Origin of the sequence: Massilia endophytica, from assembly GCF_021165955.1 — a bacterium.
In the GTDB taxonomy this organism is placed as follows: Bacteria; Pseudomonadota; Gammaproteobacteria; order Burkholderiales; family Burkholderiaceae_D; genus Rugamonas; species Rugamonas endophytica.
Window position 1 is genome coordinate 1,124,665 of sequence record NZ_CP088952.1, and the last position, 54,590, is coordinate 1,179,254.

Annotated in this window: 55 protein-coding genes (2 of these 55 only partly in view); 36 read left to right on the plus strand and 19 right to left on the minus strand. The window is 65.4% G+C overall.

The features are described from left to right. The 3 genes from hyi to LSQ66_RS05255 all read right to left on the minus strand — a co-directional run. Positions 1-625 carry the 5' portion of a hydroxypyruvate isomerase gene (hyi, locus tag LSQ66_RS05245; RefSeq protein WP_231768742.1) on the minus strand. It extends 143 nt beyond the left edge of the window, so the window shows 625 of its 768 coding nt (coding positions 1-625); the start codon lies at positions 623-625; its stop codon lies beyond the left edge, outside the window. After that, on the minus strand, positions 626-2,011 hold the full coding sequence (locus LSQ66_RS05250) for a DEAD/DEAH box helicase (RefSeq protein ID WP_231768743.1): 1,386 nt from the start codon (positions 2,009-2,011) through the stop codon (positions 626-628). A 152-nt stretch (positions 2,012-2,163) separates the two neighbouring features. Beyond that, positions 2,164-2,946, minus strand: a complete 783-nt coding sequence (locus LSQ66_RS05255) for an inositol monophosphatase family protein (RefSeq protein ID WP_231770057.1) — start codon at positions 2,944-2,946, stop codon at positions 2,164-2,166. A 159-nt stretch (positions 2,947-3,105) separates the two neighbouring features. On the opposite strand from LSQ66_RS05255, the gene LSQ66_RS05260 reads away from it, so the two are divergent. The 8 genes from LSQ66_RS05260 to LSQ66_RS05295 all read left to right on the plus strand — a co-directional run bounded on the left by LSQ66_RS05260 (position 3,106) and on the right by LSQ66_RS05295 (position 12,795). Then, positions 3,106-3,870 (plus strand): RNA methyltransferase, encoded by a 765-nt coding sequence (locus LSQ66_RS05260; RefSeq protein ID WP_231768744.1) that lies wholly within the window; start codon positions 3,106-3,108, stop codon positions 3,868-3,870. Between the two features lie 75 nt (positions 3,871-3,945). After that, a complete protein-coding gene (locus tag LSQ66_RS05265; protein ID WP_231768745.1) occupies positions 3,946-4,461 on the plus strand; it encodes a twin-arginine translocation signal domain-containing protein in 516 nt (171 codons plus the stop codon). Continuing rightward, entirely contained in the window at positions 4,461-6,089 is a 1,629-nt protein-coding gene (locus LSQ66_RS05270; protein WP_231768746.1) for a GMC family oxidoreductase, read from the plus strand. Before LSQ66_RS05265 ends, LSQ66_RS05270 begins: the two co-directional genes overlap by 1 nt. A gap of 1 nt (position 6,090) precedes the next feature. Further along, positions 6,091-7,008 carry an esterase/lipase family protein gene (locus LSQ66_RS05275; protein WP_231768747.1) on the plus strand — a complete coding sequence of 306 codons (918 nt, stop codon included), beginning with the start codon at positions 6,091-6,093 and terminating at the stop codon, positions 7,006-7,008. 154 nt (positions 7,009-7,162) lie between these two features. Then, the gene (locus tag LSQ66_RS05280; protein WP_231768748.1) at positions 7,163-10,774 is read left to right on the plus strand and encodes an EAL domain-containing protein; all 3,612 of its coding nucleotides are present in this window, start codon (positions 7,163-7,165) and stop codon (positions 10,772-10,774) included. 61 nt (positions 10,775-10,835) lie between these two features. Next, complete coding sequence (locus tag LSQ66_RS05285) at positions 10,836-11,507, plus strand: TetR/AcrR family transcriptional regulator (RefSeq protein WP_231768749.1); 672 nt, start codon at positions 10,836-10,838, stop codon at positions 11,505-11,507. Then, a complete protein-coding gene (locus tag LSQ66_RS05290) occupies positions 11,504-12,055 on the plus strand; it encodes an LOG family protein (protein ID WP_231768750.1) in 552 nt (183 codons plus the stop codon). Before LSQ66_RS05285 ends, LSQ66_RS05290 begins: the two co-directional genes overlap by 4 nt. A gap of 125 nt (positions 12,056-12,180) precedes the next feature. Continuing rightward, a complete protein-coding gene (locus tag LSQ66_RS05295) occupies positions 12,181-12,795 on the plus strand; it encodes an FxDxF family PEP-CTERM protein (protein ID WP_231768751.1) in 615 nt (204 codons plus the stop codon). On the opposite strand, the gene LSQ66_RS05300 is transcribed toward LSQ66_RS05295, so the two are convergent. Beyond that, positions 12,796-13,293: a YgjP-like metallopeptidase domain-containing protein gene (locus LSQ66_RS05300; protein WP_231768752.1), complete on the minus strand. Its 498-nt coding sequence runs from the start codon at positions 13,291-13,293 to the stop codon at positions 12,796-12,798. It lies immediately after the preceding gene. A 189-nt stretch (positions 13,294-13,482) separates the two neighbouring features. Here LSQ66_RS05300 and LSQ66_RS05305 point away from each other — a divergent pair, with 189 nt between their 5' ends. From LSQ66_RS05305 to LSQ66_RS05345, 9 genes are all read left to right on the plus strand, one after another. Beyond that, on the plus strand, positions 13,483-14,001 hold the full coding sequence (locus tag LSQ66_RS05305; protein WP_231770058.1) for a DNA-binding protein: 519 nt from the start codon (positions 13,483-13,485) through the stop codon (positions 13,999-14,001). Positions 14,002-14,044: 43 nt separating this feature from the next. Then, on the plus strand, positions 14,045-14,896 hold the full coding sequence (locus LSQ66_RS05310; RefSeq protein ID WP_231768753.1) for a GIY-YIG nuclease family protein: 852 nt from the start codon (positions 14,045-14,047) through the stop codon (positions 14,894-14,896). Between the two features lie 50 nt (positions 14,897-14,946). Then, complete coding sequence (gene modA / locus LSQ66_RS05315; protein ID WP_231768754.1) at positions 14,947-15,690, plus strand: molybdate ABC transporter substrate-binding protein; 744 nt, start codon at positions 14,947-14,949, stop codon at positions 15,688-15,690. After that, complete coding sequence (gene modB / locus LSQ66_RS05320; protein ID WP_231768755.1) at positions 15,687-16,364, plus strand: molybdate ABC transporter permease subunit; 678 nt, start codon at positions 15,687-15,689, stop codon at positions 16,362-16,364. Before modA ends, modB begins: the two co-directional genes overlap by 4 nt. Next, complete coding sequence (locus tag LSQ66_RS05325) at positions 16,361-17,038, plus strand: ATP-binding cassette domain-containing protein (RefSeq protein WP_231768756.1); 678 nt, start codon at positions 16,361-16,363, stop codon at positions 17,036-17,038. Before modB ends, LSQ66_RS05325 begins: the two co-directional genes overlap by 4 nt. After that, entirely contained in the window at positions 17,035-17,832 is a 798-nt protein-coding gene (locus LSQ66_RS05330; RefSeq protein WP_231768757.1) for a TOBE domain-containing protein, read from the plus strand. The genes LSQ66_RS05325 and LSQ66_RS05330 overlap by 4 nt, the downstream gene beginning before the upstream one ends. A gap of 82 nt (positions 17,833-17,914) precedes the next feature. After that, on the plus strand, positions 17,915-18,277 hold the full coding sequence (locus LSQ66_RS05335) for a DUF805 domain-containing protein (protein ID WP_231768758.1): 363 nt from the start codon (positions 17,915-17,917) through the stop codon (positions 18,275-18,277). Between the two features lie 12 nt (positions 18,278-18,289). Continuing rightward, positions 18,290-20,494, plus strand: a complete 2,205-nt coding sequence (locus LSQ66_RS05340; protein WP_231768759.1) for an FAD-binding protein — start codon at positions 18,290-18,292, stop codon at positions 20,492-20,494. Beyond that, complete coding sequence (locus LSQ66_RS05345; protein ID WP_231768760.1) at positions 20,491-21,528, plus strand: hypothetical protein; 1,038 nt, start codon at positions 20,491-20,493, stop codon at positions 21,526-21,528. The genes LSQ66_RS05340 and LSQ66_RS05345 overlap by 4 nt, the downstream gene beginning before the upstream one ends. On the opposite strand, the gene LSQ66_RS05350 is transcribed toward LSQ66_RS05345, so the two are convergent. The 3 genes from LSQ66_RS05350 to LSQ66_RS05360 all read right to left on the minus strand — a co-directional run bounded on the left by LSQ66_RS05350 (position 21,525) and on the right by LSQ66_RS05360 (position 23,135). After that, on the minus strand, positions 21,525-22,034 hold the full coding sequence (locus LSQ66_RS05350; protein ID WP_231768761.1) for a Dps family protein: 510 nt from the start codon (positions 22,032-22,034) through the stop codon (positions 21,525-21,527). The two genes, LSQ66_RS05345 and LSQ66_RS05350, sit on opposite strands and share 4 nt — an antisense overlap. Before the next feature lie 119 nt (positions 22,035-22,153). Further along, complete coding sequence (locus tag LSQ66_RS05355; RefSeq protein WP_231768762.1) at positions 22,154-22,474, minus strand: KGG domain-containing protein; 321 nt, start codon at positions 22,472-22,474, stop codon at positions 22,154-22,156. Between the two features lie 115 nt (positions 22,475-22,589). Further along, positions 22,590-23,135 (minus strand): hemerythrin domain-containing protein, encoded by a 546-nt coding sequence (locus LSQ66_RS05360; RefSeq protein WP_231768763.1) that lies wholly within the window; start codon positions 23,133-23,135, stop codon positions 22,590-22,592. Positions 23,136-23,255: 120 nt separating this feature from the next. Between LSQ66_RS05360 and purU the strand changes: the two genes are divergently transcribed. The 6 genes from purU to LSQ66_RS05390 are packed head-to-tail and all read left to right on the plus strand — an operon-like array spanning position 23,256 to position 28,271. After that, a complete protein-coding gene (purU, locus tag LSQ66_RS05365) occupies positions 23,256-24,125 on the plus strand; it encodes a formyltetrahydrofolate deformylase (protein ID WP_231768764.1) in 870 nt (289 codons plus the stop codon). A 12-nt stretch (positions 24,126-24,137) separates the two neighbouring features. Then, positions 24,138-24,680, plus strand: coding sequence for a YaeQ family protein (locus LSQ66_RS05370; protein ID WP_231768765.1), 543 nt, complete (start codon positions 24,138-24,140; stop codon positions 24,678-24,680). Positions 24,681-24,695: 15 nt separating this feature from the next. After that, positions 24,696-25,112, plus strand: coding sequence for a DUF2946 domain-containing protein (locus LSQ66_RS05375; RefSeq protein ID WP_231768766.1), 417 nt, complete (start codon positions 24,696-24,698; stop codon positions 25,110-25,112). Between the two features lie 40 nt (positions 25,113-25,152). Beyond that, positions 25,153-25,590 (plus strand): copper chaperone PCu(A)C, encoded by a 438-nt coding sequence (locus LSQ66_RS05380; protein WP_231768767.1) that lies wholly within the window; start codon positions 25,153-25,155, stop codon positions 25,588-25,590. Positions 25,591-25,603: 13 nt separating this feature from the next. After that, positions 25,604-26,065 (plus strand): YcnI family copper-binding membrane protein, encoded by a 462-nt coding sequence (locus LSQ66_RS05385; RefSeq protein ID WP_231768768.1) that lies wholly within the window; start codon positions 25,604-25,606, stop codon positions 26,063-26,065. A 10-nt stretch (positions 26,066-26,075) separates the two neighbouring features. Further along, positions 26,076-28,271 (plus strand): TonB-dependent receptor, encoded by a 2,196-nt coding sequence (locus tag LSQ66_RS05390; protein WP_231768769.1) that lies wholly within the window; start codon positions 26,076-26,078, stop codon positions 28,269-28,271. Positions 28,272-28,317: 46 nt separating this feature from the next. Here the strand turns inward: LSQ66_RS05390 and LSQ66_RS05395 are convergent, their stop codons facing one another. From LSQ66_RS05395 to LSQ66_RS05405, 3 genes are all read right to left on the minus strand, one after another. Beyond that, positions 28,318-29,097 (minus strand): head GIN domain-containing protein, encoded by a 780-nt coding sequence (locus tag LSQ66_RS05395; RefSeq protein WP_231768770.1) that lies wholly within the window; start codon positions 29,095-29,097, stop codon positions 28,318-28,320. A 183-nt stretch (positions 29,098-29,280) separates the two neighbouring features. Further along, positions 29,281-30,552 carry a c-type cytochrome gene (locus LSQ66_RS05400; RefSeq protein ID WP_231768771.1) on the minus strand — a complete coding sequence of 424 codons (1,272 nt, stop codon included), beginning with the start codon at positions 30,550-30,552 and terminating at the stop codon, positions 29,281-29,283. Continuing rightward, complete coding sequence (locus LSQ66_RS05405) at positions 30,549-31,262, minus strand: c-type cytochrome (protein ID WP_231768772.1); 714 nt, start codon at positions 31,260-31,262, stop codon at positions 30,549-30,551. The genes LSQ66_RS05400 and LSQ66_RS05405 overlap by 4 nt, the downstream gene beginning before the upstream one ends. Before the next feature lie 81 nt (positions 31,263-31,343). Here LSQ66_RS05405 and LSQ66_RS05410 point away from each other — a divergent pair, with 81 nt between their 5' ends. Further along, positions 31,344-32,750, plus strand: coding sequence for an aminotransferase-like domain-containing protein (locus LSQ66_RS05410; protein WP_231768773.1), 1,407 nt, complete (start codon positions 31,344-31,346; stop codon positions 32,748-32,750). Here the strand turns inward: LSQ66_RS05410 and LSQ66_RS05415 are convergent. Next, a complete protein-coding gene (locus tag LSQ66_RS05415) occupies positions 32,742-33,404 on the minus strand; it encodes a 3'-5' exonuclease (RefSeq protein WP_231768774.1) in 663 nt (220 codons plus the stop codon). The two genes, LSQ66_RS05410 and LSQ66_RS05415, sit on opposite strands and share 9 nt — an antisense overlap. After that, complete coding sequence (locus tag LSQ66_RS05420) at positions 33,401-33,853, minus strand: ProQ/FINO family protein (RefSeq protein WP_231768775.1); 453 nt, start codon at positions 33,851-33,853, stop codon at positions 33,401-33,403. The genes LSQ66_RS05415 and LSQ66_RS05420 overlap by 4 nt, the downstream gene beginning before the upstream one ends. A 358-nt stretch (positions 33,854-34,211) precedes the next feature. Between LSQ66_RS05420 and rpoD the strand changes: the two genes are divergently transcribed. Further along, entirely contained in the window at positions 34,212-36,635 is a 2,424-nt protein-coding gene (gene rpoD / locus LSQ66_RS05425; RefSeq protein ID WP_231768776.1) for an RNA polymerase sigma factor RpoD, read from the plus strand. A 37-nt stretch (positions 36,636-36,672) separates the two neighbouring features. On the opposite strand, the gene LSQ66_RS05430 is transcribed toward rpoD, so the two are convergent. Further along, positions 36,673-37,020 (minus strand): DUF2200 domain-containing protein, encoded by a 348-nt coding sequence (locus tag LSQ66_RS05430; RefSeq protein WP_231768777.1) that lies wholly within the window; start codon positions 37,018-37,020, stop codon positions 36,673-36,675. Positions 37,021-37,142: 122 nt separating this feature from the next. Here LSQ66_RS05430 and LSQ66_RS05435 point away from each other — a divergent pair, with 122 nt between their 5' ends. Beyond that, the gene (locus LSQ66_RS05435) at positions 37,143-38,975 is read left to right on the plus strand and encodes a carbohydrate binding domain-containing protein (RefSeq protein WP_231768778.1); all 1,833 of its coding nucleotides are present in this window, start codon (positions 37,143-37,145) and stop codon (positions 38,973-38,975) included. A gap of 295 nt (positions 38,976-39,270) precedes the next feature. Then, entirely contained in the window at positions 39,271-39,657 is a 387-nt protein-coding gene (locus LSQ66_RS05440; protein ID WP_231768779.1) for a hypothetical protein, read from the plus strand. A 280-nt stretch (positions 39,658-39,937) separates the two neighbouring features. On the opposite strand, the gene LSQ66_RS05445 is transcribed toward LSQ66_RS05440, so the two are convergent. Continuing rightward, entirely contained in the window at positions 39,938-41,047 is a 1,110-nt protein-coding gene (locus LSQ66_RS05445; RefSeq protein ID WP_231768780.1) for an HAF repeat-containing protein, read from the minus strand. A gap of 83 nt (positions 41,048-41,130) precedes the next feature. On the opposite strand from LSQ66_RS05445, the gene LSQ66_RS05450 reads away from it, so the two are divergent. After that, positions 41,131-42,093: a 2-dehydropantoate 2-reductase gene (locus LSQ66_RS05450; protein ID WP_231768781.1), complete on the plus strand. Its 963-nt coding sequence runs from the start codon at positions 41,131-41,133 to the stop codon at positions 42,091-42,093. On the opposite strand, the gene LSQ66_RS05455 is transcribed toward LSQ66_RS05450, so the two are convergent. Beyond that, positions 42,090-42,425: a zinc ribbon domain-containing protein YjdM gene (locus LSQ66_RS05455; protein WP_231768782.1), complete on the minus strand. Its 336-nt coding sequence runs from the start codon at positions 42,423-42,425 to the stop codon at positions 42,090-42,092. The genes LSQ66_RS05450 and LSQ66_RS05455 overlap by 4 nt on opposite strands. 50 nt (positions 42,426-42,475) lie before the next feature. Between LSQ66_RS05455 and LSQ66_RS05460 the strand changes: the two genes are divergently transcribed. Continuing rightward, positions 42,476-43,168: a GNAT family N-acetyltransferase gene (locus LSQ66_RS05460; protein WP_231768783.1), complete on the plus strand. Its 693-nt coding sequence runs from the start codon at positions 42,476-42,478 to the stop codon at positions 43,166-43,168. Here the strand turns inward: LSQ66_RS05460 and LSQ66_RS05465 are convergent, their stop codons facing one another. The 3 genes from LSQ66_RS05465 to ppc all read right to left on the minus strand — a co-directional run bounded on the left by LSQ66_RS05465 (position 43,169) and on the right by ppc (position 47,325). Continuing rightward, positions 43,169-43,792 (minus strand): head GIN domain-containing protein, encoded by a 624-nt coding sequence (locus LSQ66_RS05465; protein ID WP_231768784.1) that lies wholly within the window; start codon positions 43,790-43,792, stop codon positions 43,169-43,171. A 108-nt stretch (positions 43,793-43,900) separates the two neighbouring features. Next, positions 43,901-44,437 carry a DinB family protein gene (locus LSQ66_RS05470; RefSeq protein WP_231768785.1) on the minus strand — a complete coding sequence of 179 codons (537 nt, stop codon included), beginning with the start codon at positions 44,435-44,437 and terminating at the stop codon, positions 43,901-43,903. A gap of 68 nt (positions 44,438-44,505) precedes the next feature. Then, entirely contained in the window at positions 44,506-47,325 is a 2,820-nt protein-coding gene (ppc, locus tag LSQ66_RS05475; RefSeq protein ID WP_231768786.1) for a phosphoenolpyruvate carboxylase, read from the minus strand. A gap of 167 nt (positions 47,326-47,492) precedes the next feature. On the opposite strand from ppc, the gene hemC reads away from it, so the two are divergent. The 7 genes from hemC (at position 47,493) to LSQ66_RS05510 (ending at position 53,596) form a co-directional block, all read left to right on the plus strand. Continuing rightward, positions 47,493-48,491: a hydroxymethylbilane synthase gene (hemC, locus tag LSQ66_RS05480; RefSeq protein WP_269449176.1), complete on the plus strand. Its 999-nt coding sequence runs from the start codon at positions 47,493-47,495 to the stop codon at positions 48,489-48,491. Positions 48,492-48,505: 14 nt separating this feature from the next. Next, positions 48,506-49,267 (plus strand): uroporphyrinogen-III synthase, encoded by a 762-nt coding sequence (locus LSQ66_RS05485; RefSeq protein ID WP_231768787.1) that lies wholly within the window; start codon positions 48,506-48,508, stop codon positions 49,265-49,267. Continuing rightward, positions 49,264-50,418 carry a uroporphyrinogen-III C-methyltransferase gene (locus LSQ66_RS05490; protein ID WP_231768788.1) on the plus strand — a complete coding sequence of 385 codons (1,155 nt, stop codon included), beginning with the start codon at positions 49,264-49,266 and terminating at the stop codon, positions 50,416-50,418. The genes LSQ66_RS05485 and LSQ66_RS05490 overlap by 4 nt, the downstream gene beginning before the upstream one ends. A 3-nt stretch (positions 50,419-50,421) precedes the next feature. Then, the gene (locus tag LSQ66_RS05495; RefSeq protein ID WP_269449145.1) at positions 50,422-51,618 is read left to right on the plus strand and encodes a heme biosynthesis protein HemY; all 1,197 of its coding nucleotides are present in this window, start codon (positions 50,422-50,424) and stop codon (positions 51,616-51,618) included. An 83-nt stretch (positions 51,619-51,701) separates the two neighbouring features. Further along, positions 51,702-52,238, plus strand: a complete 537-nt coding sequence (gene ppa / locus LSQ66_RS05500) for an inorganic diphosphatase (protein WP_231768789.1) — start codon at positions 51,702-51,704, stop codon at positions 52,236-52,238. A 78-nt stretch (positions 52,239-52,316) separates the two neighbouring features. Continuing rightward, on the plus strand, positions 52,317-52,904 hold the full coding sequence (locus tag LSQ66_RS05505; RefSeq protein WP_231768790.1) for a sigma-70 family RNA polymerase sigma factor: 588 nt from the start codon (positions 52,317-52,319) through the stop codon (positions 52,902-52,904). After that, positions 52,901-53,596 (plus strand): anti-sigma factor, encoded by a 696-nt coding sequence (locus LSQ66_RS05510; protein ID WP_231768791.1) that lies wholly within the window; start codon positions 52,901-52,903, stop codon positions 53,594-53,596. The genes LSQ66_RS05505 and LSQ66_RS05510 overlap by 4 nt, the downstream gene beginning before the upstream one ends. Here the strand turns inward: LSQ66_RS05510 and LSQ66_RS24780 are convergent, their stop codons facing one another. Continuing rightward, positions 53,597-54,590: the 3' portion of a HupE/UreJ family protein gene (locus LSQ66_RS24780; RefSeq protein ID WP_307730244.1), read on the minus strand. The gene runs 671 nt beyond the window's last position; only the last 994 of its 1,665 coding nucleotides appear in the window; its start codon lies off the right edge, out of view; its stop codon occupies positions 53,597-53,599.

Sequence of the window (54,590 nt, forward strand, 5' to 3'; positions counted from 1 at the left end):
CGGGCGTGTCGGCGATCTGGATGTGGCGGATCTGCGCGAGGTTGGCCTTGATCGTGTTGGCCAGCTCGCCTTCCATGCGCTGCATGTGGTAGATGTCGTATTGCAGGCCGAGATTGGGCCGCGCGCATGCGGCCAGGATGCCGAGCGCCTGCCGGCTGCCCGTCAGGAAGTAGCCCGGCATGTCGAAGTGGTTGATGGGCTCGATCAGCACGCCGATGCCGTGCGCCGCGAACTGGTCGGCTGCATGGCGCAGGTTGGCGATATAGGTGCTGTGCGCCTGCTCGGGAGCCACGTCCGCCGGGCGCAGCCCCGCCATGCAATGGACCTGGGGCACGCCCAGCGCCACGGCGTAGCGCAGGCCGAGCGCCACGCCGGCCCGGAATTCGTCTACGCGGCGCGGGTCGCAGGCCATGCCGCGCTCGCCCGCCTCCCAGTCGCCCGGCGGCAGGTTGTGCAGCACCAGGCCCTGGCCGTGTTCGGCCAGGCGCATGGCGATGTCTTCGGGCGGGAAGGCGTAGGGGAAGAGGAATTCGACGGCGTCGAAGCCAGCCGCCTTTGCCGCGCCGAAGCGGTCCAGGAACGGGAGTTCCGTGAACAGCATCGACAGGTTGGCGGCCAGTTTCATTTAACGGCTACGCCCGCCGCTGCTGTTGCGCGGCTGGCCGCCCGGACGGGGGCCGTTGCGCGGGGCGCCGGGGCGCGGGGGATTGCCGCTGCCGCTGCCGGCCGACGCTGCGCGCGGCTTGCTCTGGCCGCCGCCACTGGGCTTGCCGCGCCCGCCGCCATTGCCGCCCGGACGCGGGTTGCGGTGGTGGCCGGTGCCGCTGCGCAGCTGGATGGGCTGGGCCTTGGCCGTGGGGTCGGGCTCGAAGCCGGGAATGACTTCGCGCGGAAGCGATTGCTTGATCAGCTTTTCGATGTCCTTCAGCATGTCGTGCTCGTCCACGCAGACCAGGGACACCGCCTCGCCCGTGGCGCCAGCGCGGCCCGTGCGGCCGATGCGGTGCACATAGTCTTCCGGCACGTTCGGCAGGTCGTAGTTCACCACGTGCGGCAGCTGGTCGATGTCGATGCCGCGCGCGGCGATGTCGGTGGCCACCAGCACCTGCAGGGTGCCGTCCTTGAATTCGCCCAGGGCGCGGGTGCGCGCCGACTGGCTCTTGTTGCCGTGGATGGCCATGGCGCCGATGCCGTCCTTGCCCAGCTGTTCCACCAGCTTGTTGGCGCCGTGCTTGGTGCGCGTGAACACCAGCACCTGGGTCCATTTGTGCGTGCGGATCAGGTGCGACAGCATGGGGTGCTTCTTGTCGCGGTCCACCGGGTGGATCTTCTGGGCGATGATCTCCACCGTCGAATTGCGGCGCGCCACTTCAATGGTGGCGGGCTTGTCCAGCAGGCCGTCGGCCAGGGCCTTGATCTCGTCCGAGAAGGTGGCCGAGAACAGCAGGTTCTGGCGCTTGGACGGCAGGGCGGCCAGCACCTTGCGGATGTCGCGGATGAAGCCCATGTCCAGCATGCGGTCCGCCTCGTCCAGGATCAGGATCTCGATCTTGTCGAGGTTCACCGTGCCCTGGGCCATGTGGTCCAGCAGGCGGCCCGGCGTCGCCACCAGGATGTCCACGCCGTGGCGCAGCTGCTTGATCTGGGGATTGATGCTGACGCCGCCGAAGATCACGGCCGAATTCAGGCGCGTGTACTTGCCGTAGACCTTCACGCTTTCCTCCACCTGGGCCGCCAGTTCGCGGGTCGGCGTCAGGATCAGGGCGCGGATGGCGCGCGGCGAAGTGTTGTTGGCCAGCTGCTTGCCCACCGTATCGGTGGACAGGCGGTGCAGCACGGGCAGCGTGAAGCCCGCGGTCTTGCCGGTGCCCGTCTGGGCGCCTGCCAGCAGGTCGCCGCCGTTCAGCACCGCAGGGATCGCCTGCGACTGGATCGGCGTGGGGGCCGCATAGCCGGTTTCGGTAACGGCGCGAACGATTGCGTCCGACAGACCAAGTTGGGAAAATGACATGAGCTACTCTTAAAGGGGATACGAGGAGTGCGCGGGCCGGGCCAGCGCATTGCGGAGTATAACAGTGATTGTGAGAATTTATTTCGCTAGGGCAATAAAAAAGGAGGCTTGGCGCCCCCTTTTTTGTAACAAAGTACTTAAAAGAAACGTAATCAGGCGAATTCCGCCAGCAGGCCCACCATCTGGCCGAAGACCTTAGGGCCGGCCGCGATGATGTGGCCTGTCTTCATGTAGTTCGCTTCGCCGTTGAACTCGCCGGCGATGCCGCCCGCTTCCGTCACCAGCAGGGCGCCCGCGGCGATGTCCCAGGGCTGCAGGTTCTTTTCATAGAAGCCGTCCAGGCGGCCGCAGGCCACATAGGCCAGGTCCAGGGAGGCGGCGCCCGCGCGGCGCACGCCGTGGCTGCGCGCGGCCATGATGCCGTACATCTTCAGGTATTCGTCCAGCGCCGCCTGGTTGCCGTTGCGGTAGCCCGTGCCCAGCAGGGCGCCCGAGACGCGGTCCAGCTTGTTCACGCGGATGCGCTTCTCGTTCAGGTAGGCGCCCGCGCCCTTGGTGGCGGTGAACAGGTCGTTGCGCACCGGGTCGTAGACCAGGGCCTGGGTCACCACGCCGCGCTGCTGCAGCGCGATCGAGATGGCGTACTGGGGGAAGCCGTGCATGAAGTTGGTGGTGCCGTCCAGCGGATCGATGATCCACACGAATTCACTCTCGTCGTTCACAGTGCCGATCACGCCGCCTTCTTCGGTAATGAAGCCATGGTCGGGGTAGGCCTTCTGCAGCACTTCCACAATGGCCTGCTCCGCCGCCTGGTCCACGTCGGTCACGAAGTCACATTGTTGCTTTTCAGTAACAGTGACCCGGTCGAGGTCGAAGGAGGCGCGGTTGATGACGGCGGCGCCGCGGCGGGCGGCCTTCACCGCCGTATTGAGCATTGGGTGCATGGTAGCTTCCGAAAAATAGACATCCGGCCGGCGCGGCGCAGGGGCGCCAGGGGCAGGCATGGTCTGTGAACAAGAATGAATTAAAGAGCGGCGCGGCGGCGACAAGGTAGAATTCGGCCCTATCGACAACGCAATAATCCTCTATTTTAAATGAAGCAGGCCGAAAGCACACCGACTCTTTTCAGCAGGCTGCGCGTGGTGCTGGTGGAAACCAGCCGCCCGGGCAATATCGGCTCGGTGGCGCGCGCCATGAAAACCATGGGTTTCGGGGAGCTGGTGCTGGTGGCGCCGCGCTTCGAAGGCGCCCTGGAACACGAGGAGGCCGTGGCCTTTGCCAGCGGCGCCCAGGACATCCTGGCCAATGCCCGCATCGTGGACGATATCGGCGCGGCCCTCGAAGGCATCAATTTCGCCGCCGCCGTGTCGGCCCGCCTGCGCGAGTTTTCGCCGCCCGTGCTCACGCCGCGCGCCCTGGCCGGGCAGGTGGCTGCTTCGCCCGAGCTGCACACGGCTCTCATCTTCGGCAACGAGCGCTTCGGCCTGCCGAACGAGATCGTGGAGCGCTGCAATGTGCTGGTGAATATTCCCGCCAATCCGGACTACTCCTCCCTGAACCTGGCGCAGGCGGCCCAGCTCCTGGTCTACGAGTGCCGCATGGCGGCGCTGGACGGCCAGCGCGCCGCCTCCCAAGTCGGCTTCCACGGCGAGGCGGCCAGCGTGGCGCAGATCGACGGCATGTATGCCCACTTGGAGCAGGCCCTGGTGGCAGTCGGCTTCCTCGACGCGGACAATCCGCGCAAGCTCATGCCGCGCCTGAAGCGCCTGTTCGCGCGCACCCAGCTGGAAACGGAGGAGGTCAATATCCTGCGCGGCATCGCCCGCCAGATCCTCGCCCGCTGCCCGCCCAGGGACTAGATTCCGTCCTCTAACCAGACTGGACGGCTTCACGTACACTGGGCTTCCCCACAAAAACAAGAGGGATGGGAGACAATGATTTCATCGCGCAGGTCTTTTCTGAAGATCGGCCTGGCGGGCGCCGCCATGCTCGCCGCAGGCGGCCTGATCTACCGCCAATTCCAGCCGGCGCCGCAGCGCTTTGTCCTGGATGACTCCGGGCGCAGCATGCTGGCCGCCGTCATTCCGGCCATGCTGGGTTCCGCCTTGCCGCAGGCAGCGGCCGAGCGCACGGCCAGCATCGCCCAGGCGGTTGAGCAGGTGCGCCTGGCCATTCTCGGCCTGCCGCTCGCCGCCCAGAAGGAAGTGCAAGACCTGTTCAACCTGCTGTCCCTGGCCCCTGCGCGCCGGCTGCTGGCGGGCATTCCCCCTTGGGAGGAAGCGAGCGCCGCGCAGGTGGCGGATTTCCTGCAGGGCTGGCGCATGCATCGCCTCACGCTGCTGCAGGGCGCCTATCACGCCCTGCACGACCTGATCGCGGGCAGCTGGTATGCCCAGCCTGCGCACTGGCAGGCGATCGGCTATCCTGGTCCCATGAAGGAGCTGAGCTAATGGCGCAGGAGAACCGGATTCCCGATCCCATTGCCGCAGGCCTGGCCTCCGGCTGGCAGGTCGTCGACGCGGCGACGCTGACAGGAGCGCGCACCATCGAGGCGGATGTGGCCATCATCGGCAGCGGTGCGGGCGGCGGCGTCACCGCCGAGATCCTGGCGCTGGCGGGCCTGAAGGTGCTGATCGTGGAGGAGGGCGCACTGAAGTCCTCGCGCGACTTCAAGATGCGCGAGGCGGATGCCTACCCCGCGCTCTACCAGGAATCGGCGGCCCGCAAGACGCGCGACAAGGCGATCAACATCCTGCAGGGCCGCACCGTCGGCGGTTCGACCACCGTCAACTGGACCTCCAGTTTCCGCACGCCTCCCGCCACGCTGGCCTTCTGGCAGCGCGAGTTCGGCCTGCGGGACTACACGCAGGAAGCGCTGGCGCCCTGGTTCGCCATGATGGAGCGGCGCCTGCACATCGCGGACTGGCCCACGCCTCCCAACACGAACAACGACCTGCTGCGCCAGGGCGCCGATAAGCTGGGCATTCCCACCGCCGCCATCCGCCGCAATGTGAACGGCTGCTGGAACCTGGGCTACTGCGGCATGGGCTGTCCCACCAACGCCAAGCAGTCCATGCTGGTGACCACCATTCCCTCGGCGTTGAAGCACGGCGCCACGCTGCTGACGCACGCGCGCGCCGAGCGCCTTGTGTGGCAGGGCGACCGCGCCGAAAGCCTGCTTTGCACGGCGCTTGGGCCGGATGGCATCGTCCCCACCGGTCAGCACGTGGTGGTGCGGGCGCGCCACTTCGTGGTGGCGGGGGGCGCGATCAACTCGCCCGCCTTGCTGCTTCGTTCCCGCGCGCCCGATCCCCACAGCCTGCTGGGCCGCCGCACCTTCCTGCATCCCACGGTGATCTCGGCGGGCCGCTTCGCCCAGAAAGTGGAAGGCTTTGCGGGCGCCCCGCAAACGGTGTATTCGGACCATTTCCTCGAAACCCAGGCCATCGATGGCCCCGTGGGGTTCAAGCTGGAAGTGCCCCCGCTGCACCCGGTGCTGTTCTCGACCACCATGGCCGGTTTCGGCGAGGTGCACGCAGAGACCATGCGGCAGTTCCCCCATATCCACGCCACGCTGGCGCTGCTGCGCGACGGCTTTCACGAGGATTCGCGCGGCGGACGCGTGCACCTGCGCGGCGATGGTTCGGCCGAGCTGGATTACACGATGAGCCCCGTGCTGTGGGACGGCGCGCGCCGTGCGCTGCTGGCGATGGCCGAGATCCAGTTCGCGGCGGGCGCGCTGACGGTGACGCCGGTGCACGAACAGGCGCGCGCCTATGCCAGCTGGGCGGAGGCGCGCGAGGCAATAGCCGCGCTGCCGATGAAGCCCATGCAGACACGCGTCGCATCGGCCCACGTGATGGGCGGCTGCGCCATGTCCGGCGATGAGCGCAGCGGCGTGGTGGACGGGGCAGGGCGCTACCGCGGCCTGGCCAATGTGTCCGTGCACGACGGTTCGCTCTTCCCCACCTCCATCGGCGCCAATCCGCAGCTCTCGATCTACGGCATCACGGCGCGCCTGGCCAGCGGCCTCGCGCAGCAGCTTACGGGCAGGCCCGCGCCACGCCTGGAGGCCTGAAATGGTAAGCCGGGTGCTGGCCGCCATCATGCTGGTGCAGGTGCTGGCGGCATGGCTGCTGTGGCACCTGCTGCGGACCTGGCTTGCACCCCTGCATGCGCTGCTCGCCGCCTTGCTGCTGGTGGCCCTGGTGCGCATGCTCATCGTCGCCAACAACTTCCATATGAGCTGGCGCGCCCGCAGCGAAACGCCCGCGCAGCATGGCCTGGACTGGCGCGGCAGCCTGCGCCTTTTCTTCGGCGAGTTCGCTGCCTCCATGCGCGCTTCGTCCTGGACGATGCTGTGGTACCGCCCCGGCATCTTCATCGCCGATGAGGCGCGCGGACTGCCGGTGCTGCTGATACATGGCTACGGCTGCAATGGCGGCTACTGGTATTCGCTACGCGCGCTGCTGCGGCAGCGCCGCATCAGCCACGATGCGGTGGACCTGGAACCCATGACGGCGGATATCGACAGCTATGTGGAACAGGTGGCGCAGGGCGTGCAGCGCCTGCTCGCCGCCACGGGCCAGCGCGAGCTGGTGCTGGTGGGGCACAGCATGGGCGGGCTGGTGGGGCGCGCCTACCTGCGCAAGTATGGCTGGGCCCATGTCGCGCGGCTCGTCACGCTCGGCACGCCGCACCACGGCACGGCGCTGGCCAGTTTGGGACTGGGCGAGAACGCGCGCCAGATGCGGCGCGGCGGCGACTGGCTTGCAAGTTTGAATGCGGATGACACAAAAACGCGCAGCCGCATCACCTCGATCTGGTCGCACCACGACAATATCATCGCCCCCCAGGATTCATGCGCTCTGCCGGGGGCGAAGAACATCGAAGTGGGCGGTATCGGCCACGTCGCGCTGGGTAGTGATAAAAGGACATTGTTACACGTTCTTGATGAGGTTTTGACGAATTCAACAACGTCCGCTAGACTGTCCTGAAGCGGGCAAAACAAGAAAACTCATCTTCGGCACTGTGAGTTTTCGTGAGAATGGTGTGCACCGTATTCGTGCTCTGCATCCTTGCGGAATCGGGGATACTGAGAGACAAGCGGACTGCATTGCCCCGCGCATTGAGATCCCCGGAGCGCCGAACGTGTCAGCACGCATTCTCATCATCGAAGACAACCCCACCAACATGGAGCTGATGGTGTATTTGCTCCGTGCCTTCGGTTACACGCCGCTCACCGCATCCGACGGCGAGGCAGGCGTGGAGGCGGCCCGCGCCGAGAAGCCCGACCTGATCATTTGCGATGTGCACCTGCCCAAGCTGGACGGCTTCGGCGTCATCGCCGCGCTCAAGGCCGATCCCGCGCTGAAGGACATCCCGGCGCTCGCCGTCACGGCGCTGGCCATGGTGGGCGACCGCGAACGCCTGCTCAGCGCAGGCTTCGACGGCTATATCGGCAAACCCATTGAACCGGATACCTTCGTCACCCAGGTCGAGTCCTTCCTGCCCGAGGCCTCCACGCCGCCGCCGGAGGAAAGCGACGGCACCGGCACCATCCTGATCGTCGACGACCATGTGCTGAACCGCGAGTTCCTGATGACGCTTCTCGGTTTCAGTGGCCACCGCCTGCTGGCCGCGGCCAGCGGGCCGGAGGCGCTGGCGCTGGTGGAGAAGGACAGGCCGGACCTGGTGATCTCCGACATCCTCATGCCGGACATGGATGGCTACCAGTTCGTGAAGCGCATGCGCGCGAACCCCGCAACGGCGGGCATTCCCATCATCTTCTATACCGCCACCTACCGCGAACAGGAAGCGATGGCGATGGCCCAGTCCTGCGGCGTGCGCTGGGTGCTGCCCAAGCCTTCGGACCCGGATGTGATCATGCGCGCGGTGCAGGAAGCATTGGGCCTGGGCGCGGACGTGGAGCCGCCGCCCATTGCGCCGCCGCGCGAGGAGCATGGCCTGGACCACAAGGTGGCTGAGTACCTCGACACGCTCGAATCGACCAGCCAGTCTCTTACCCAGATCGCGAACAACGGCCACGGCCAGCCGCCCGAGCACCTGGACACGATGACGCAGCGCCTGTCCAATTCCCTCTCCAGCCTGCAGGCCGTAAGCCTGCGCTTGACGGCCCTGATCGAGCTGGGGATGGACCTGGGCGGGGAGCGCGATCCGCAGAAGCTGTTCGAGATAGGCTGCCGCGTGGCGCAGGACATCTGCGTGGCGCGCTATGCCTGCATCGGCGTGCTGGAGCCGGGGGCCTCGGAGCTGAGCCACCTGGCGGCCTGCGGCGCCAACGAGCTGACGCCGGAACTGTTCGCGAATGCCGGCAGCGGCGTGCTGGGCGAGCTGCTGGAACATCGCCGTCCCGTGCGCCGCAGCGCGCCGCATGGCAGCGAGTTGAAGCTGGACCTGCCTTCCGGCCATCCGCCCGTGCAGTCCTTCCTCGGTGTCCCCATCATGCTGCACGAGCGTGTGCACGGCTGGCTCTACCTGGCCGACAAGCTGGGAGCGGAGGAGTTCAGCGAAGTGGACGAACGCGTGGCGGGAACGGTGGCGGCGCAGCTGGCGGCGGCCTTCCAGAACCTGCAGCTGTACGAAGAGGTGAGGCGCAGCCACGACCAGCTGCAGCGCGACATGGACGCGCGCATCCGCCTGGACGAAGACCTGCGCCGCTTCCGCCTGGCCATGGACGCGACGGCCGACGCCATCTTCCTGGTGGACAGGGCCAACCGCTGCTTCGTGGACGTGAATGCCACCGCCTGCCGCATGCTGGGCTTCGACCGCGAGGAGTTCCTGCGCGCGGGCCGCGAGGAGAGCGCGGGCGAGCTGGGAAGGCTGGAAGACCTGTACGCCAAGCTGCTGGCTGGCGACCATGCGGGCACCATGACCGAGCTGCTCCTGCAGCGCAAGGACGGTTCGCCGCTGTCGGTGGAAGTGCAGGGCCGCACCCTGCGCTCGGGCTCGAACTGGATCATGGTGGCGGTGGCGCGCGACATCACCGAGCGCAAGGAGGCCGAGCGCCGCCTGCTCAAGCTGGCCCATTTCGATACGCTCACCGGCCTGCCGAACCGCAGCCAGTTCTACGAATCGCTGTCGCACTCCCTGAAGATGGCGGAGGAGCACAAGTGGGCGCTGGCCGTGCTGTTCCTGGACATGGACCGCTTCAAGAACATCAACGACACCCTTGGCCACACCATCGGCGATGAGCTGCTGCGCCAGTTCTCCAGCCGCCTGGTGGACTGCCTGCGCGTGCGCGACACCATCGGCCGCTTCGGCGGCGACGAGTTCGCGGCCATCCTCATGCTGCCGGAGGGCGCGCAGAACGCCATCGCGGTGATCGACAAGATCCGCGAGTCGATGCGCCGGCCCTTCGACCTGAAAGGGCACGAGGTCACGGTTACGGCCAGCATCGGCATCTCGGTTTATCCGGACGACGGTTCCGATGCGGACTCACTGATCCAGTATGCCGACACCGCCATGTACCGGGCCAAGGAGGCGGGGCGCGACGCATTCCGCTTCTTCACCGCCGAAATGAATGCCCAGTCCATGGCCCGGCTGGAGATGGAGAACGCCCTGCGCCGCGCCATCGAGAACAAGGAATTCGTGCTCTTCTTCCAGCCCAAGGTGCATACCACCACGGGCCGCATCAGCGGGGCGGAAGCGCTGCTGCGCTGGCAGCGCCCCGGCCACGGCATGATTTCGCCTGCGGTATTCATTCCCCTGCTCGAAGAGACGGGCCTCATCGTGCGCGTCGGCGCCTGGGTGATCGACGAAGCCTGCCGCAAGATCGCGGACTGGTCGAAGCGCGGCGTCGGCGCGGTGCAGATTTCCGTCAACGTGAGCGGCATCCAGTTCTTCGTGGGCGGCCTGCAGGAGGAGATTACGCGGGCGATCAAGGAGCATGGAATCCAGCCCGACCTGCTGGAGCTGGAGCTGACGGAAAGCTCGCTGATGTCCAACGCCGAGGAAACCATCTCCGTGCTCACGCACCTCAAGGAGCTGGGCGTGAAGATATCCATCGACGATTTCGGCACCGGCTATTCCTCGCTGGCCTACCTGAAGCGCTTCCCCATCGACAAGCTGAAGATCGACATCGCTTTCGTGCGCGAGGTCACCAGCAATCCGGACGATGCGGCCATCGTCCTGGCGATCATCAATATGGCGCACAGCATGAAGCTGAAGGTGATTGCGGAAGGCGTGGAGCGCGACGCCCAGCTCTCCTACCTGAAGCGCCACGCCTGCGACGAGATCCAGGGCTACTACTTCAGCCGCCCCGTGGAGGCAAGCGCCTTCGAGGCCATGCTGAGCGAAGGCCGTTCGCTGAAGCCGGCCCCGGAAGACGACGCGCCGGACCGCCAGACCCTCCTGATCGTGGACGACGACGCCTTCATGCTCGACGTGCTGAGCGACTTCCTCGAACAGGATGGCTACCGCATCCTCACGGCGCAGACCGCGGCCGAGGGCTTCGACATCCTGGCGCGCAACAGGGTGCAGGTGATCCTGTGCGACCAGTGCATGCCCACCATGAGCGGCATCGAATTCATGGAGCGGGCCAAGCACCTCGCGCCCGACACCTTCCGCATCATGCTTTCGGCCTATGCCGACCTCACGCCGATCATGGCCGCCATCAACCAGGGCGCCATCGACCGCTTCTACACCAAGCCGTGGAACGGCGCGGCGCTGAGGGAGAACATCCGCGAGGGCTTCCGCCTGCACCGGCAGGGGGCGATGCAGGGGCAGCAGGCCATGGCCTGAACTTACGGGAGGGGGCGCATCGGTGTTATCCTTGCAGGAGAACCGATATCAACCTCCTGCCATGCAACAAAAAGCCCCAAGACGGACACGCGAACGCATCCTGGAACTGTCGCTGCGCCTGTTCAACGAATTCGGCGAGCCGAATATCACCACGACGGTGATCGCCGAAGAGATGAATATCTCGCCGGGGAACCTCTACTACCACTTCCGCAACAAGGACGACATCGTCAACTCCATCTTCGCCCAGTTCGAAGAGGAGATCGAGCGCATCCTGCAGGTCCCGAACGGGCGGCGCTCGAATATCGAGGATGTGTGGCAGTACCTGCATTTCATGTTCGAGCTGATCTGGCGCTACCGCTTCTTCTACCGCGACCTGAACGACCTGCTGTCGCGCAACCGCAAGCTGGAACTGCAGTTCAAGCAGATTTTGGCGCACAAGATCAAGGTGGCCAAGCAGCTGTGCGTGGACCTGCGCAGCGAGAATTCGCTGGAGGCGAGCGATGTGGCCATCGACGCCATGGCCACCAATATGGTGGTGGTGGCGACCTACTGGCTGTCCTATGAATACGTGCGCAACCCGCGCAACTACACGGAGCAGCAGGCCATGGCCGACGCGCTGGCGCGCGGCTGCTACCAGGTGCTGTCCCAGATCGGTCCCTACCTGCGCGGCGAAACGAGTGCGCGCTTCCAGAAACTCTCCGAAGACTATCTCAAGAAACTGAAATCCCCATGAATGCTGCACTCGCTTCGATCTGTGTATATTGCGGCGCCAATTCCGGCGCCAGCCCGCTGTATGCGGAAGCGGCGCGCGCCCTGGCCGGCGCGCTGGTGGAACGGAACCTGGCCCTCGTCTACGGCGGCGGCAATGTGGGCCTCATGGGCGTGATTGCCGACGAGGTGCTGCGCCTCGGTGGCGAGGTGACGGGCGTGATCCCCACCCAGCTGGTGGAGCGCGAAGTGGGGCACACCGGCCTGACGCGCCAGTTCATCGTCAAGGACATGCACGAACGGAAGGCCATGATGGCCCAGCTGTCGGACGGTTTTATCGCCATGCCCGGCGGCATGGGCACCATGGAGGAGCTGTTCGAGATGCTCACCTGGTCCCAGCTGGGCATCCACGGCAAGCCGGTGGGCCTGCTGAACATGGGCGGCTTCTACGACCACCTGATCGCCTTCCTCGGCCATGCCCGGAACGAGGGCTTCATCAAGCCCCAGCACGCGGCCCTGCTGAAGGTCTCGGACCAGCCCCGCCAGCTCCTGGATCAGTTAACTCATCCATAAATTTCCTCACAACGGCTCAGCTCGCACGATAGTAAAAAGTCATTATAAAAATTACATCGAACATGAAATAATCCTCGTGCTGGGGATGTAATTATTTTAACTTTTTCTTTCCGGGGTGCATTGTGATGAAAAAAGCGATAGCGGCTCTAGCCGCCGCTCTGGCGCTGGGTGGAACCGCCCAGGCGGAAACCATCGATTTCGGCGGTGTCGGTTCCATGGGTTACCTGAACGTCCTGGGAACGCTGGTCATTCCGGGAACGTATGTGGAGGACGGCTATACGCTGGCTGCCAGCGGCCACATTCTGGCCGCACTGGCCTCGCCCGTGCCGTCCAACTTCCTGGCATGGGCCGGGTCGGAGGCGATGACGGCCGTCCCGCTGTCCACCGTCACGCTGGCGCGCGCGGACAGCGCGGCCTTCAACCTGAACTCCATCGACCTGGTGCGCCTGAAGTCCTTTGCGGGCGGCGGCAATACGGTGACCTTCACGGGCCACATCATGGGCGGCGGCACGGTGACGCAGAACCTGGTGATCGGCACCGACTTCACCTTCGACACCTATACCTTCAGCGGCTTCACCAACCTGTCGTCGGTGACCTTCGGCGAGCCCCTGAACCTGCTGCACCTCTACCAGTTCGACAACATCAACGTGGCGGCCGTGCCGGAGCCGGAAACCTATGGCATGCTGCTCGGCGGCCTGGGTTTGCTGGCCTTCCTGGCGCGCCGCCGCCAACAGGGCTGATCACCACAGCTTCTGTCCCGAGTATTCGAGCTGAGTGAGGTAGAGGCGGACGTCGAACTCGTATTGGTGGTAGTTCGGCTCCATATAGGTGCAAAGCTTATAGAACGCCTTGTCGTGCTGTTTCTCCCTCAAGTGGGCCAGCTCGTGTACGGCGATCATGCGCAGGAATTCCAGGGGGGCATCCCTGAACATGGTCGCCACTTTTATCTCGTGCTTCGCCTTCAGCTTCCCGCCTTGCACCCGCGAGATCGTGGTGTGCAGTCCCAGCGCGTGATTGATCACGTGGATCTTGCTGTCGAATTCGACCTTGTTGACCGGTTCCGCGCTGCGCAGGAATTCGGACTTCAGCTCCTGCACATAGTCGTACAGCGCCTTGTCGTTACGGACCCCGTGAGCTTTCGGATAACGTTGCAGTAGCACTTCGCCCAGGCGGTCCTGCTGCAGGATGGCCGCCACCTGCTGGCGGGTCTGTTCGGAATAGGCGCTGAGGTATTTCATGGCGCCGAGACTGTACCACAGCCGTTATGTCCTTGATCGGGAACGAAGAGCGATACCACTTCCGCGTGTATTGTTGATCGATACGCAGTACAGTAGGTTGTCAGTTGACAACCGTCCTTTGCCTGGATATTCTGGAGTCGTCATGGCGCGCCACTGCCACCCGAAGAAGGTCAGACGCCGGAGAAGATGATGGAGTATGAGTTCACGCTCAAATATCAGTTGGGTGGCAACCACCACAATGTTGACGAGTTGGTGGAACATCTTGGTGCAGGGGGCTGCAACGATGCTCTAGTCGGCATTGGCCAACCCAATCAGCTTGGGCTGAGGTTCACCCGCGATGCCGGATCTGCCTGGGAAGCCTTGAAAAGTGCGCTCTCCGATATCCGTACGATTGCGCCCTCGGCAAAATTGATTGAAGCTGGGCCGGATTTTGTCGGGCTGACTGATGTCGCTGAAATGGTTGGCATGACTCGGCAGAACCTTCGGAAGCTCATGGTGTCGAATGCATCGTTTCCCGCTCCCGTTCATGGAGGAACTTCGGGCGTTTGGCATCTTGCCGACCTTCTCTGCTGGTTGCGGGAAAAAGAGTATCCGGTCGGCCCTGGCATAGTGGAAGTGGCGCAGGCGGCGCGCCACATCAATGTGCTCAAAGAGCTGGTGCAGCTGCCTGTCGAAGTGGATGATGAAATGTACGCATTGGTAGCCTGACTGCCCACTGTACCTCGGCCGCGCCAGCGCTTATGATGATGGCATGCACACCCACGTCAATTCCGTGGGATTGCTGGTTTGTCCCGACCCGGCCCTGAACTTCAGCTATCCCGCCCATATCCCGCGCGCCTGTATCGACGCGCTGCCGCCGCAGCCTGGCGTCTATATCTTTCGCGACAGGGACGGCGCCGCCATCTATATCGGCAAGAGCGTGAATATCCGCCACCGGGTGATGAGCCATCTGCGCACGCCCGCGGAAGCGCAGATGCTCGGGCGCACCGCGCATATCGATTTCGAGCTGACGGGCGGCGAAATCGGTGCGCTGCTGCGCGAGTCGCAGCTGGTGAAGGAGTCCCAGCCTGTCTTCAACCAGAAGCTTCGCCGCCTGCGCGAAATGTGCTCGCTGCGGCTGGAGGAGGGCAGGCCGGAAGTGGTTTTCGCCAGCGATGTCGACTTCGCGCGCACCGAAGGCCTGTTCGGCCTTTTCGGCAGCAAGAAGGCGGCCCTGGAGATGCTGCGCGATGTGGCCCAGACGGCGGGCCTGTGCTCCGCCATGACGGGGCTGGAGAAAACCCCTCCGGGACGGCCCTGTTTCGCGCGCCAGCTGTCCCGCTGCCAGGGCGCCTGCGTAGGCGAGGAGAGCGCAGCCCGGCATGCGGCCCGCGTGGCGGCCGCCCTCGCGCCCATGCGCGTCACGCCCTGGCCTTATCCCGGCGCCGTGGCCATCGTCGAATCCTCGCATGGGGTGCGCAAGCGCCACCTGGTCGACGGCTGGTGCTACCTGGGCGAGCGCAAGCCGCGCGGCCGGGCCAGGACCCCGCGTTTCGACATGGACGTGTACCAAATTCTCCTCAAGCCCATGCTGGAAGGGACTTTGGCCATCGAACACCTCTGAGGGAAAAGCGCTATATAATCGAATATATTGCGCTTTTTCCAAGGACGTCCATGCTGAAGACCTTTGCCGCCGTGCTCCTGGCAGGCGCCGCCGCTGGCGCAGGCGCGGGCGAAATTACGGTTTCCGCAGCCGCCAGTCTCACCAACGCCTTCCGCGAGATGGCCGGCGCCTACGAGGCTGCCCATCCCGGCGACAAGGTGCAGCTGAATGTCGCCTCTTCGGACACCCTCGTGCAGCAGATCGCCCGCGGCGCGCCGGTGGACGTGCTGGCTTCCGCCGACGAGGAAGCGATGGACAAGGCGGCGGGCCAGAAGCTCATAGCGCCAGGCAGCCGCCGCGATTTCGCCAGCAACAGCCTGGTGCTGATCGCGCCAGCAAGTAGCACGCTGCCAGTGGCCGCGCTGTCCGACCTTGGCCAGCCAGGCGTGCACCGTATCGCAGCTGGCAACCCGGCCAGCGTGCCTGCGGGGCGCTACACGCGCGACGCCCTGCAGAAGGCCGGGCTGTGGACCACGCTGGAGTCGCGTTTCGTCTTTGCCACCTCGGTGCGGCAAGGCCTCGACTACGTGGCGCGCGGCGAGGCCGAGGCAGGCTTCGTCTACGCCACCGACGCCGCCACGCAGCCGGGCAAGGTGAAGGTGCTGTTGACGGTGCCGACGGAAAAGCAGGTGCGCTATCCGCTCGCCGTCACCGCCGCCGCGCCGAACGGGGAAGGCGCGCGCCGGTTCTGCGCCTTCGTGCTGTCCGTGCAGGGCCAGGCCATCCTTGCCAAATTCGGCTTCGGCCGCCCATGAATGTGGATGCCGCTCTGGTTGCGCTGGGCCTGTCGCTGAAGGTGGCGCTGTGGGCCACGGCGATCGATCTCGTGCTCGGCATGGCCGGCGCCTGGCTGCTGGCGCGTGTGCGCTTCCCGGGCCGCGACCTGCTCGATGCGCTCCTGACCCTGCCCATGGTGCTGCCGCCCACAGTGCTCGGCTACTACCTGCTGGTGCTGATCGGACGTAACGGCCCACTGGGCGCCTGGCTGCAATCGGCTTTCGGCATCAACCTTATCTTCACCTGGCAGGGAGCGGTGATCGCGGCGGCAGTGGTGGCCTTCCCGCTCGTGCTGAAATCCGCGCGTTCGGCCTTCGAAACCGTGGACCCGCAACTGGAGCAGGCCGCGCGCGTGCTCGGTGTCTCCCGCCTGGGCATTTTCCTGCGCGTGAGCTTGCCCCTGGCCTGGCGCGGCGTGCTGGCGGGCGCCTTGCTGGCTTTCGCGCGCTCGATGGGCGAGTTCGGGGCCACGCTCATGGTGGCGGGCAGCATTCCCGGAAAAACCCAGACGCTGTCCATCGCGGTCTATGAAGCCGTGCAGGCGGGGCAGGACGATACGGCCAATCTTCTGGTGCTGGTCACCTCCGTCACCTGCATCGCGGTGCTGCTGCTGGCGAACCGCCTCGCGCCGGCGCGCGGGGTGCAGGCATGACGCTGATGCAGGTCGATATCGGCAAGACGCTGCGCTCGGGCCAGCGCGAATTCCGCTTGCGCGCCCGCTTCGCCACGGACAGCAAGCGCGTCGTCATCTACGGTGCATCCGGCGCGGGCAAGAGCCAGCTCCTGAAGGCCATCGCGGGCCTCTCCAGGCCGGATGAAGGGCGCATTGTGCTTGCAGGGCGCACGCTGTTCGACAGCGCTGCGCGCATCGACCTGCCTGCGCAGCAGCGGCGCGTGGGCTATCTGTTCCAGGACTACGCGCTGTTCCCGCACCTGAATGTGCGCCAGAATATCACCTTCGGCCTGCAGCGCGGCCTGCTGAATCCTCCCGCGAAAGCGGACGGCGAGGCAGTAAGGTACTGGCTGCAGGCCTTCGCGCTGGAGGCGGTGGCGCACCAGACGCCGGACCAGCTCTCGGGCGGCCAGCGGCAGCGCGTGGCCCTGGCGCGCGCACTCATCGCCGAGCCCGCCGCGCTGCTGCTGGACGAACCCTTTGCGGCCCTCGATCCCGCCCTGCGCGTGCGCATGCGCACCGAGCTCGATGAACTGCAGCGCCGGCTCGACGTGCCCATGCTCCTGATCACCCACGACCCGGACGACGCATCGACTTTCGGCGGGCACATGCTGACCATGGCCGATGGCGCCATTGCGGAGGAAGGCGCATGAGTATCGAACTCGAAGGCAAGGTATGGATGACGCTGGACGGCCAGCAGCTGGGAGGCCCGGACCGCGTGGCACTGCTGGCCAGCATCGCCGAGCATGGCTCCATCACGCAGGCTGCAAAGGCCGTGAAAATGAGCTACAAGGCAGCGTGGGACGCGATCGATGCCATGAACAACCTTGCGGGCGAGCCGCTGGTGGAAAGGCTGGCGGGAGGGAAGGGCGGAGGCGGCACGCGCCTGACGCCGCGCGGCGCCCAGCTGGTGCGCAACTTCCGCCAGATCGAGGCGGCGCACCGCCGCTTCGTCGAAGAGTTGAGCCGCCAGTCGCACGCGCTGGCCGACGACTTCCTTTTGCTGAAAGCGATGAACATGAAGATCAGCGCGCGCAACCAGTTCGCGGGCACCGTGAGCGCCGTGCGGCGCGGCGCCGTGAACGACGAAATTGTCCTCGACATCGTGGGCGGCCAGCAGATTGTAGCCATCATCACCCACGACAGCACGGAGAGCCTGGGCCTGAAGCCGGGCGCGGAAGCCTTCGCGCTGATCAAGGCCTCCTCCATCATTGTGGCGGTGGAAGGGGGCGGGCGCCTGTCCGCCCGCAACCAGCTGCAGGGCACTGTCGAGCGGGTGCAGGCGGGCGCCGTGAACTCCGAGGTGGTTATCGCCCTGCCGGGCGGTGGTGTCATTGCCGCCACAGTTACACGCGAGAGCGAAGAGGCCCTCGCACTGGCGCCGGGCGTGCCCGCCACCGCATTGTTCAAGGCTTCCAGCGTGATTCTGGGCATTCCGGGGCTCTGAGGCCCAGGGACCGGGACTTTCCTTTCCTTGTATTTCGTGGCAGCATCGTCAGCTGATCGACAATCGGTTTGGATGAGCGCCCATGGAACTGTTCTCTGCCTTCTTTTCGAGTCACGGCCGGATCCACCGCATCGGCTGGTTTTACCGCGTGCTGTTCGCCGCGCTGGTATGCGCCGCCTTCGGCCTGCTGGCCAGGGAAGTGGCGGGCGATAGCGGACAAGGGCTGTTCGCCCTGATCTTCCTCTGGAGCGCGCTCGCCGTTTCCGTCCAGCGCCTGCATGACACGGGCCGCACCGGCATCCCGCTTCTGCTGCTGCTTATTCCCGTGGCAGGTCCGATCTGGGTTCTGCTCCTGCTGTTGCGGCGCGGAGCGGACGGCTCCAACGCCTTCGGCCCCGATCCCCTGGCCCGCCTCGACTATCTCAAGGTCGACCTCTCCAAATAAGCCCTGCCTGCCATGCCAACTGTCAACGACGTAACGCAGCTGAACCGCACCGAAGTCTTCGCCATCGCGACGCCCACCTCGATCGCGGAGCTGCAGGATGCACTGCGCAAGACCACGCTCCCCATCTCCATCGGCGGCGGCCATTTCAGCATGGGTGGCCATACGGCCAGCCCCGGCAGCCTGCACCTCGACCTGCGCGGCATGAACCAGGTGCTGGCCTTCGAGCCGGACAAGCGCCTGATCCGCGTGCAGGCGGGCATACGCTGGAGCGATATCCAGCGTTTCATCGATCCGCACGGGCTGTCCGTGAAGATCATGCAGACCTACGCCAACTTCACGGTGGGCGGCGCCCTGTCGGTGAACGCGCACGGCCGCTACATGGGCCTTGGCCCGGTCGTGCTGTCGGTGCAGAGCATTGTGCTGGTGCTGGCCAACAGCGACGTGCGGAACTGCAGCCGCACGGAGAACGCGGAACTGTTCTTTGCCGCCATTGGCGGCTACGGCGCCATCGGCATCATTGCGGAGGCGGTGCTGGAGCTGGTGCCGAATACCCGCGTTGCACGCAGCAGCATCAAACTGCGCACCGAGGATTATCCGAGGTGGTTCGACGCCAATGTGCGCGGCCGGAAGGAGGCGGTCTTCCACAATGCCGACCTCTATCCGCCGCATTACAACCGCGCCCGCGCCGTCACCTGGAGCGAAACAGACCTTCCCGCGGACAGCCCGCGCCTGCAGCCCCTGCGCAGCGCGCACCTGGCGCAGCTTTACTTCCTCTGGTCCGTGTCGGAAACGCCGCTCGGCAAGTTCCGCCGCGAATACCTGGTGGACCCGCTGCTCTACCTGCGCAACCGCGTCCACTGGCGCAACTACGAAGCGGGCTACGACACGGCGGAACTGGAACCGGTGGGCCGCCGGGAACGCACCTACGTGCTGCAGGAATACTTCGTGCCGCACGACCGGCTGATGGAGTTCGTGCCGAAGATGTCGGCCATCCTGAACCGGCACAAGGTCAACACCATCAACATCTCGATCCGCCATGCGCTGGCCGATCCGGGGACGCTGCTCGCATGGGCGAGGGGTGAGACCTTTGCCTTCGTGCTCTATCACAAGCAGCGCACGCGCGACAACGCGAAGGAGCGCGTCGGCGTATGGACCCGGGAACTGATCGACGCGGTGCTGGAATGCGGCGGCACCTACTACCTGCCGTACCAGCTGCACGCCACGCACAGCCAGTTCCACCGCGCCTATCCGCGCGCGAAGGAGCTGTTTGCGCTGAAGCGCGAGCTCGATCCGGACTACCGCCTGCGCGGCGCCCTGTGGGACAAATACTATGCGCCCACGCTGCAGGCGGATGCGCCAGCGCCTGCGCCAAGCCTGTTCCATGCCGTCTACCGCAGGGCAGACGATGCGGACCGCTTCTACGCCTTCCTGCAGAACATTTTCAACCTCTATCCCGAGGACCGGCTGCACACCCTGATCCAGCAGGCCACGCGCAAGTACGACGACGAGGAGACCATCTACCGCGCCGTCCAATCCGGCCTGCCGGGCATTACGCCGCCGTTCTCGCTGCTGCGCTACGCCTTGCCCGCGCTGATGGTGCAGAAGGCCGAAATGGGCCGCCAGACCGCGCTCCTGCTGGGTGACCGGCCCTTGAACGACTATGTGGAAATCGGCAGCACGGGCCACTATGTGCGGGTGCTGAAGAAGCACCTGAAACTGAACGGCAAGGTGACGCTCGTGAACGACCGCGAGCCGGGCTATTCGCTGTCCGACATCGTGGAGCGCGGACAGCTGGGCAAGCCCGGCGACTTCGTCCCCCTGAACGGCTACGGGCCGCTGGACCTGCCCGAGCAGAGCGCGGACCTGGTGAGCTGCTTCGTCGGCCTGCACCACATGGAGCCGGAAAAGCTCGCGCCCTTCCTGGAATCGATTGCCCGCGTGCTGAGGCCCGGCGGCTATTTCGTGGTGCGCGACCACGATGTGCGCGACGAATCGATGGACCAGTTCGTGAGCCTGGCCCACTGCGTCTTCAACGCGGGCGTGGGCGAACACTGGGCCACGAACGCCGCCGAGCTGCGCTTCTTCGCGTCGGTGGACGAATGGGTGCGCCGCATCGAGGCGGCAGGATTCGAGCACACGGGCGAGCGCCTGCTGCAGCCGGGCGACCCGTCGGACAATGTGCTGATGGCCTTCCGCCGCGCCGGAGCCGCCGAATGAGCTGGCGGCGCCTGCTTGCGGCGGGTTTGCTGGCGCTGGCGGGCATCGCTGCCCAGGCGGGGCCCATGAGCCCCATCTCGCCGGAGCAGCAGCGCAGCGTGGAGCAGACCTTCCTCACCTATCCCGAATGGTTCCTGGTGCACAGCCCGGCCGAGTATGCCCACTATGTTGCGGCCCAGCCCACGCACGGCTTTCCCTTCCTGCGCCACGTGGGCCAGCTGTGGTCCAGCTACCGCGCGGTGACGGCGGAGCAGCTGCGCGCAGGCTATCCGGCCAATCCCGGCTACCACACCATGATCTGCGTGATCGCGGGCAGCACCACGGTGGAATACGGCCTGCGCTCGGTCTACGAGAACACGGTGGGCCGCGCCAGCTGGCTGCTTTCATCGGGGAGGCTGACGGCGGAGGACCGCTACGGCGCACGCGCCGCGCAGGACTACGTGGACTTCATCCGCCGCGAGCCCTGGTACCGTTTCGACTTCATGGCGAAGCTGAAGGGCCTGTGGTTCGATACGCCCCTGCTCGGAACTGACATCGTGCGCAAGCTGGAGCGCCGCTATGTGCTGAGCACCGAGTACCTGGTGAAGGCGGCGTATGGAAAGATGATCGAGCTGGCGACGCGCACGGCCTACACGCCTGCCGTGCCAACGACGGAGGTGGTAGTCCAGAGCGTACCGCAGGACTTCGCGCCGCCCGAGAACGTGCGCCATCTGCGCACCCTGCAGGACGACCGCGCTGTGCTGGAGCTGCCGCGCTATGCGGACTTCCGCGTGGCGGCGACGAAGCTGGCCGAGATGAACGTGAAGCTGGTGGATATCGCGGGCAACGACTCGGTCATTCTCGTGACCGTGCTGGCGGGGGAGCATGCCGCGCCTGCGCTGCCGCCCGGCGCGCGCATGCTGTTCGACCAGCCCATCGTGACGGAGCCGGGCCGCAGGCGCCAGGCGCTGGTGCTGCCGGTGCGCGAGCTGTCGCAGTTCCTGCTGGACGCCCCGGCCGCCGGCCTGAGCGTCGAACACGTCTACGACTACTAGCTGCGCGTGGATTCATAGAGGAACCAGATGCGTTCCTCGGCCTCGTCGATCCAGTTCTCCAGCAGGCTGGCGGTGGCGATATCGTTGTCCTTGTCGCAGAGCTCATGCACCTCGCGCATGGATTTCACGAGGGCCTGGTTATCGGCCCGCAGCTCGTCCAGCATGGCGGTCGCTTCCACGAAGTCGGCATCGTTGTCCTTGATGCGCTGGAGCTTGCCGATATGGCCGATAGAACGGATGGTCATGCCCCCCAGCTTGCGCACGCGCTCGGCAATCGGGTCCAGCATGCCGTAGATGGCGGTGGCCTGCTCATCCAGTAGAAGATGGTAGGAGCGGAAATGCGGCCCGCTCACATGCCAGTGGAAATTCTTGCACTTCACATAGAGGGCGAAGGTGTCGGCCAGCAGGCGGTTCATGCCTTCGGCCACTTCCTGGCGGGCTTTGCTGCCCAAATCGGTTGGCGTGGCGAGCGCGCCGCCCGCGATCTTTTCGCTTCGGTCTGTCATGTCTGCCTCTTCAGGTCGTTAGAAGGTCGAAATTTATTGTATCGCAGACAATTTTTCTCTGTTTTCCGTCTCCACCAAGCGTGCGCGGCTCCCCGCCCCGGCGGCGGGGAGGGCCCTGCTCAACGTTTATCGTCTTTCCCCGACTGGCGGTTGCCGCGGTTGGCCGATTGACGGCTCTCTCCCCCCTTGCGCCCGATTTCCGCCATGTGCTCACGGTCCCGGCTCACGGCTTCGCCGCCTTTCTGTCCGGCGCGGCGGGCCTCCTCCGAATCGAACTCGTGCGCCGTGCCTTTCTGGTGTGCCGCCTGGCCGCCCTTGCTGGCAATCTGGCGCTGGGTGGCTTCATCCATTGCTGCGAAACCGCGTTTGCTCGTGCCTTTCTGGCTGCTCTGGCCCTCGGCCTTCTGGCTGCTGCCCTTGTCACCTTGTTGTGTAGCCATAACTCACCTCTCTCTGCCGCGATTCGGTAGGGGCAACATGCCCGTACCGCGAGGCAGTGGAAGAACTGCCTCGCCTGGTTAGAGAAGTGGCGGCTGCTTTAGTTCCGCTCCCTGGTCAGGAATCTGCCTGGCCGATCGCCGAGCGTTCGCCGCGCGCTTCCCGGGTGCCGGCACGCAGGGGCGCGGCACTCATATCATGTTCCAGCTGCTCCTTGCGTTCCTGCAGCTGTTCGCACAACGCGGTGAGATCCGCGTCGGAGGCACGTGCTTTCGGGAACATCTGGCTTTCCTCCTCCTGCACGTGATGCTCGATGGCACGGCGCAAGATGGCCACTGTGCCGTCCAGATCCGGATCGTCTCCCGCCATGCCCTGGATGCGGGCAATCAGCTCCTTGGCTTCCGCGTGCTCCTGGATCGCTTCCTCCACCAGGTGCTGATCGCCGGTCTCCCTGCGCACTGCAGGATAGAAGATCTCTTCCTCGATCGTGGTATGAATGGTCAATTCGAGGCAGATATGCAAAGCGAGGTCGGCCTTGAGGCTGATGTCGCCGATGTTCTGTTGCTTCTCGTACTCGGTGAACAGCTGTTTCACCTTGCTGTGGTCGGCAGTCAGAAGGGCCACGGCATCCTTTGCCCTGGCGGTATGGCTGGCAGTACTCATGCTCTCTCTCCCTTGAATGATGGCCCTTTCAGCGTAATCGGATTGGCGTTTTTCCGGCGCGCGGGTCGGGCCCGCCCGTTCGTGCGACAATATCGTCCCCACTGTTGAATTAAGCCAGCCATGAACCAGCCCGAATACATCCTCACGCTCTCTTGCCCGGACCAGCGCGGCATCGTGCACAGGGTGTCCGGCTTTTTGGCTGAGCATGGCTGCAACATCATCGATTCGGCCCAGTTCGGCGACCAGGACGAGAAGCGCTTCTTCATGCGCGTGCACTTCGCGCGCGAGGACGCCGCCGTGAGCGACGAGCGCCTGCGCGCCGACTTCGCCCAGCTGGGCGATGCCCTGCGCATGGACTGGGAGCTGCGCGACGCCCACTACAAGCCGCGCGTGCTGCTCATGGTGTCGAAGATCGGCCACTGCCTGAACGACCTGCTGTTCCGCTACAAGAGCGGCCTGCTGCCGGTGGAGATTCCGGCCATCGTGTCCAACCACATGGACTTCTACCAGCTGGCGGCCAGCTACAACATTCCCTTCCACCACCTGCCGCTGGCGGCCGGTGCGCCGGATTCGGCCAAGCTGGCGCAGGAGGCGCGCATCGCCGAGCTGCTGGACACGCACCAGATCGACCTGGTGGTGCTGGCGCGCTACATGCAGATCCTGTCGCCGGAGCTGTGCGCGCGCCTGAAGGGCAAGGCGATCAATATCCACCATTCATTCCTGCCCAGCTTCAAGGGCGCCAAGCCCTATGCGCAGGCGCACCAGCGCGGCGTGAAGCTGATCGGCGCCACGGCCCACTTCGTGACGGGCGACCTGGACGAAGGCCCCATCATCGAACAGGACGTGGAGCGCGTGGACCATGCCATGGACGCGGACACCCTGTCCGCCATCGGCCGCGACGTGGAATGCGTCGTGCTGGCGCGCGCCGTGAAATGGTTTGTCGAACACCGCATTTTGCAGAACGGTCACCGCACCGTGATTTTCAAGTAAAGCATTTTTCCGATGGCACTCAAAGCAACGATCTACAAAGCCGAACTCTCGATTGCGGACATGGACCGCAATTACTACGGAACCCATACCCTGACCCTGGCGCGCCACCCGTCCGAAACCGACGAACGCATGATGGTGCGCCTGCTGGCCTTCGCCATCCATGCCGACGAAGCGCTCAGCTTCACCAAGGGCATGTTCGACGTCGAAGAGCCGGACCTGTGGCAGAAGGACCTGACCGACGCGATCCAGCTGTGGATTGAAGTGGGCCAGCCGGACGACCGCCGCATCCTCAAGGGCTGCGGCCGTTCCGAGCATGTGGTGGTGTACAGCTACAGCTCCGCGAGCCCGATCTGGTGGAAGCAGCTGGCCAGCAAGGTGGAGCGCGCCAAGAACCTCACGGTAATCAACCTGCCGTCCGAAGCCACGGCCGCGCTGGAGAAAATGGCCCAGCGCACCATGCAGCTGCAATGCACCATCCAGGACGGCCAGATCTGGCTTACCGACGGCGCCGACACCGTGCAGGTGGACCGCGAAACCTGGAAATCCGAGCGCTAAGCTATAATTTGCGGCATGAGGAAATCGACGACACGCCTGTTCAGCGCATGGATCGCCTGCTTTGCGATCCTGCTGAACGCGCTTGCGCCCTCGGTTTCGCATGCCATGGCCTTTGCACAGGGCCAGCAGAAGACCTGGGAAATCTGCCTGAACGACGGCACCCGTCTTTCCGGCGTGGGCGAGCTCGATGAAGCACGTTTCCGCGCCCTGACGGACCGCAGCAAACCGGCGGCACCCGCCATGCAGATGAACATGGCCGACTGCGGCTACTGCCTCACGCATGCGGGCAGCACGGGCCTGCCGCCCGTTGACGCCACGCTGCTGCTGCCCGAAGGGGCAGGGCGCATTCATCCCCCGTTGTTCTACCAGGCTCCAGGGCCGCTGGAGATCTGGGTTGCCGCGCATCCGCGCGGGCCGCCCGCCAACGCCTGATCTTGTTCCGTCCCTTTTTCGGCATTTCAGGAGTTGAACCATGAAACAGATTTTTTTCGCGTGCGCGCTGAGCGCCGCATTCGCATCCGCCCAGGCCCAGGTCACCGTGCGTGACCCCTGGATCCGCGCCACCGTGCCCGCAGCCCAGGCCACGGGCGCATTCATGCAGCTGCAATCGGCCCAGGACACGCGCCTGGTCGAAGCGCGCACGCCCGTCGCGGGCAGCGCGGAGCTGCACCAGATGTCCATGCAGGACAACCGCATGCGCATGGCGCACGTGGAAGGCATCGACCTCCCGGCAGGCAAGCCTGTGGCGCTGGCCTCAGGCGGCTACCACATCATGCTCATGCAGCTGAAGCGCCAGATGAAGGAGGGCGAAACCGTGCCCCTCACGCTGGTGTTCGAAGACCGCAAGAAGAAACGCAGCATCGTCGAAGTCCAGGTACCGGTGCGGCCCCTGAACTACAGCGCCCACTGATCCGGAGCCGCCCATGAAAAAGACGATTGCAATGGCCGCAATGCTGCTGGCCGCCACGGCGCACGCCCACGTCACGCTGGAACAGCGCAGCGCCACGGCGGGCTCCTACCAGAAGCTCACCTTCCGCGTCGGGCACGGCTGCGAAGGCAGCGCGACGCGCGCCATCACCGTCGTGCTGCCGGAAGGCGTGAGCACGGCCAAGCCCATGCCCAAGCAGGGCTGGAAGATCGACATCTCTCCCCAGAAGATCCGCTGGACCGGCGGTCCGCTGCCGGACGATTTCTACGACGAGTTCACCATGCAGGTGAAGCTGTCGCAGGAAGCGGGCAAGCGCTACTTCAAGGTCGTGCAGACCTGCATGAAAGGCAGCATGGCCTGGGACCAGCTGCCGGACGGCAGCGGCACAAAGCTCAAGGCGCCCGCGCCGGTGCTGGATGTGCAGCCTGCAGAGGCCACATCCGCCCACGTCCACTGAGGAGGGCGCGATGACAATCCGAATGAAGCCGCTGGCAGCGATGCTGGCGGCGGCAGGCATTGCCACATCCGCGCAGGCCCAGGTCATGGAGTCGGTCACGGTTAACGGCGGCCCTCCCAGCTCTCTGCCCACGCAGATTCCCACGACCATCGAGAGCATCACCCGCATGCAGATCGAAGAGCGCGTGAATGCGTTGGACAGCGAAGACGCGCTCAAATACTTCCCCAGCCTGAACGTGCGCAAGCGCTATGTGGGCGATTACGACCACGCCGTGCTGGCCAGCCGCGCATCCGGCACCGGCAACAGCGCGCGGTCGCTGGTGTATGCCGACGGCATCCAGCTCTCCAACCTGCTGGGCAACGGCGCCACCTTCACGCCGCGCTGGGGCCTGGTGACTCCGGAGGAGATCGAGCGGGTGGATGTGCTCTACGGCCCGTTCTCCGCGAGCTATCCCGGCAACTCGGTGGGCGCGGTGGTGGACTACCAGACGCGCATGCCCAACAAGCTGGAAGCGCACCTCAAGCTCTCCGGCTTCGCGCAGCATTTCACCGAATACGGCAGCGATGACAACTACTACGGCAAGCATGCCAGCGCCTCCCTCGGCGACCGGCAAGGCGCCTTCGCCTGGTGGTTCAACCTCTCGCGCCTGGACAGCAGGGGCCAGCCCCTGGCCTTCGCCAACAAGTTCGTGTCGGCGGGCGTGCCGGGCAGCGGCGGCGTGCCCGTGACGGGCGCCATCGCCAGCCGCAATCCCTCCAACCGCGACTGGCTGATTCTCGGTTCCACGAACCAGATTCACACGGAGCAGGATCACGCGAAGCTGAAGCTGGCCTACGATCTCTCGTCCACGCTGCGCGCCAGCTACACGCTGGGCTGGTGGCAGAACGGCGCGCAGCGCAGCGTGGAGTCCTACCTGCGCGACGCATCCGGCAGGCCGGTCACTTTGGGCGACATCAATGTTAACGGCCGCCGCTACACGCTGACCGGCTCGGACTTCGCGCCCCAGCTGGGCGAACTGGAACACCTGATGCACGGCCTGTCGCTGAAGAGCAGCACCAAAGGCCTGTTCGACTGGGAAGTGGCGGCCAGCCTGTACGACTACGCAAGGGATGTCGCCCGCACGCCATCGAACATCACGGACATGGAAGGCAGCGGCTGGAACACGCTCGCATTGAAAGGCGTATGGCGGCCCGGAAGGCACAACGTGGACTTCGGCATCCAGCGCGACGCGGCAAAACTTCGCACGCGCGTATTCGGCGCCGCCGACTGGGTGAATGCGGAAGAGGGCAGGTTCATCTCCAGCTTCAGGGGCGAAACCCGCCTGGAAAGCGCCTACGCCCAGGACAGCTGGCGTATGGACGAGGCCTGGCGCCTCACCCTGGGCGCGCGTTTCGAGCGCTGGCAGGCCCTGGGCGGCGCGCTGTCCGGCGTGGGCCTTCCCTCGCGCAGCGAGACCAGCTGGTCGCCCAAGGCGGCGCTGTCTTGGCGCAGCAGCGGCGAGTGGACCTTGAAAGCGTCGGCGGGGCGCGCGGTGCGCAATCCTACGGCGGCGGAACTGTTCCAGGGCTCCATCGTGGACGGCAAACCGCTGAACACCGATCCGAACCTGCGTGCCGAGAAGTCCTGGACCACGGAGCTGACGGCGGAGCGCATGACGGAACGCGGCAGCCTGCGCACCACCTTCTTCCACGAGCGCACGCGCGACGCCCTGTATTCGCAGGCGCTGACGCCCACCGTGAACACGGTGCAGAATGTGGGCCGCATCCGCACCAACGGCCTGGAGGTCTCGCAGCAGGAGGATCGGTTGTGGTGGCCGCAGCTTTCGCTGAACAGCAGCCTGACCTACGCCGATTCGCGCATCCTCCGCAACGACGCCTTCCCGGCCAGCGTGGGCAAGCAGCAGCCGCGTGTGCCGCGCTGGCGCGCGACCTTGCTGACAACGTGGCGGGAGAATGAGCGGTGGAGCGCTACCTTGGGCCTGCGCTACAGCGGCAGGCAGTTCGGCACGCTGGACAACAGCGATCCGAACGGGTTTGCGTATATGGGAGTGTCGCAGTTTCTGGTGGCCGACCTGCGCATGCGCTACCGGATCGGCCCCCAGTGGACCATGTCGGCCGGGGTGGATAACCTGAACAACAAGAAGTACTGGGCCTTCCACCCCTACACGCAGCGCACCCTGGTGGCCGAGCTGCGCTACGACTTATAAGATGACAAGCCCGGCGGGTCCTAAGCCTGCCGGGCTGGTCAAACCGTTACTGGCGGCTGGCGCCCAGGCGCTTCACGCCGCCCGAGCCCACCACTGTCTTGCTGATCTGCGGGTCGCCGTAGTAGCCCACGTCGCCCGAACCGGCCACGCTTACATTGAGGCTCTTGTTCGCGTTGACGGTGGCGTCGCCCGAGCCGCCGATGCTGACGGACGCTTCGCGCACCGCCAGGTCGCCAGCGTGCACTTCGCCCGAACCGCCAATGGAGATTTCCAGGTCTTCAGCCGCGCCGGTGGTCTTCACGCTGCCGCTGCCGCCCAGGGAAACCGATACCTTGCGGCCCTTGACGTCGCGCGCCACGATGCTGCCCGAGCCGCCCATTTCGAAGGACAGCTTGTTGCCGCTCAGGCCAGCCGCGTCCACCGAACCGGAGCCGCCCACGGAAATGCTTTGCAGGTTGCGGGCCTGGACCACGATGCGCATGTTGCGGGTCTCCAGCTGCATGTTCTTCTTGGCGGGGCGGATGTGCAGGGTGCTCCCTTCCACTACCGTTTCCAGGACGGGCATGATGTTGTCATCGGTTTCGACGGTCACGCCTTCGGCGCCACCCAGCCTGACCTCGACCTTGGCGCCGGTACTCAGGGCCAGCGCAGAGAAATGGGCCACTTCGCGCTCTTGTTTCACAATGTGGCCGTTACCTTGTACCCGCTCGCCGCGAATCCAGCTCAGGGGGCCCGCGACGGCTTCGCTCACCGGAACGATGAGGGCGAAGGCGCTGGCGGCCAGCAGGGCGGAACGGACGGCAGTTGAAATTTTGTCAGCAAACATTCTTGTTCTCCTCTAGTGTGGCTTGCTCCATGCTTTGCATGGTACGGCAGGGCTCACAGGGGAGCATCCGGCGTGCGACAGAACGCAGCCGGAGCGGAACAGAATGCAAGATTGGGGGACAGACGACAGAGGGGACGGACGGGGACGCCGAGTCCCCAGGGGGTCTGTCCCCTCTGCTAGAGGCTAATCCAGCGGCACGTTGCGGTAGCGGTTGACTTCCAGGCTGGTGACCGGGCGGGCATTGTTGCCCCAGGCGCTGCGCAGGTAGGAGACCACGGCGGCCGTTTCCACGTCGTCCAGCACATGGCTGTAGGGCGGCATGCCGTAGGGGCGGGGATTGCCCGCCGTACCGGGCGGGAAGCCGCCATTGAGCACGATGCGGATCGGGTTCGCCGCTTCGTCCATGGTGAGCGCGCGGTTGCCGGCCAGCGGCGGATAGTGGGGCGGTTTGCCCTTGCCGTCGCCGCCATGGCATTCCGCGCACTGCGCCTTGTAGATCTTCGCCCCTGCCTGCAGGAAGGCCACGGCTTCCGGCGCCTTCGAACGCTCGTGGGGTTCGGGACGGCCGTCCGGCGATGGCAGCGTTTTCAGATAAGCGGCCATGGCCCGCACGTCGCCATCGTCCAGGTGCTGGAGGCTCTGGCGCACCACTTCCGCCATGGGCCCGAACACGGTGGCGCGCGGCGAAATGCCGGTCTTGAGCAGGGCCGCAATGTGGTCCGGCTGCCAGTCGCCCAGGCCCGCTTCCGCGTCCGAAGTGAGGGAGGGCGCGTACCAGCCCAGAACGGGCACCAGGCCGCCGGACAGGCCGTTGTCTGTCCCCCCCAGCACATTGCGCGAGCTGTGGCACGCGCTGCAGTGGCCCAGGCCCTGCACCAGGTAGGCGCCCCGGTTCCATTCGGCGGACTGCTTCGCCTCCGGCTGGAAGACGGCGGGCTTGAAGTAGAGGGCGCGCCAGACGGCAAGCGCCGCCTGCTGGTTGTAGGGGAAGCGCAGCTCGTGCGGGCGGCTGACTTGCCTCACGGCGGGAATGGTGCGGAAGAAGGCATACAGCGCGTCCGAATCGTCGCGCGTGACGGCGGTATAGTTCGTGTAAGGGAAGGCGGGGTAGAGCAGGCGGCCGTCGCGCGAGCGGCCGTTGTGCAGGGCGTTCCAGAAATCGTCCGCGCTCCAGCCGCCGATGCCGGTTTCGGTGTCGGAAGTGATATTGGGCGAGATCACGGCCCCGAAAGGCGTTTGCAGGGCGCGGCCGCCCGCATAGGAAGCGCCGCCGCGCACCGTATGGCAGGCCATGCAGTCGCCCGCCTTGGCGAGATAGGCGCCGCGCGCGATCTTCTCGGCGGCGGGCATGGCCAGCGAGGCCTGGCTGGGCGGCGGGCCGCCGTCATGCTTCGGCCACAGGAACCAGGCGGCAGCGAGAATGAATGCCAGCAGGGCAAGCAGGGTCTTTTTCATGGCGTACCCCGCTGAGGAACGCCGCCGCAGGCCAGCGGCAGCGGCTGGGGCAGCGCTTCGGCGGGACGGGCCGCCGGGTCCGCGGGCTGGGCGGCGAGCCAGCCCGATACTGCGGCCACGTCGGCTTCCGTGAGGCGGGACGCCACTTCGGCCATGCAGTCCGGCGCGTGCGCCTTGCGCACCTTGTTCTTCCAGGCCCCGAACTGGGCATTGATATAGTCGCGCGGCAGTCCGATCAGGCCGGGAATGGAGGGCGCCACGCCGGTCAGCTGGGCGCCGTGGCAGGCCACGCAGGCCGGAATCTTCTTCGCGGGATCGCCGTGCAGGGCCAGCATGCGGCCGCGTTCCACCATGGCCGGGGTGGCGCTGGTGGGCTCGGGCGCGGGGTAGGGCGGGTGCTGGTCCGAGAAGTACTGGGCGATCTCGCGCAGATAGGCTTCCGGCAGCTGTTCGACCATATAGCTCATCATGGGATACTGGCGCCGCCCGTCGCGGAAGTTCAGCAGCTGGTTGTAGAGATAGCCGGCCGGCTTGCCCGAAATGCGGGGGAAGTAGGCGTCGCTCTTCTCCTTGACCTGGTGGCAGGCGATGCAGGGTGCGACGCGCTGTTCCAGCGTGTCCGGCAGCGGGGACGCGGCGGCCAGCAAGGGCAGGGCCGCGAGCAGGCCGGTCAGGGCCCGGCCGGGGCGCAATGATGAGAAAATAGTCATGATTGCATCTTACGCCTGCGCGGCAGAGAAAGACAGGCGCAGAACACTATCGAATTGGGGAGATCAGATGGGGGAGCGGGCTTGAAGCTGTACGAATCGCTGGCGGCGGAAATCGAGGACCTGGTGGCGCAGGGCGTGCTGCGGCCGGGCGAGCGGCTGCCGTCGGTGCGCGCGCAGCAGGAGCGGCGCGGCGTGAGCCCTTCCACTGTTTTCCAGGCCTACTACCAGCTCGAAGCGCGCGGCGTGATCGTGTCGCGGCCCCGTTCCGGCTATTTCGTGGCGCCGCGCGCCTCGCCGGAGCCTGAGGTCTCGCGTCCCGACGCTGCCTCCACGGCGGTGGATGTGAGCAGCCTGGTGTTCCAGGTGCTCGATGCCAGCCGCGCCCCCGGTAACGTGCCCCTCGGTTCGGCCTTCCCCAGTCCCACGCTTTTCCCCCTGGAGAAGCTGGCGCGCTCGGTCAGCAACAGCATGCGCCGCATCGATCCCTGGTCCACGGTGGCGGATCTGCCGCCGGGGAATGCGGAGCTGCGGCGCCAGATCGCCCTGCGCTACCAGCTCGACGGCGCGCCCGTGGCGGCGGACGATATCGTCATCACCAACGGCGCGCTGGAAGCGCTCAACCTCTGCCTGCAGGCCGTGGCGCGGCCGGGCGACACGGTGCTGGTGGAGTCGCCCAGCTTCTACGCGGCCCTGCAGGCGCTGGAACGTCTGGATTTGAAGGCGGTGGAAGTGGCGACCCATCCGCGCGAGGGCATCGAGCTGGGCGCGCTGGCCGAGGCGCTGGAGCAGCACAGGCCGAAGGCCTGCTGGCTCATGACCAGCTTCCAGAACCCCCTGGGCAGCCTGATGCCGCCCGAGAAGAAGCAGGCGCTCGTGGCGCTGCTGGCGCAGCACGGCGTGCCGCTGATCGAGGACGACGTCTACGGCGAGCTGTATTTCGGCGCCCAGCGGCCCGCGCTGGCCAAGCGTTACGATGCCGACGGCCTGGTCATGCATTGCAGTTCCTTCTCGAAGTGCCTGGCGCCCGGTTTCCGCGTCGGCTGGGCGGCGCCGGGGCGCTACGCGCGCGCCGTGGAGCGCCTGAAGCTGACCACCAGCCTCGCCGCCGCCATGCCTTCCCAGCTGGCCCTGGCGGACTACCTGGGGCAGGGCGGCTACGAGCGGCACCTGCGCCAGCTGCGCGCCGCGCTGGCGCGCCAGCGCGACCTGATGCTGGAGGCGATTGCCGCCCATTTCCCGGCCGGCACGCGCGTGACACGGCCCCAGGGCGGCTATTTCCTGTGGGTGGAGCTGCCGCAGGGCTGCGATGCGCTGGCCCTGCATGCGCAGGCGCTGGAGCGGCACATCAGCATTGCGCCGGGACCGATGTTCAGCGCCAAGCGCGATTTCGGCAACTGCATCCGCCTGAACTACGGGCAGGTGTGGGATGGGGCAATGGAAGCGGCCCTGGCGGAACTGGGCCGCCTCGCCTGCGCGATGTCAGGCTGAGGGCGCGGGGCTGCGCGGCTGGCGCGGCTTCGGCGCTTTGGGCGGCTTCAGGGCGGGCAGCACATTGCCCAGCGCGATCCAGTGGCGGTAGATGCGCAGCGCAACCTGTGCGTCGTCCGCCGCGTAGAGCATCTGCTTTTCGCTCAGGCGGGGCATGGCCCAGTTGGTGGTGGAGATCTTCTTCGATTTCTGGAGGGCCTGGCCGAAGTACTTGGCCACGGCGCTCTTGGCGCCGAGGTCGTGCTTTTGGCCCGGCACCCGCAGCACCACCGAGAGATCGGCCACGCGCACCGGTTCGATTCCCAGCTTGCTGCGCACCCGCTTCATGTCGTCGGAAAGGCCGAAGCCCACCTTCAGCGTGCCCTCCGATTCCAGCACGGCCTTCAGCGCCGGGAGCAGATGCGCATGGTCGCCGCCCAGCGGGAAGAGCCAGGCATGGCGGTCGTCCGCGAACTGCACCAGGTGGGGCCCGTCCGAGCTCTGGCCCTTGACGAAGGTGGGTTTGGATTCCGTATCGAAGCCGATGGCGTCGGCCGCCAGCAGGGCGGCCTGCGCCTCGGCCGCGTCGGCAGCCGTTTTCACCAGCCGCACGTCGGCCAGCGCAATGCCGTGGTAAGGCGGCAGCGTGTCCTGTTCGGCGGGAAGGCCGCTCATTTGCGGGAGAATTTGGCGGTCAGCTGTTCCAGCTTTTCCTGGCGGCGGCGCGCCGATTCCTCGGCGGCGGCCGCGTCGCGCTCGGCCTTCTTGCGCTCGGCCTCCTTGCGGAAGCGCTCCTGCAGCGTGTCCTTGGCGTGCTTGCGGTGCACGTCCGTCACCTCGGCGCCGGCGCTGCCGTCCAGGTTGTAACGCACGGTAGCCTTCTCCATTGCCCGCAGGTAGCGCTGCGAACCCGTATGGATGCCCAGTGCGGCGCGCATCAGTTTGCGGTCGATGTCCGGCTGCACGGCCAGCAGCTGCTTGTCGATGCCGATGGCGAGCGGCAGGCAGTCGCGGAAGGCGGGATACTGTTGCTGCAGCTGCTTGAGCAGGGAGCGGGCGCTGGGCGCGGGAGCGGCGGCGGACGGCTGGCCGTCTGCCGGCGGAGGGGTAAGGCTAGTGTTCATCGACATCATAGGAAAAATCAAGAGCCGCCAGCATACCATACCGGCCTCCCGGAACGGCAGGGGACGTGCGGTCCGGGCCCAAACCATGTATAATGATCGACGCACCAAATGCAGGGCGGTGCAGATTCAGTTTAATAAAGAGTTGTTGACCGGGGCCGCGCGGCCCTTTGTTGTTCTGCGTTTGGGCATGTGCCCTCTCTTCTATTCGCACTGAATACATTCAACGGAAGCTGGCCCGGACATCGGGCTTTTTTCATTCCGGGTGATCCCCATATACGTGCCATCGAGACCGCAACGCCGGGCTGGGTGGATTGTTCACTTTGCCGTGTCCACCAGCCATGGCTCAGAGAGATATTGAATGACGAAAACGCCGAAGACCTTAACCTTGTCCGCCAAGAAGCCGCGCGCCGCCGCTGCGCCGCTGGCTGTAACTAAGACGACTTTATCTTATGTGATCGACAATGCGCAAGAGGACGCCGGCCAAGTAACTGTCGTGAAGAAGACCCGTTCCCGCCTGGCCGCCGTGGCGCCGGTGGAAGAAGCGGCGGCGCCCGCGCCGAAAAAAGGCCGCAAGGCCGCAGCCGCAGTGGAAGCTGTGGAAACCGTGGCGGAAGCCGCGCCGAAGGCCACCCGCGCGCGCAAGAGCAAGGCCGAGCCGGAAGCTGCGCCTGCGCTGCCGCCGACCGCGCCTGCCGCCGTCAGCCAGGTGACCGATGCCGCCGCGCTGGCCGCCATCGACACCTCGGGCTACCTGCTGCCGGGCGTGAAAGTGCCGGGCCGCCGCGGCCGCAAGCCAAGCGAATTCACGCCCGAGAACGATGAAGTGGCGGCGCTGAACGCCGTGGAGCGCGCCGAACTGAAGGCCGCCTCCAAGGCGCGCGAGCGCAAGGCCAAGGGCGTGGACGCGCTGGGCATGGATGCGGGCGCCTCGGCCGAGGACCTGGAAAAACGCCGCCAGCAGTTCAAGAACCTGATCAACATGGGCAAGGACCGCGGCTTCCTGACCTATGCCGAGATCAACGACCAGCTGCCGGAAAACATTGTCGATCCGGAGGCGATCGAAGGCATCATCGCGACCTTCAACGACATGGGTATCGCCGTCTACGAGCGCGCCCCCGACGCGGAAGCGCTGCTCCTGAGCGACAACGTGCCTGCCGCCGCCAGCGACGACGAAGTGGAAGCCGCTGCCGCCACCGCGCTGTCCACCGTGGACTCGGACTTCGGCCGCACCACCGACCCCGTGCGCATGTATATGCGCGAGATGGGCGCGGTGGCGCTGCTGACGCGCGAAGGCGAGATCGAGATCGCCAAGCGCATCGAGGAAGGCCTGCGCGACATGATCCAGGCCATCTCCGCCTGCCCCACCACCATCGCCGAGATCGTGGCCCTGGCCGAGAAGATCGAGAACGACGAGCTGAAAGTGGACGACGTGGTGGACGGCTTCGTGGACCCCGATGAATCGGGGCCTGCGCCGGTGGCCGTGGCCGCATCCCACGACGAAGACGACGTAGAAGAGCTGGACGAAGAGGAGGATGGCGACGCCAACGGTGGCGCCGCGGGCTTCTCCGCCGAACAGCTGGCCCAGCTGCGTACCGACGCGCTCGAGCGCTTCGCCGTCATCGGCACCCAGTACGAAAAGATGCGCAAGGCCTCGTATGGCTCCGCCTCCTACCTGAAGGCGCAGAAGCTGATCTCCGCCGAGCTGCTGACCATCCGCTTCACCGCGAAAGTGGTGGAGAAGCTGTGCGACACCCTGCGCGGCCAGATGGAACAGGTGCGCAATATCGAGCGCGCCGTGCTGGAACTGTGCGTGAACAAGTGCGGCATGCCGCGCGCCCACTTCATCAAGGTCTTCCCGGGCAGCGAGTGCGACCTGGACTGGGTGGACGGCGAAGTGGAAGCGGGCCATCCCTACAGCGCGGTGCTGGGCCGTAACGTCCCCGCCATCAAGGAGCTGCAGAACAAGATGATCGACCTGCAGGAGCGCGTGGCGCTGCCGCTGGCCGACCTGCGCGCCATCAACAAGCAGATGGCAGCTGGCGAAAAGCGCGCCCGCCACGCCAAGCGCGAAATGACGGTGGCCAACCTGCGCCTGGTGATCTCGATTGCGAAGAAGTACATCAACCGCGGCCTGCAGTTCCTGGACCTGATCCAGGAAGGCAATATCGGCCTGCTGAAGGCCGTGGACAAGTTCGAGTACCGCCGCGGCTACAAATTCTCCACCTACGCCACGTGGTGGATCCGCCAGGCGATCACGCGTTCGATCGCGGACATGGCCCGCACCATCCGCGTGCCGGTGCACATGATCGAGACCATCAACAAGATGAACCGCATCTCGCGCCAGATCATGCAGGAAACCGGCAGCGAGCCGGATATGGCGACCTTGGCGCAGAAGATGGAGATGCCGGAATCGAAGGTGCGCGAGATCATGAAGATCGCCAAGGAGCCGATTTCGATGGAAACGCCGATGGGAGAGGACGGCGATTCGCAGCTGGGCGACTTCATCGAGGACAACACCACCCTGGCGCCGCTGGACGCAGCCCTGCATGCCTCGATGCGCAACGTGATCAAGGAAGTGCTGGATTCGCTGACCCCGCGCGAAGCGAAGGTGCTGCGCATGCGCTACGGCGTGGAGATGTCGAACGACCACACGCTGGAAGAAGTGGGCAAGCAGTTCGACGTAACCCGCGAGCGTATCCGCCAGATCGAAGCGAAAGCCATGAGCAAGCTGCGCCAACCCTCGCGCTCGGACAAGCTCAAGACCTTCCTGACGCATAACTAAGCAGCAAACGAAAAAGGAGGCCTCGGCCTCCTTTTTTTTATCGCAGTATCTTCTCCATCGCCTTCCCCTTCGCCAGCTCGTCGACCAGCTTGTCCAGATAGCGGATCTTCTGCATGAGAGGGTCCTCGACCTTCTCCACGCGCACGCCGCACACCACGCCCGTGATCAGCGAGCTGTTTGGATGAAGCGCAGGCGCCTGCGCAAAGAACTCCCTGAAATTGACGTGCTTGTCGATCTGCCCAGCCAACTGCGCGCCGCTGTAGCCGGTGAGCCAGCAGATGACCTGGTCCACCTCATCCCTGCTGCGTCCCTTGCGCTCCGCTTTCTGCACATACAGCGGATAGACCTTCGAAAACTCCGTGGTGAAAATCCGGTGCTCAGCCATCCCTTTCCTCCATTTCCGTTCCGTATCGTGTGGCGTCATGCAGCCACGTCAGTATGCTATCCGCTCCTCTCGATCAGGAGTAGATGATGACTATTAATTTGCTAGCGAAATCACTCATCGGTATGAGCATCGCAGCCCTGGCAGGCGCTGCAACGGCAGACGAATGCACGCAGGGCTGCCTGCAGAAGCGCTGGGTCTACTGGGGCGGCAACCTCATGAACGCCGATGACTATAACAACTTCCTGGCGCTGCTCCCTCAAGTAAAGCTAAACGGATTCAATGGCGTCGCCCTCTCCAGCGGCGGCAATGGCGCATACAGTGTGTTGATCCAGCCGCAGTATTCCGACGACTGGAAGAACCAGGTCCGCGCCCGCTACCAGCAGGCCCTGGACGCAGCACGCAATGCGGGCGTGGAGCTGATCCCGGTCAGTGCGAACCCGGAAGTGCCGCAGGCAGTCGATCCCTCGCTGATGGAAGCATTCCCGGTCACCACCGACTACCTCGTAGCCAGCCGCGTGGCCAGCGCGCCTTCGCAGAACCTCATTCAGAATCCCGGCTTTGAAGACGCCCAGGTCGGAAGCTGGGCCTATGATCCGTGGGACGCCACCGCAATGGGCGGCGCAATGATCGACACCACAGTCGCGCGCACGGGCAGCAAGTCCTTCAAGCTGAAACCCAAGCTGCAGGAGCCGAGCGACCCCAATGCGCCGCGCAACAATTCCGTCCGGCTGTTCCAGGAACTGCACCTGAAACCGAACAAGGCCTACCGCCTGTCCTTCTACCTGAAAAGCGATGCCTACGCCAAGCCTGAATCGCTTCGCTTGCTGCTGCAGTCGGTTGCCGATGCCTCCAACAGTTCGGTGGCTGTCTACGCCCACGCGGGCCACAATCTGGGCTGGGGCACCGATGGCGCTGGCAAGTGGAACGCCAGCAGCAACAGCGCCACCTTCACCGCCAACCAGAACTGGAAGCAGTACAACGTACAGTTCAACACAGGGAAGTACGCCAATGTCCGCTTCTACATCGGTACCTGGAGCCTTGCGCCGAGCCTTAGCACGGTATGGATCGACGATGTGGTGCTCACTGAAGTCGGCATGTCGATGCGCGTGAACCGTGGCGACGGCAAGGACCTTGTCGTACGTTCCTCAAGCGGGGCCGCCACCTACGTTCAGGGAAGCGACTACACGGTGCAAGGAGAGAAGCTGCAGATCCTGAATCCGGCGATTCCCGATGGGGCCACGCTGAAGGTGAGCTGGCGCCAGTCGGGCGAGCATATTTTCTCTTCCGCGCCACCCGCCATCGCCTGCCAGAACGGCCGCTTCTTCACGATCCAGAAGCAGTTGTACGACGCACTGGCTCCGCTGTTCAACGGCCAGCAGTACGCGACGGGCAATCTCAGCAAGTACTTCATGTACTACGACGAGATTCGCCTGATGAACTGGGAGAAGGACGTGCCGAACTGCTACATGCCCACCGCGGCAAATTATCTGGGCCGAATGGTCAGCGGCGTGCAGGCGCAGCTGCCATCGACCGCGGAGACTCTGGTCTGGAACGACATGTTCGATCCGAACATGAACGCGGTTCCCGAATACTTCCTCGCCAACGGCAGCCTCGTTCAAAGCGACGTCAGCGCCTACGGCCTGCGTCCGCAAACAGTGATCGTCAACTGGACTGGCGGCTCGGATACCAGTGCGTCCGCCAACACCCTGCGCAGGCAATCGCTCGCCTACTTCGCCGACTACAAGCAGGTGGTGGCGCTGTTCTACGACAAACTGGAGAGCACTGACGGGTGGCTGTCATCCATGACGGCGGCGCAGACCGCCGATCCCGCGCTGCAGGTGGACGGCATCATGTACACCACCTGGAACAAGGACTACACCAAGCTTGACGACGTGGCGCAGAAGCTGCGCGCCCACGCTGTCTGGGGCAAGCACTGGCCACCAGCAACTCCATGAAGTACGTTCAGGCGCATCTTGCTGCACCGCGTGTGCGCGATGCGCTGCTTCCACACGTGGTCAAACTACGGTGCCTCCTTCAGTGGGGCAGTCTTATTCTGACTCGTTCTAATTCTCTCGATTCGGTGCTATTCCGATCTACATCAGTCTCAATTTCGCGTGCATGGGTCTAAAACGGTCCACAGATTCACGTCACGAATCTAATTCGATCCCGTTCTTTGGACTGAAAATCTAAAGCGAACTAAATTCCTGTTCTGCCGTCCAATCTTTAGACTCTTTTCGAAAGGACTGAATCATGGGATATGTGGCAAAGCAGGCGGTTTACCTTCCTGTATCTGACTTTCTGGACCTTGAACTCTGTTTGCTGGACACACGTCCAGGCGTCCAGCCGGACGCCTTCGTGACGGAGCTTGTAAGGCGCTGGCTGGCAGTTGAGATGGAGAGGCTCTCGCTGCGTAAGAACGGCAGGGCGATGCGCGGCTATCAATGGAAGAATATCTTTCTACCAGACGGAACTAGTCTTCGAACAAGTTATCAGGGCACCATCGAATTCGCCAAGGTTGTCGGAGACCGCATTGTTTCGGACGATGGCGCGACGTTGACGCCATCGTTGTTTGCCAATCGCCATGCAGAAGGCCGCAACGCCTGGCGCCTTGTGTGGCTCCGCTTTCCCGGCGATTAATACTGGGTACGCGCCGCCAATTGCAGGACGCGGTTTGACGAACTGCTGCGAGAACAGTCTAAAAACCAGATGGCGGCAGACCAAAACAGTCTAGCCATCCATGGCGCATAGTCTATTCTGGTCTAAAGGTTTCATTGTGAAGACGAAACCGGTCTAAAGAAATTGAAGGCTCCGCGATTCTAGACTGTTCTAGATCGAACAAGAGCGGTTTCGAGCAAATTAGAACGGGTGCCCGAAAGGGAAGGGGACACCACGGATACGGTATGTTCGCTAAAGGAGCTCAGGAGTTCCAAAGCACCTGCTGGCGGCGGGGGCCGAGCAGGCCGGCCTTGTAGTCGCGCCAGACGTGGTTGATGGCCCAGAGTGCGATGGGGAGGATGGTGAAGAAGGTCAGCCAGTCCACGATTTTCCAGCTGTTGTCTTCGACCGGATGGACCGGTTTGGCGAAGGCCTGGTATTTGTGGCCGGTGTAGGCTGCGCCGATGATCTGGCCGTCGTCGGTGATCTTAGTCGTCAGATAGTGGCTGTTCCGGTTCGGCAGGATGCGCATGGCGCCGTTCTCGTAGACGAAGGTGAGGGGAGCGTTGTCGCCGGAGCGGATGGTGCCCACCACCGTGCCTTCGCGGTTGATGCCGGTGGCGTAGCTGTTGCCCTTGGCGATCATGGCGCCCAGGTCGACCACTCGGTCACCGTCCCACAGAACGGCATGCCACTTGCGGTCCGCGGTCTCGGAGGCGCCCACCACAACGCCCTTGTCGTTGATCGCCATCGCGGCGCTGACGCGGCCGCCCAGCGTCGGCAGTTCCTTCATGCCCTGTTCCGGCGTGTAAAGGAAGGCGCGGCGGAAGCCGTTGGCGTTCTGCGCGGCGCCCACCACTTGGCCTTGGGCGTTCAGCGCGGTGGCGTAGCTGTTCTTGCCGCCGAAGGTGCCGAGGTCCTTCATCTCCTTGCCGTCGTGGACGAAGGCATGGAAGGTGCGGCTGTCCACGTCCGCGTAGCCCGCCACGGCGCCGTCGCGGTTGATGGCGATGGCGAGGCTGCTGCGGCCGCCCACCGTGCCGAGGTCGCGCATGCCGTTTTCTTCGTCGTAGGTGAAGGCGCGCCACGCGCCGCTGCCATTCAGCGCGCCGCCGATCACGACGCCCGCGTGATTGACGGCGGTGGCGTAGCTGTCGCTGCCGCCCAGGGTGCCGAGTTTGATGAGTTTTCCCTGGCGGGCCAGTATGGCGTGGCGGATGCCGTCCGAATCCCTGACTTCGCCCACCACGTCGCCCGCGATGTTGACGTCCGCTGCAATGCTTTCTTCATTCCGGCCTTCGCCGAAGCCAGTTTGCGCCTGTGCCGCGCCATGCAGCAGCAGGGTGAGACCGATTGCAGCGAATGCTTTCATGCGTCCTCCGTGGGGTCAGGATTTTTTTCTCTACTATACGTTATTATTCCGCTCAGATTTCCTCACATTGTCACAGGCGGAAAATGAAAGTTTGCATCGTTGGCGCTGGCGCCATCGGCGGTTTTATCGGCACCCGGCTGGCTGCGGCGGGCGGGGTGCAGGTCAGCGCGCTGGCGCGGGGCGCAACGCTGGATGCCTTGCGCATCCATGGCTGGCGCCTGCGCGAAGGAGATGCCTTGCTGACGGCGCCCCTTGCCCAGGCATCGGACAGCGCGGCCGATCTGGGCGTGCAGGACCTCGTCGTCATTGCCGTCAAGGGCCCTGCGCTGGGCGCCATCGCTGCGGCCATCGGTCCGCTGATCGGCGAGCGTACGGTGGTGCTGCCTGCCATGAATGGCGTGCCATGGTGGTTTGGCGGCAGCACTGGGCCGCTGGACAGCGTCGATCCCGGCGGACGTATTGCTGCCGCCATTCCCTATGGCCAGGTGCTGGGCTGCGTGGTGCATGCTTCCACGTCCCAGGCCGAGCCGGGCCTGGTGCAGCATCGCATGGGCAAGGGATTGATTGTGGGCGAGCCGGAGGGCGGCGAGTCGGCGCGTGCGCGCGTGGTGGCTGGGCTGCTGTCGGACGCGGGCTTCGAGGTCACGCTGTCGCCGCGCATCCGCTACGATATCTGGTACAAGCTGTGGGGGAACATGACGATCAATCCCGTGTCGGCCATCACGGGAGCCACTGCCGACAGGCTGCTGGACGATCCGCTGGTGAGCGCCTTCTGCATCGCGGCGATGCGCGAGGCTGCGGCCATCGGGGAGCGAATCGGCTGTGCCATCAGCGAAACGCCGGAGGACAGGCAGCTCGTCACCCGCAAGCTGGGCGCTTTCAAGACGTCGATGCTGCAGGATGTGGAAGCGGGCCGGCCGATTGAGCTGGACAGCATTGTGGCTGCCGCGCGCGAGATCGGCCAGCGCGTTGGCGTGGCAACGCCCAATATCGACGCGCTGCTGGGGCTGACGCGCCTGTTCGCACAGGTGCGGGGTCTGTATTAGACCTTGCGCACGAACTCGGACTTGAGGCTCATGGCGCCGAAGCCTTCGATCTTGCAGTCGATATCGTGGTCGCTGTCCACAAGGCGGATGTTCTTGACCTTGGTGCCTTGCTTGATCACGCCGCCGGAACCTTTCGGCTTCAGGTCCTTGATGACGGTGACGGTGTCGCCGTCCTGCAGCACGTTGCCGGAGGCGTCGCGGTAAACACGCGCGGTCTCGGTGTCGGCGGCGCTGGCGCTCCATTCGTGGGCGCATTCGGGGCAGATGTAGTTGCCGCTGTCCTCATAGGTGAATTCGGACTTGCATTGCGGGCAGGGTGGCAGGGAGCTCATAAAAAATGGAAGGTAAACGGCGAAAACCGTAAGTATACTAGGAGACAGGAATGTTGGACAAAGAGATGCTTGAGCGGCTGGAGAATCCCATCTGGGCGGCGCTGAACAGCGCACAGGCGGAGCTGGCGCACAAGGCGGGCGACATGAAGTTCTTCGCGGCGGAAGTGGCGCCATTCTGCGCCGTTCCGCGCGACGGCATGCCGCTGCCAGCGACGGACCTGGAATACCTGCCGCCGCAGGTCTACTTCCTGGGCGCGATTCCGCAGGTGCCGCCCGAATGGACCATGACCCAGCTCTCCGGCGTGGTGCAGATGGTGTACGACGGGCCGAAGGTGGAGAAGCCCCGCGCCGATGGCGTGACCGTGCTCGATTCGGAAGACCCGGCCATGGTGGAGCTGACCGACGTCGCCTTCCCGGGCTATTTCCGGCGGCGCACCGGCATCCTGGGAACCTATCTGGGCATCCATCAGGACGGAAAGCTGGTGGCCCTGAGCGGAGAGCGCATGCATCTCGGCGACTGCCGCGAGGTGAGCGCCGTGTGCACGCATCCGGACTACCGCGGCCGGGGTTACGCCAACCTGCTGATGCAGCACATCATGTACGGCATGCAGGAGCAGGGCAAGACGCCTTTCCTGCACGTGGGCGCCGCCAATGCAAAAGCCCAGGCCCTGTACCAGGCGCTGGGCTTCAAGGTGACACGCGAGCTGCCGCACACACGGCTTGTGCGTCCGGCCGGGCTGTAATCAGTCCCCAGCCTTCACTTCGCCAACGCCCATCACGGACTTGTTCATCTTTTTCGGGTGGCCGTAGTAGACCAGGTTGCCCATGCCGCGCACCACGGCATTGAGCGTGTCCTGCGCATGGATGCGCACTTCGCCGATGCCGTCGAAGTTCACGTCCGTGCGCTGGGCTTTCAGGTCGCGCAGGTCCACTTCACCCACGCCCTGACCCTTCACGCGCAGCCAGTTCACCTGGCCGCTGCCTGCCAGTCGGCCGGCGCCCTGGAAGCTCAGGTCGATGCGCTCTTCCTTGATGTCTTTCAGCACTACCTGGCCGGCGCCTTCCACCACGCATTTCACCAGCGAAGGGACGGTGATGATGATCTTGTCGCCGTCCATGATGTTCACGCTCTTGTTCTTTTCCAGGTAGGTGATCTTCAGCTCTTCACCTTCCACCTGCATGCCGATCTTTTTGATGAAGGTCTCGCGGCCGGTGATGGTGACCGACTGCGCCTTGCCTGCACGGACTTCGAGGTCGATGGGGCCGTTGATGGCGATGGCGCGGAAGGGAGAGAAGGTGCGCTTGTCCTCGGCCGCGTGAGCGGCGCTGGACAGCAGCAGGGCGGTGATCAGGAGGAAGTGTCGCATTGGGTTATCCCTTTTTATGAGTTGTGGCGACGTTTATTCTATGTCCTTCCGGCCCGGATGTTGATGAATTGCGACGAACTGCAGGAATTCGAGGTTGAATGGCTTGATTTACGGTTCTTCAGGCACCAGCAGGAGCAGGTCCGTGGCACCGACATCGATGCCTTCCTGGGACAGCAGCGTCGTGACCTGGCCGCGATGGTGGGTCTGGTGGTTGAAGAAGTGCATGAGCAGGCTGAAGAAAATGCGCCTGGACGGAACGCCCTTGAAGGAGCTGTAGGCGAGGGCGCAGTCCAGGTCCGCATCCGGGATCGAGTCGGCGAACACGATGATGAGTTCATCGAAGCGCGCACGCTGGGCGCGCAGTTCGGCGAAGTCCGTGAACAGCGGCTCGCCCAGGGCGGCGGGGAAGGGCAGCTGGCGAACCGGCTCCAGCACGGCATAGGCCGATGGATGCATGGCGAAGCGCTTGAGCCAGACCGTGTCGGCCACCATCAGGTGGTTGAGCGTTCCCATGATGGAGCCGAAAAAGGCCTTGCGGTCCAGGTTCAGCGCCTCGGCGGACAGCGTGCCGGCGGCCTCGTAGATTTTCTCGTTCATCCACTGGTTGTAGCGCGCCATGTGGCGCACGTGGCTGGTTCGGTCCATGCAGATCGTTCTCTCTGTGTTGAATGAGACAGGCCCCGGATGGGGCCTGTCTTCGGGGGGCGCGGGACTTAGCCCGTATTGCGCAGGCCTGCCGCCACGCCGTTGATGGACAGGTGGATGCCGCGGTGAACGCGCGGGTCGGCCTTGTCCGGCGTATTGGCCAGGGAGCGGTGCCGCTTGATCAGCTCAACCTGCAGGTGGTTCAGCGGGTCGAGGTAGGCGAAGCGGTTGGTGATGGAGCGCGCCAGCAGCGGGTTGCCCGCCAGGCGTTCCGTCGCGCCGGTGATCGCTTCCAGGCAGGCCAGCGTGTGCGTGTACTCCTCGCAGATGCGCTTGAAGATACGCTCGCGCAGCTCGCGGTCCGCCACCAGCTCAGCGTAGCGCGAGGCGATGGCCAGGTCCGTTTTTGCCAGCACCATGTCCATATTGGACAGCAGCGTGGCGAAGAAGGGCCAGTGCTGGTACATCTGGCGCAGCTGTTCGATGCGCTCCTCGCGCTTGCCCTCGGCGATCCACGCGCCCACGGCGCTGCCGAAGCCGTACCAGCCCGGCAGCAGCAGGCGGCACTGGCCCCAGCTGAAGCCCCAGGGAATGGCGCGCAGGTCTTCGATGCGCTTGGTGGACTTGCGCGAGGCCGGGCGCGAACCCAGGTTCAGTTCCGCGATCTCCGCAATCGGCGTGGCGGCGAAGAAGTAGTCCGTAAAGCCGGGGGTCTCGTACACCAGGTTGCGGTAGGACTTGTAGGCGAAGTCGGAAATCTGCGACATCACCTCCTCGAAGCCCGCCAGCTGCTCTTTCTGCGCGCTGCCCGAAGGCGGCGGCAGCAGGCTCGCTTCCAGCGTGGCCGCGACCAGCAGTTCAAGGTTGCGTCGGCCGATTTCCGCATTGGAGAACTTGGAGGCGATGATCTCGCCCTGTTCCGTCAGGCGGATTTGCCCGTTCACGGTGCCTTTCGGCTGCGCCAGGATGGCGTCGTAGCTTGGACCGCCGCCGCGGCCGACCGTGCCTCCCCGGCCGTGGAAGAGGCGCAGCTTCACGCCCGCTTTCGCGAACACGTCGATCAGCGCGATCTCGGCCTTGTACAGCTCCCAGTTCGAGGTGAGGAAGCCGCCGTCCTTGTTCGAGTCCGAGTAGCCCAGCATGACTTCCTGGATGCGGCCCTGGCGTTCGATGAGCTGCTTCACCAGCGGCAGCGCCATCACGCTTTCCATGATGCCCGCGGCGCGCTGCAGGTCGGGAATGGTTTCAAAGAGCGGAATCACCATCAGGTCCGCCACGTTGCCGCCTTCGCCGTCCTGGCGCAGCAGGCCGGTTTCCTGCTGCAGCACCAGCACTTCCAGCAGGTCGGACACGGTCTCCGTGTGCGAGATGATGTAGTTGCGGATGGCCCGCTCGCCGTAGCGCTGGCGGATTTCGCGCGCGGCGCGGAAGATGCTCAGCTCCGACTCGGTCTCCGGCGAATAGGCGATGTACGGCGAATACAGGAGGCGTGGCTGGGAGAGCTCGGCCAGCAGCAGCTTCACCTTCGCGTCCTCGTCCAGCGAGGCATAGTCGGCATGCGCGCCGGACTTGGCGAACAGCTCGGCCAGCACGCGCTCGTGGATGTCCGAACTCTGGCGCATGTCCAGCGAGGCGAGGTGGAAGCCGAAGATGTCGGCGGCGCGCTTGAGCGTCGTCAGGCGCGGACGGGCCAGCATGGCGCCGTGGTTCGCTTCCAGCGAATCGATCAGCACCTGCAGGTCGGCCGAGAACTGGGCGGGCGACTCGTACGGCTCGGCGTGGCCCACTTCCTTGCGCAGGATATTGGTGGCGCCCAGCGCGCGGGCCGTGCTGGCCAGGCGGGCGTAGATGCCGATCAGGGCGCGGCGGTAAGGCTCGTCCGAGCGATGGTCGGACTGGTCGGGCGAGGCGTCGGCCAGGGCCTGCAGCTCGGGGCTGCAGGCCACCATCAGCATGGAGATGGAGAGGTCCGCGCCCAGCGCATGCGCTTCGTCCAGGTAGAAGTCGATGACGGTGGTGGCCTGGCGCTCGAGCGCGTGCTTCATCGTGCCCGCGTTCACGTTCGGGTTGCCGTCCCGGTCGCCGCCGATCCAGCTGCCCATTTGCAGATAGGCGGACTTGATGCTGCTTGGCTGCTCCTGGCCATACTGTTCGGCGATTTCTTCCTCGATATCGTCGTACAGGCCCGGCACCTCGTTCAGGAAGGTGATGCGGTAGTAGGAGAGGGCGTTCTCGATTTCGTCCGCCACGGTCAGCTTGGTGTAGCGCAGCATGCGCGTCTGCCACAGCGTGGCGATGCGCGAGCGCAGCATGTGCAGGTTCGCGGCGCGCTCCCTCGGCGTCAGCGGCAGGTCGCGCTCGGCCAGCAGGCGGGCGATGTGGCGTTCCGCGTCCAGAATGGACTTGCGCTGCACTTCCGTTGGGTGAGCCGTCAGAACGGGCGCGATCAGGGCGTCGGCGAAGAAGCCGTCCACGGTGTCCTTGTCCACGCCGGCCTCTTTCAGCTTGCCCAGGGCGTAGTTGATGCTGCCGCGCTGCGGGGCCGAACCGGCCAGCAGGTGGGCGCGGCGGCGGCGGATGTGGTGCTGGTCCTCGGCGATATTGGCCAGGTGGGAGAAGTAGGAGAAGGCGCGCACCACCGAAATGGTCTGTTCGCGCGTCAGGATCTTCAGCATGCCGTCCAGTTCCTTGGCGGCGCCCGCATCGGCTTCGCGGCGGAAGCGCACGGCGGTCTGGCGAATGGTTTCGACCACGGCGAACACTTCTTCGCCTTCCTGCTCGCGCAGCACGTCGCCGAGCAGGCGGCCGAGCAGGCGGATATCTTCTTTCAACGGGGCGTCTTTATCCACGCCGGACGGTTCGTCTGTTGCACTAGCTTGTTTTACCATAATTGATAAGTCACAAAGATGATGAGTGTCGGTGCAAGAGGCTTGTGGCCGAAGGCTGCATTAAGAGCGCGTGCTAAAATTTATGGTCTTGAAAACACGCGCAGGTAACTGGTGAACGCCGGTGAGCGTTAGCAACAGCGAAAGAACTGGTTTTGAATACTCCTGAATTGGCCTTGCAGGTCCCTTCCAAGTTGGTGATCGCCTCCCGCGAAAGCCGCCTCGCCATGTGGCAGGCGGAGCATGTGCGCGAGCGCTTATCATTATTATATCCGCAGTGCAGCATAATTATTCTTGGAATGACCACCAGGGGCGACCAGATCCTCGACCGCGCCCTGTCCAAGGTGGGCGGCAAGGGCCTGTTCGTGAAGGAGCTGGAGGTGGCCATGGCCGAAGGCCGCGCCGACCTCGCCGTGCATTCCCTGAAGGATGTGCCGATGGAGCTGCCGGAAGGCTTCGCCCTGGCCGCCGTGCTCGAACGCGAAGACCCGCGCGACGCCTTCGTTTCCAACGACTACGCCTCGCTGGCCGAGCTGCCGCCCGGCGCCGTCGTGGGAACGAGCAGCCTGCGCCGCCAGTCGCTCATCGCGGCGCGCTTCCCGCACCTCGTCATCAAGCCGCTGCGCGGCAACCTGGATACGCGCCTGGGCAAGCTGGATCGCGGCGACTATGCCGCCATCATCCTCGCCGCCGCGGGCCTGAAGCGGCTGGGCGCCGAGCACCGCATCCGCGCGCTGCTGGATCCGTCGGACAGCCTGCCCGCCGCAGGGCAGGGCGCCATGGCGATTGAAATTGCGCAGCGCAGCGACGGCGTGGACCTGAAAGCGCTGCTGGCCCCCCTCAACCATCAGCCGACGGCGCAGGCGGTGACCGCCGAGCGCAAGGTGTCCAAGGTGTTCGGCGGCAGCTGCCAAGTGCCGCTGGCGGCCTTCGCCACCGTGGACGGCCACCAGATGCACCTGCGCGCCATGGTCGCCACCCCGGACGGCAAGCGCATGGCCAAGGCCGAAGTGCAGGGCCTGGCCGTGGACGCCGAACAGCTGGGCGAGCAGGTGGCCGACAAGCTGCGTGCGCAGGACGCGGTCGATATTCTCGCCGCCTGCGTGGCGGAAGCCGCAGCCGCCGACGCGTCGCCGCAGGCAGCGCCCGGCCGCCCGGCCGGCGCCTGATCCGCACGGCGCGGATGTCCACGGTCGTCATCACCCGCCCGCTGGCCCAGGCGCAGCCGCTTGCGGCGCGCATTGCCGCGCTGGGCCGCGACGTGGCCGTGCTGCCCCTGCTGGACATCTCGCCGCTGCCCGATACCACGGCCCTGCGCGCCACGCTGGCCCGCGCAGCGGACTACGCGCTGCTGGCCTTCGTATCGCCGAATGCCGTGGACGCGGCCTTTCCCCATATTCCCCAATGGCCCCATGGGCTGGGCGCCGCCGTGGTGGGCGAGGGCAGCCGCGCCGCACTGCTGGCGCATGGCGTGCCTGCGCAGGACATCGTCAGCCCGGCCGACCCGGCAGCGAGCGATTCCGAACACCTGCTGAAGGCCCTGGACCTGGAGGCCTTGCAGGGCCGCCGCGTGCTGATCGTGCGCGGCGAATCGGGCCGCGAACTGCTGGCGGACAGCCTGCGCGCGGCAGGCGTGCTGGTCGACACCGTGGCGGCCTACCGCCGCGCCGTCCCGCCGCTGGACGACGCCTTTGCGGCGAGGCTGAGCGAGCTGACCGCGGAGCCGAACGACTGGATCGTCACCAGCTCGGAAGCCTTGCGCGGCCTTCTGCGGAGGCTCGAAGAACTCGACGGACAGGCTGCTGTTGCTAAAATGCAACGACAACATTTGCTTGTCCCCCATGCCCGGATTGCCGAAACGGCAAAATTAGCGGGTTTTCACCGTGTGACGCTGACCGGATCAGGCGACGACCGGCTAGTGGCCGCGTTACAATTACGATCATGAGCGATTTACCTACTATTCCCGACCCGGCAGCTCCGAAAGGCAATGCCGCGGAAGCCACCCCGATCCCCGCCGCGCCAGTGACCGTTCCCGCCGAACCCGGCCTCGCGGACGCGCTGCAACGCCCGCTGACGATTGCCGTCATCGTGCTGGGCATTCTGCTCGCCGCCGAAACCTGGACCTCGCACAAGCAGGTGCGCGGCCTGCGCGAGGAAATGGCGCGCCGCCTGCAGAAGGGCGACGCCTCGAACGCGGAAACGGGCCAGATCGTGCGCCAGGTGCAGGAATCGACCAAGGAGCTCCAGATCAAGGTGGGGGTGCTGGAAGGCCGCCAGCAGGAAGCGCAGAGCCAGCAGCTCGCGCTGGAACAGCTGTACAACGACCTCTCGAAGAACCGCGACGAATGGGCGCTGGCCGAGATCGAGCAGGTGCTCTCCACCGCCAGCCAGCAGCTCCAGCTGGCCGGTAACGTCTCCGGCGCCCTGATCGCGCTGCAGAATGCGGACCGCAGCCTGTCCCGTTCCGACAAGCCCCAGTTCATCACCATCCGCCGCGCCATCGCGAAGGACATGGAAAAGCTCAAGGCCCTGCCAAGCGTGGATTCCGTGGGCCTGGCCGTGCGGCTGGACAATGTGATCGCCCAGGTCGACACGCTGCCCATGCTGGCGGACGAGAAGCCGACCCTGCCCGCAGCGCCCGAGAAACCGGCGGCCAAGCCGTCGAAGAAAGGCCGCGCCGCCAAGGAAGCGCCGCCCGAGCCGGTGGAAAGTCCGTGGCTGGCGAAGCTCCAGGGCACCTGGAACGCCTGGAGCAGTGAAATGTGGACCGATGTGCGCCAGCTGATCCGCGTGCGCAGCGTGGACACGCCGGACGCCCTGATGCTCTCGCCGGGCGAAGCCTACTTCCTGCGCGAGAACCTCAAACTGCGGCTGCTGAACGCGCGCATGGCCCTCCTGTCGCGCAACGAGGCGGCCTTCCGCGCCGACCTGCTGGCCGCCCAGGAAGCCCTGGTGCGCTACTTCGACACGCGCGCCAAGCAGACCCAGACCGTGCAGGCGCTGCTGCGCCAGGTCCAGGGCAGCAACCTGGCGATCGAGATGCCGACGCTGGCGGACAGCCTGAACGCCGTGCGCAACTACAAAGCGAAGCCCTGACCCATGCGCGTATTCCTCTGGTTACTGGCCTTGATGGCCGCCGCCATCGGCATCGCGGTGACGGCCCGCTTCAATCCCGGCAACGTGGTGCTGTTCTATCCTCCATACCGCGTCGACCTTTCGCTGAATTTCTTCGTGCTGCTCGAAGTGCTGCTGTTCGGCCTTCTGTACGTGCTGGTGCGCACCGTGCGCGCCACGCTGCGCATGCCGGAACGCGTGGCCGCCTACCGCCAGCGCAAGCGCGAACGTGACGGCAACAAGGGCCTGCGCGATGCGCTCAAGGCCCTGTTCGAAGGCCGCTTCGGCCACGCGGAGAAAGCGGCCCTGCGCGCCGCCGAACTGCCGGAGAACGCCGGCGTGGCAGCCTTGATCGGCGCCCGCGCCGCCCACCGCATGCGCCAGAACCACCGCCGCGACCAGTGGCTGAACCGCATCGCGGACGACAACGCCATGAAGACGGCGCGCCTGATGACGGTGACCGAGCTGCTGGTGGACGACCACCAGCCGGAAGCCGCGCTGGCTGCCGTGCGTGAACTCAATGCCAGCGGCACCCGCCATATCCATGCCCTGCAATGGTCACTGAAGGCCGAGCAGCAGGCCAAGAACTGGCCGGAAGTGCTGCGCCTTGTGCGCTCGCTGGACAAGCACAAGGCCCTGCACCCGGCCCTTTCGGCCCGCCTGCGCGAACTGGCCTACGACGATCTGCTCTCGGACAAGATGCACGACGCCGAATCCGTGCAGCGCGTGTGGGCCTCCATTCCCCAGGCCGACCGCGTGAAGCCTTACGTGGCCTGCCGCGCCGCCACGGCCCTGAATGCGCGCGGCCTGCACGACGAGGCCCGCGTGGTGGCCGAGGAATCGCTGGCCGCCAACTGGGACGAGCGCGTGGTGCGCGCCTACCGCGATGCGGCCGCTCCGGCCGGATCGGCCGCGCTCCTGGCCCAGATCGAGCATTGCGAAGCCTGGGTGCGCGAGCGCCCGGCCGATGCGGAACTGGCGCTCACGCTCGGTTCCCTCTGCCTGAAACAGAAGCTCTGGGGCAAGGCCCAGCGCTACCTGGAGCAAGCCCTGTCCGACGCCACCGAACCCCGCATGGTGCGCGAAGCCCATCTGAAACTGGCCCAGCTGCATGAGGCGCTGCAGCAACCGGAAGAGGCCGCCAGCCACTACCGCCAGTGCGCGCTGGCCACGATTCTCTAGCGTGTTGCGGCGCACAAAGTGCGCCGCCTTCGCTATAATTGTCTGCTTGTCCAAATCCCCCAAAGCGTTTCAACGAGGAAAAAATGAGTCTGAACAAAGTACCGGCTGGCCGCGACCTGCCGAACGATTTCAATGTGATTATCGAGATCCCGATGAATGCGGATCCGATCAAGTATGAAGTGGACAAGGAATCCGGCGCCATCTTCGTGGACCGCTTCATGGGCACCGCCATGCACTATCCGTGCAACTACGGCTACGTGCCGAACACCCTGTCCGCCGACGGCGACCCGGTGGACGTGCTGGTGATTACCCCCTTCCCGCTGATCCCCGGCGTGGTGGTGCGCTGCCGCGCCATCGGCGTGCTGAAGATGACCGACGAAGCCGGCCAGGACGCGAAAGTGCTGGCCGTGCCGGTCGACAAGGTGCTGCCGATCTACAAGCACTGGCAGAAGCCGGAAGACCTGCAGGACCTGCGCCTGCAGCAGATCCAGCACTTCTTCGAGCACTACAAGGACCTGGAGCCGGGCAAGTGGGTGAAGATCGATGGCTGGGGCGGCCCGGACGACGCGAAGGAAGAGATCCTGAACGGCGTCGCTACCTACAAAAAAGAAAACCCCTAAGCTTCAAGCTTGCACGAAAGGCGCCTCTGGCGCCTTTTTTCATGCCCTGTCGAACAAACTCATCAGAGGAGGTGCGCAGTGCTGAACGATACCCAAAGCGACACGCGGCAGCTGCGCGGCTGGCTCGCCGCCACCGCGCGCAAGGATGCCGAAGCCTTCCGCTGTCTCTACAACGCCACGTCGGCGAAACTGTTTGGCTTTGCCTTGCGTATACTCCGGAAGAGGGAGCTGGCCGAAGAGGCGCTGCAGGAGAGCTTTATCGCCGTGTGGGAGCACGCGCACAGCTACCAGGAGCAGCTGGCCGCCCCCATGACCTGGATGACGGCCATCGTGCGCAACAAGGCGCTGGACCTGCTGCGCCGCCTCCAGGACACCATCGACATCGATGCCGAGCAATTCGACGAGGCCACCATGAACGCGCTGGACAGCCCTGAAACGAGTCCCATCGACGCGCTGCTGCTGGGCAGCGATGCGAAGGCGCTGGCGCGCTGCATGTCCCTGCTCGACGCCAGCCACCGCCAGGTGCTGGGACTGGCCTTCTTCCACGAGTTCTCCCACAGCGAAGTGGCGCAGCAGCTGGCGCTGCCCGTCGGCACGGTGAAGAGCTGGATCCGGCGCAGCCTGGAACGCCTGCGCGCCTGCCTGTCGGAGAGGGGCCGCCCATGAACTACCGCGACAAGCCCGAACTGCGCGACAAGCTGGCCGCCGAATACGTGCTCGGCACGCTGAAGGGCGGCGCGCGCCGCCGCTTCGAAGGCTGGCTGCACAACGACGCGGCCTTGCGCCGCACCACGGACGAATGGCGCGACCGCCTCATGCCCATGGGCGAATTCGCCGGCAGCGCCGAGCCGCCCGCGCGGGTGTGGAAGGATATCGAACGGCGCCTGAACCTGCGTACGGGCGCCGGGCCTTCGAAGTGGAGCGCCTCGCTGAACTTCTGGCGTTCGCTCGGCATGGCGTCCTCCGGCCTCGCCGCGGTGCTGGCGGCGGTGCTGGTGCTGCGCAGCCCCGCAGCGCCTCCCGTCGACCACGTGGCCACGCTCACGGATGCCCAGTCGCAGGCGGCCATGCTGCTGACGGCGGACAGCCGCCGCAATACCCTCGACGTGCGCGTCCTGAGCGCGCTGCCCGTGGCGGACGACAAAACCCTGCAGCTCTGGGCCATCAACCGCGCGGGCAAGCCTCGTTCGCTCGGCATCCTGCACGACAGGCGCGGCACGCGGCTGGCATTGGCCCAGGCCACCGGCAGCGACGTGGCGCTGCTTGCCATCAGCCTGGAGCCGAAGGGAGGTTCGCCCGACCCGGCCGGGCCTACCGGGCCTGTGCTGTACAAGGGCAGCTGGATGGCCGTGCTCTGATCAGAACTCGCCGGAGAGCGTGAGGCGCAGGCTGCGCGGCTCGCCGGGCTTGATGTGGATGTCCCTGATGGCGGGCGTTGGAGAGGCGCGCAGGAGCGAGGTGTCGAAGTAGTCGATATCGCCCGCACGGCGGTTGAACAGGTTGAGTACATCGAGCACCAGCGTGGTCCTCTTGCCGAAGGCGTAGCCCACGCTGGCCGAGGCCAGCGCCGCGGAGCCGCCGCGCGCGCTGTTGTCCTCCGTGAGCGGGTGCGGCCCGAAGTAGCGCCACTGCAGGCATCCGAACCACTGGCCGCCGGGATTCACTGCAATGCCTGCGGTAAGCACCTTGCCGGGCGAGCCCGGAATGTGGCTGCCAGCAGGATTCGCGCCCCGGTAGCGGGCGCGCGTGGCGGCAAGATCCAGGTCCAGCACCAGTCCGGGACTTGGCGAATACTGCCCATTCCACTCGGCGGTGTGCACGGTGGCCGCCCGCTCTGCGCCGGTATCGCCCGCAGCGTCACGGTATAGAGGGTCGGCATCCAGATCGAAGGTCCGCAGCGACAGGCGGCTTTGCAGGCCGCCTGCCTGCGCCGTGTTCTGCGGCAGGACCTGCCAGCCGAAAGCGCGTTCGCCCAGCCATGCCGCCGAAACCAGCATGATGGCGAGCGAACCGCCTGTGAGCACCACGCGCCGGTACACCCAGCTTGCCCGCACCGAATAGGCCAGCGGCAGGAACAGGGCCACAATGGCCAGCTGGCCCAGTTCCACGCCCACATTGAACCCTGCCAGCGCCACGGCACGCGCGCCGTTCGGCAGCCCGAGGTCCGCAAGGACGCTGGCGAAGCCGAAGCCGTGAATCAGGCCGAAGGCGAAGGCCGCCACCCAGCGCCGCCTGTCCACCAGCGGGAACAAATTGTTCAGCGCCGCCACCAGCACGGATGCGGCGATGGCCGATTCCACCCAGCGCGAAGGCAGGGATGCCAGCTGCATGGCCGCCAGCGTGAGGGTGATG

Excerpts from the sequence above, each read along its gene's own strand:
- LSQ66_RS05265 (WP_231768745.1), top strand. The coding sequence starts at position 3,946 with ATGATTTCATCGCGCAGGTCTTTTCTGAAGATCGGCCTGGCGGGCGCC.
- LSQ66_RS05390 (WP_231768769.1), top strand. The coding sequence starts at position 26,076 with ATGACAATCCGAATGAAGCCGCTGGCAGCGATGCTGGCGGCGGCAGGC.
- LSQ66_RS05450 (WP_231768781.1), top strand. The coding sequence starts at position 41,131 with ATGAAAGTTTGCATCGTTGGCGCTGGCGCCATCGGCGGTTTTATCGGC.
- rpoD (WP_231768776.1), top strand. The coding sequence starts at position 34,212 with ATGACGAAAACGCCGAAGACCTTAACCTTGTCCGCCAAGAAGCCGCGC.
- LSQ66_RS05335 (WP_231768758.1), top strand. The coding sequence starts at position 17,915 with ATGGAACTGTTCTCTGCCTTCTTTTCGAGTCACGGCCGGATCCACCGC.
- LSQ66_RS05435 (WP_231768778.1), top strand. The coding sequence starts at position 37,143 with ATGAGCATCGCAGCCCTGGCAGGCGCTGCAACGGCAGACGAATGCACG.
- LSQ66_RS05370 (WP_231768765.1), top strand. The coding sequence starts at position 24,138 with ATGGCACTCAAAGCAACGATCTACAAAGCCGAACTCTCGATTGCGGAC.
- LSQ66_RS05420 (WP_231768775.1), bottom strand. The coding sequence starts at position 33,853 with ATGAACACTAGCCTTACCCCTCCGCCGGCAGACGGCCAGCCGTCCGCC.
- LSQ66_RS05400 (WP_231768771.1), bottom strand. The coding sequence starts at position 30,552 with ATGAAAAAGACCCTGCTTGCCCTGCTGGCATTCATTCTCGCTGCCGCC.
- purU (WP_231768764.1), top strand. The coding sequence starts at position 23,256 with ATGAACCAGCCCGAATACATCCTCACGCTCTCTTGCCCGGACCAGCGC.
- LSQ66_RS05330 (WP_231768757.1), top strand. The coding sequence starts at position 17,035 with ATGAGTATCGAACTCGAAGGCAAGGTATGGATGACGCTGGACGGCCAG.
- LSQ66_RS05460 (WP_231768783.1), top strand. The coding sequence starts at position 42,476 with ATGTTGGACAAAGAGATGCTTGAGCGGCTGGAGAATCCCATCTGGGCG.
- LSQ66_RS05250 (WP_231768743.1), bottom strand. The coding sequence starts at position 2,011 with ATGTCATTTTCCCAACTTGGTCTGTCGGACGCAATCGTTCGCGCCGTT.
- LSQ66_RS05445 (WP_231768780.1), bottom strand. The coding sequence starts at position 41,047 with ATGAAAGCATTCGCTGCAATCGGTCTCACCCTGCTGCTGCATGGCGCG.
- LSQ66_RS05415 (WP_231768774.1), bottom strand. The coding sequence starts at position 33,404 with ATGAGCGGCCTTCCCGCCGAACAGGACACGCTGCCGCCTTACCACGGC.
- LSQ66_RS05355 (WP_231768762.1), bottom strand. The coding sequence starts at position 22,474 with ATGGCTACACAACAAGGTGACAAGGGCAGCAGCCAGAAGGCCGAGGGC.
- LSQ66_RS05260 (WP_231768744.1), top strand. The coding sequence starts at position 3,106 with ATGAAGCAGGCCGAAAGCACACCGACTCTTTTCAGCAGGCTGCGCGTG.
- LSQ66_RS05290 (WP_231768750.1), top strand. The coding sequence starts at position 11,504 with ATGAATGCTGCACTCGCTTCGATCTGTGTATATTGCGGCGCCAATTCC.
- LSQ66_RS05255 (WP_231770057.1), bottom strand. The coding sequence starts at position 2,946 with ATGCTCAATACGGCGGTGAAGGCCGCCCGCCGCGGCGCCGCCGTCATC.
- LSQ66_RS05385 (WP_231768768.1), top strand. The coding sequence starts at position 25,604 with ATGAAAAAGACGATTGCAATGGCCGCAATGCTGCTGGCCGCCACGGCG.
- LSQ66_RS05360 (WP_231768763.1), bottom strand. The coding sequence starts at position 23,135 with ATGAGTACTGCCAGCCATACCGCCAGGGCAAAGGATGCCGTGGCCCTT.
- ppc (WP_231768786.1), bottom strand. The coding sequence starts at position 47,325 with ATGGTAAAACAAGCTAGTGCAACAGACGAACCGTCCGGCGTGGATAAA.
- LSQ66_RS05275 (WP_231768747.1), top strand. The coding sequence starts at position 6,091 with ATGGTAAGCCGGGTGCTGGCCGCCATCATGCTGGTGCAGGTGCTGGCG.
- LSQ66_RS05395 (WP_231768770.1), bottom strand. The coding sequence starts at position 29,097 with ATGTTTGCTGACAAAATTTCAACTGCCGTCCGTTCCGCCCTGCTGGCC.
- LSQ66_RS05310 (WP_231768753.1), top strand. The coding sequence starts at position 14,045 with ATGCACACCCACGTCAATTCCGTGGGATTGCTGGTTTGTCCCGACCCG.
- LSQ66_RS05430 (WP_231768777.1), bottom strand. The coding sequence starts at position 37,020 with ATGGCTGAGCACCGGATTTTCACCACGGAGTTTTCGAAGGTCTATCCG.
- LSQ66_RS05440 (WP_231768779.1), top strand. The coding sequence starts at position 39,271 with ATGGGATATGTGGCAAAGCAGGCGGTTTACCTTCCTGTATCTGACTTT.
- LSQ66_RS05295 (WP_231768751.1), top strand. The coding sequence starts at position 12,181 with ATGAAAAAAGCGATAGCGGCTCTAGCCGCCGCTCTGGCGCTGGGTGGA.
- ppa (WP_231768789.1), top strand. The coding sequence starts at position 51,702 with ATGAGTCTGAACAAAGTACCGGCTGGCCGCGACCTGCCGAACGATTTC.
- modA (WP_231768754.1), top strand. The coding sequence starts at position 14,947 with ATGCTGAAGACCTTTGCCGCCGTGCTCCTGGCAGGCGCCGCCGCTGGC.
- LSQ66_RS05465 (WP_231768784.1), bottom strand. The coding sequence starts at position 43,792 with ATGCGACACTTCCTCCTGATCACCGCCCTGCTGCTGTCCAGCGCCGCT.
- modB (WP_231768755.1), top strand. The coding sequence starts at position 15,687 with ATGAATGTGGATGCCGCTCTGGTTGCGCTGGGCCTGTCGCTGAAGGTG.
- LSQ66_RS05490 (WP_231768788.1), top strand. The coding sequence starts at position 49,264 with ATGAGCGATTTACCTACTATTCCCGACCCGGCAGCTCCGAAAGGCAAT.
- LSQ66_RS05405 (WP_231768772.1), bottom strand. The coding sequence starts at position 31,262 with ATGACTATTTTCTCATCATTGCGCCCCGGCCGGGCCCTGACCGGCCTG.
- LSQ66_RS05325 (WP_231768756.1), top strand. The coding sequence starts at position 16,361 with ATGACGCTGATGCAGGTCGATATCGGCAAGACGCTGCGCTCGGGCCAG.
- LSQ66_RS05375 (WP_231768766.1), top strand. The coding sequence starts at position 24,696 with ATGAGGAAATCGACGACACGCCTGTTCAGCGCATGGATCGCCTGCTTT.
- LSQ66_RS05305 (WP_231770058.1), top strand. The coding sequence starts at position 13,483 with ATGGAGTATGAGTTCACGCTCAAATATCAGTTGGGTGGCAACCACCAC.
- LSQ66_RS05380 (WP_231768767.1), top strand. The coding sequence starts at position 25,153 with ATGAAACAGATTTTTTTCGCGTGCGCGCTGAGCGCCGCATTCGCATCC.
- LSQ66_RS05510 (WP_231768791.1), top strand. The coding sequence starts at position 52,901 with ATGAACTACCGCGACAAGCCCGAACTGCGCGACAAGCTGGCCGCCGAA.
- LSQ66_RS05300 (WP_231768752.1), bottom strand. The coding sequence starts at position 13,293 with ATGAAATACCTCAGCGCCTATTCCGAACAGACCCGCCAGCAGGTGGCG.
- LSQ66_RS05485 (WP_231768787.1), top strand. The coding sequence starts at position 48,506 with ATGTCCACGGTCGTCATCACCCGCCCGCTGGCCCAGGCGCAGCCGCTT.
- LSQ66_RS05455 (WP_231768782.1), bottom strand. The coding sequence starts at position 42,425 with ATGAGCTCCCTGCCACCCTGCCCGCAATGCAAGTCCGAATTCACCTAT.
- LSQ66_RS05270 (WP_231768746.1), top strand. The coding sequence starts at position 4,461 with ATGGCGCAGGAGAACCGGATTCCCGATCCCATTGCCGCAGGCCTGGCC.
- LSQ66_RS05495 (WP_269449145.1), top strand. The coding sequence starts at position 50,422 with ATGCGCGTATTCCTCTGGTTACTGGCCTTGATGGCCGCCGCCATCGGC.
- LSQ66_RS05470 (WP_231768785.1), bottom strand. The coding sequence starts at position 44,437 with ATGGACCGAACCAGCCACGTGCGCCACATGGCGCGCTACAACCAGTGG.
- LSQ66_RS05285 (WP_231768749.1), top strand. The coding sequence starts at position 10,836 with ATGCAACAAAAAGCCCCAAGACGGACACGCGAACGCATCCTGGAACTG.
- LSQ66_RS05345 (WP_231768760.1), top strand. The coding sequence starts at position 20,491 with ATGAGCTGGCGGCGCCTGCTTGCGGCGGGTTTGCTGGCGCTGGCGGGC.
- LSQ66_RS05340 (WP_231768759.1), top strand. The coding sequence starts at position 18,290 with ATGCCAACTGTCAACGACGTAACGCAGCTGAACCGCACCGAAGTCTTC.
- LSQ66_RS05350 (WP_231768761.1), bottom strand. The coding sequence starts at position 22,034 with ATGACAGACCGAAGCGAAAAGATCGCGGGCGGCGCGCTCGCCACGCCA.